The following is a 57,539-nucleotide window of genomic DNA, read 5'->3' as shown; positions in this document are numbered from 1 at the left end:
ACCAGTGAGGGGCCGCCGGAGGGCAGCGCCAGCGCCGCGCCCGAGGTGTCGACGGCCGGCAGCTCGCCGCCCTCGATGGCGAACCGCTGGTCGGACGTGGCCAGCACCCACCTGCCGTCCTGGGCGATCCCGATGGGGATCACCTCGTACTTGGTCCTGTCGATCACGTCCAGCACGCTGCCCGCGCCCATCAGGGACACGGCGTGCTCGGAATTGCGGCCTCCGAAAACAACGGCGACGCGTGGCTTGCTCATGGTGTCCGAATCTACCCGGGTGTCCTCAGCACAGCGAGCCAAGCACGCCGCCCGAACGAAGTGAGGCCATGAACCCCGTCACAGGCCGTACCGCTCCGGTTTGGGTGAACGCGACATGAGCAGCATCCCCGCCTCGGCAGGCGACATGCCGTCGTGCACGACCCCGACGACCACTTCGGTGATCGGCATCTCCACGTCGTGCTTCCTGGCCAGCTGCAGCACCGACTCGCAGGACTTGACGCCCTCGGCGGTCTGCTTGGTGGCGGCGACCACCTCGGCCAGCGTCATGCCCCTGCCCAGGTTCTCGCCGAACGTGCGGTTGCGCGACAGCGGCGACGTGCACGTGGCGACCAGGTCGCCCATCCCGGCCAGGCCCGCGAACGTGTGCGGGTCGGCCCCCAGCGCGGCGCCCAGGCGGGAGATCTCGGCCAGTCCTCTGGTGATGAGCATGGCGCTGACGTTGTCGCCCATGCCCATGCCCGCGGAGACGCCCACGGCCAGCGCGATGACGTTCTTCACCGCGCCCCCCAGCTCGACGCCGACCACGTCGGGGTTGGTGTACGGACGGAACCACGGCGGCAGGTGGCAGATCGCCTGGAGGCGCTCGGCGACCGACAGATCCGTGCAGGCCACGACCGTCGCGGCAGGCTGGCGGTGGGCGATCTCCTTGGCCAGGTTGGGGCCGGAGACGACCGCGACCCGTTCTTCGGGCACCTCGGCGACCTCGCGGATCACCTCGCTCATCCGCTTGGTCGTGCCCAGCTCGATGCCCTTCATCAGGCTGACCAGAACCGCGCCGGGCGGGATGTGCTCGCGCCAGGCGGCCAGGTTGGGCCGCAGGAGCTGCGACGGCACGGCCAGCACCACGAAGTCCGCCCCGTCGAGCGCCCGCTCGGGGTCCGTGGTGGCGCGCAGCGCGGCCGGCAGGACCACGCCGGGCAGGTAGTCGGGGTTCACGTGCGTACGGTCGATCGCCTCGGCCAGGTCAGGTCTGCGACCCCACAACGTGACCTGGTTGCCTGCCTCCGTCAGAAGCATGGCGAATGTGGTGCCCCACGAGCCCGTGCCGAAAACGGCCACCTTTGTCATGCCATCACCGCCTGGCGGGATCATAGGGGGTCTCGGGGGCCTTCTCGCCACGCAACTCCGCCAGCTGCTCGGTGATCGCCGCCATGATGTCGGCCGTGGCCTCGCGCAAGACGTCGGCGTGCAGCGAATTGCCCTGGTATTTCGACAGGTCCACGGGCGGGCCCACCGACACCTGGAACGTCTTGCGCGGGAGCAGCCTGGGCTTCTTCTCCCCGTACGGCAGCAGCTCCTGCGCCCCCCAGTGGGCCACCGGGATGACCGGGACGCCGCTCTCCAGCGCCAGCCGCGCCGCGCCCGTCTTGCCCACCATGGGCCACAGGTTCGGGTCCCTGGTGCAGGTGCCCTCCGGGTAGAACAGGATCGCGCAGCCGTCACCGAGCCGCTCGGCCGACAGGCGCAGCGACCTGGCGGCCTCGCTGCTGCCGCGTTCGACGGGGATGGCCAGCAGCCCCGTGACGGCCTTTCCCAGGAAGGGCACCTTGAACAGGGCCGACTTGGCGAGGATTACCGGCCAGCGCCCGTTGTTGTAGAGGAAGTGCGACAGCAGAACCGGATCCGTCCACGAGAGGTGGTTGGTCGCGATGATCACGCCGCCGGTGCGGGGGATGCGCTCGCCATGTCGCCAATCCCGCTTGACCAGGAGCCGGGACAGGGGTTTCACCACGACTACTGCGAAGGTTTCCCAGAAACGCGACGGTCTCGTGGGGCGGCTCATGGTCTCCTCCTCCGGTATGAGCCCCAAGTCTCCCGGTTGGCCGCATGGGATGTCGAGGCACGATGCTTAAGCCTATGAGCATCCGCTGGTCACTGGTCATTCCGGTGAAAACGCTGGTCGCGGCCAAGACCCGGCTGGCCGCCGCGACGGGTCCGCATCGTACGAAGTTCGCCGTGGCCGTGGCCAGTGACACCGTGGCGGCGGCGCTCGCCTGCCCGCTGGTCGCGCGGGTGATCGTGGTGACGGCCGACCCCGCCGCCGCGGGACCGCTGGCGGCGTTGGGCGCCGACGTGGTGCCCGATCCCGACCGCGGCCTGAACACCGCGCTGCGCACGGGCGCCGCCCACGCCGTACGCGTCGCGCCCGGCGACGCGGTGGGCGCGCTGCAGGCGGACCTGCCCGCGCTGCGGCCGGCCGAGCTCGGGGCGGCGCTGACCGCGGCGGCCGAGTTCGACCAGTCCTTCGTGCCGGACGCGCTCGACGTGGGCACCACGTTCTACGGGGTACGCCCGGGGACGCCGTTCACGCCGAGGTTCGGCGGCGAGTCGCGGGCCAAACACCTGGCCGCCGGGGCGAAGGAGCTGTGCGTGCCGGGCATCGAGTCGGTCAGGCGCGACGTGGACACGCCCGACGACCTGCGCGCGGCCGTCGCGCTCGGGCTGGGCGGGCACACGGCGGCCGTGGTCGCCGAGCTGTGGCCCGCCTCATGAGGCCGGCGCGAGGGCCCGCATGATCCCCGGGGCCAGGACGACGGCGAGGTACGACAGGCCGAGCCCGGCGACGCCCGCGGCGAAGACCGCGTAGCCGCCGAGCCACTCCCCCAGCGCGCCGCCGGCCAGCCCGCCCAGGGGCGTCGCGCCCCACATGAGGAAGCGCATGCTGGCGTTGACGCGGCCGAGCAGGCGTTCGGGGGTGATGCGCTGGCGGTGGCTGAGCTGGGCGATGTTGAACACCATGCCGGCGGCTCCGGCCAGGGCGGTGAAGACGGGGAACGCCGCCAGCCGCCAGCCGGGGCCGGTGGCCAGGGCGGGCAGGCACAGGACCATCGTCGCCAGCGCGGATCCGTAGATGACCCGGCCGGCGCCCAGCCTGGCCGTCAGCCGGGCCGCCAGCGGCGCGCCGGCCAGGGCGCCGACGGCGGCGGCCGACAGCAGCAGGCCGTAGGCGGTGGCGCCGAGGCCGAGCTCCGCCACCAGATAGAGCGGGTAGCCGACCGCGCAGGCGCCCATCGCCACCCTCGTGAGCGCGCCGCCGATCGCGATCCTGCGCAGCACAGGGTCCCGGACGACGAACGAGATCCCCTCCGCGACCTCCGAACGCACCCCCGGGGCACGCGTCCCCGGCGCCTCCACCTCGGGTGCCCGCGCCGGCTTCTCCACGGCCCGTACACCCGAGAACAGCAGCCCCGACACCAGGTAGCTGAGCGCGTCGGCGAGCAACGCGAACGGCGCGGTCAGCGCGACGACCAGCCAGCCGCCCACCCCTGGGCCCGCCAGCACGGACACCTGCCTGGTGACCTCCAACCGGCCGTTGGCGCGTTCGAGCCGGTCCTTGGGCACGATCGCCGGGAGGAAGCTCATCTGCGCCACGTCGGAGAACACCGTGCCGACGCCCAGCACCAGCGCCACGGCGCACAGGTGCGGCAGCGTGAGCACGCCCAGCCAGGCTGCGGCGGGAACGGTCAGCAGCGCCACGCCTCTGGTCAGGTCGGCCCAGACGAGGATCGGGCGGCGGCGCATCCGATCCACCCAGACCCCGGCGGGCAGCCCGATCAGCAGGAACGCGACCGTCTGGACGGCGGACAGGAGGCCGAGCTCGAAACCTCCGGCGTCCAGCGTGAGCAGCGCGGTCAGGGGCAGCGCGACGACCGTGACCTGCGTCCCCAGCTTGGTGACGCCGTTGGCCCACGTGAACCGCCGGAAGTCGCCACCCATACCTGGCGATCCTGGCGTGCTCGCCGATCAGCGGCAATCGGATTACGCTGGTCTGCGTGCAGGCGACGGTACGCAGCTTCGACGAGGCCACGCGCTCGGGCACGGTCTTCCTGGACGACGGGACCGTGCTGGAGTTCGGCACGGCGGCCTTCGACGCCGGCCCGCTGCGGCTGCTGCGCACCGGGCAGCGGGTCAACCTGGCGACGACGGCCGGGCGGATCACCTACATCACGCTCTCGACCTTCCCGGTCCCGAGCCCGTGAATGCGGACGCCCGGGCCGTGAAGCCCGGGCGTGGCCAGTCCGCTGGAACTACTTCTTCTTGCCGACTTTCTTGCCGCCCTCATTGACCAGCTCTTTGAAATCGGAGCCGGGCCGGAACTTCGGCGCCCAGCTCTCCGGGACGTTGATTTCCGCGCCGGTGGACGGGTTTCTGGCCGTGCGTGCGGGCTTGTTCACCATCTCGAACGCGCCGAAGCCCGTGATGGAGACCTTGTCTCCGCCCGCCACGGCCTTCTGGATGGCGTCGATGACCGCGTTCACGGCCTCGGTGGCCGTCTTCCTGTCGCCCACCCGGTCCGTGATGGCCTCGACGAGTTCTCGCTTGTTCATGAAAGTCCTGCTCCCCCAGTTACGGCTCAGGGTTCCAGCTCACGAGTTCGACGAGCTTATTGCTCGGGAGCCGCGCTCCCTTCGTAGAAACCCCTTACGCGCTCGAAAGTAGGCGGGATCGCGGGGGAACTCAATCACCGAGCGTGTTTTCGTCATTGCGTGGCGTGTCGGGTCCCTGGTCGAGGCAGGCCAGAAACGCCTCCAGGCGGACCGCGGCTCTTTCCGGGTCACGCTTGGCGAGATCGCAGATCGCGAGGTAACGCCGGGCCACCCGCTCCTTCTCACCGGGGGGCAGCATGCGGACGCGGCGGTGCGCGTCGCGCAACCGCCGCGCCAGTGCGTCGTCTTCTATACGGTCGTCGGCAGCCATGGCTGCCGACCATTCTCGTATGCCGCGATGTCGTCGGCGTGACGCAGGGTCAGCCCGATGTCGTCGAGCCCCTCCATGAGCCGCCAGCGGGTGTAGTCGTCGATCTCGAACGACACGACCTCGTCCGCCCAGCGCACCTGGCGGTCGGCCAGGTCGACGGTGATCTCCAGCTTCGGGTCGGCCTCGACGGCCGACTGCAGGGCCTCGACCTTGTCGTCGGGCAGGATGACCGGCAGCAGACCCATCTTGGTGGAGTTGTTGCGGAAGATGTCGCCGAAGCGGGCGGCGATCACGACGCGGAACCCGTGCTGCTGCAGCGCCCAGACGGCGTGCTCGCGGGAGGAGCCGGTGCCGAAGTCGGGGCCGGAGACGAGGATCGTGCCGCCCTCGTAGGCGGGGTCGTTCAGCACGAACGCCGGGTCCTCGCGCCAGGCCGCGAACAGGCCCTTCTCGAAGCCGGTGCGGCTGACCTGCTTGAGCCAGACGGCCGGGATGATCTGGTCGGTGTCGACGTTGCTGCGGCGCAGCGGCACCGCCGTACCGGTGTGAGTGGTGAAGGCGTCCATCAGGTTCTTTCCTTACAGGTCTGCGGGAGCGGTCAGGCGGCCGGTGACGGCGGTCGCGGCGGCGACCTGCGGCGACACCAGGTGTGTACGGCCACCCTTGCCCTGGCGGCCCTCGAAGTTGCGGTTGGAGGTCGAGGCGCTGCGCTCGCCCGGCTGGAGGGTGTCGGGGTTCATGCCCAGGCACATCGAGCAGCCGGCCTCGCGCCACTCGGCGCCCGCGGCCTTGAACACCTCGTGCAGGCCCTCCTGCTCGGCCTGGTGCTTGACCATCATCGAGCCGGGCACGATCAGCGTGCGGGTCTTCACCTGGCGGCCGCGCAGGATCTCGGCGGCCGAGCGCAGGTCCTCGATGCGGCCGTTGGTGCACGAGCCGACGAAGACGGTGTCGACCTCGATCTCGCGCAGCGGCGTGCCCGCGGTCAGGCCCATGTACTCCAGCGCCCGCTCGGCGGCCGAGCGGGCGACCGGGTCGGCGAAGGACTGGGGGTTGGGGACGGAGTCGCCCAGCGGCAGGCCCTGGCCCGGGTTGGTGCCCCACGTGACGTACGGGGTCAGCGTCGACGCGTCGATCTCCACGACCTTGTCGAACACGGCGTCGTCGTCGGTGCGCAGCGACTTCCAGTATTCGACGGCCTGGTCCCACGCCTCGCCCTCGGGCGCGTGCTTGCGGCCTTTGAGGTAGGCGAACGTGGTCTCGTCCGGCGCGATCATGCCGGCCCGCGCGCCCGCCTCGATCGACATGTTGCAGACCGTCATGCGGCCCTCCATGGAGAGCTTGCGCACGGCCTCGCCGCGGTACTCGACGATGTAGCCCTGGCCGCCGCCAGTGCCGATCTTGGCGATGATGGCCAGGATCAGGTCCTTGGCGGTGACGCCGGCGGGCAGCTCGCCGGAGACCTCGATGGCCATCGTCTTGGGACGGTAGGCCGGCAGTGTCTGCGTGGCCAGCACGTGCTCGACCTCGGAGGTGCCGATGCCGAACGCGATGCCGCCGAACGCGCCGTGCGTCGAGGTGTGGGAGTCGCCGCAGACGATCGTCATGCCCGGCTGGGTCAGGCCGAACTGCGGGCCGATGATATGGACCACGCCCTGCCCGGCGTCGCCCATCGGATGCAGCCTGACGCCGAACTCGGCGGCGTTCTTGCGCAGAGTCTCGACCTGCGTCTTGGACACCGGGTCGGAGATCGGGCCGAGCACGGTCGGCACGTTGTGGTCCTCGGTGGCGATCGTGAGATCGGGCCTTCGCACCTTCCGGCCGGCGAGACGGAGACCGTCGAACGCCTGCGGACTGGTCACCTCGTGAATGAGGTGCAGGTCGATGTAGAGCAGGTCAGGTTCGCCCTCGGCACGCCGGACGACGTGTTGCTCCCAGACCTTCTCGGCCAGTGTGCGGCCCATGCTGATCTCCTCCTCGAGAACTTCCTCCGACTTGCTTTCTCATATGTCGAGACTGCAGTATCGGTGTATGGACAACTCTAGCGGAGTCGGAGTACTCGACAAGGCAGTTCTTGTACTCAATGCCCTCGAAGCGGGACCCGCCTCTCTGGCACAGCTCGTCCAGGCCACCGGTCTGGCCCGTCCCACGGCCCACCGGCTGGCGGTCGCTCTTGAGCACCACCGCATTGTGAGCCGTGACACGCAGGGCAGGTTCGTGCTGGGCCCGCGGCTCTCCGAGTTGTCCACCGCGGCCGGCGAGGACCGGCTGCTCGCGGTGGCCGCCCCCGTGCTGGTGCAGCTGAGGGATCTGACGGGGGAGAGTGCGCAACTCTACCGCCGCCAGGGCGATGAGCGGGTCTGCGTGGCGGCGGCGGAGCGATCCAGCGGCCTGCGGGACACGGTTCCCGTGGGCTCGGCGCTGCCCATGACGGCCGGCTCGGCTGCGCAGATTCTTTTGGCGTGGGAGGAGCCCGACCGGCTGCACCGCGGCCTGCGCGGCGCCAAGTTCACCGCCGCCACGCTGGCCTCCGTACGGCGCCGCGGCTGGGCCCACAGCGTCGGCGAGCGCGAGCAGGGCGTGGCCAGCGTTTCCGCCCCCATCAGGGGCAGCGGCGGGAAGGTGATCGCCGCCGTGTCCGTCTCCGGGCCCATCGAACGGCTGACGCGGGCACCGGGACGGCTGCACGCGGTGCCGGTCATGGCCGCCGCCGAACGCATCACGGAGGCGATGCGTCGCACGTCATGATCAGCAAAAGGATGTATTTCGGGAGCCGACAGCCTCGCGGGCACACTAGCCTGAGTGCGTGACAGATCGCATCGAGGTAGCCGCCACTGAGCTGCGACCCCTGCTTGAAGAGTTCATCATGTGGGCGCGTGCGAACGCGCCCGACAGCGACCCCGAGCTCGTGGGACCCGCCGCACTCTGGCACCGTCTCGCCTTCTCGCAGGACCTCGGCACCTGGAAGCGCACCGACCTGCGCAACCTTCTGCTGGACCGCATGCCCAAGGTCGTGGAGGATCCCGACGCGGCCGCGGACGGGATGCTCCCGGCCGTGGACGCCTACCTCACGTTCCTCTCGCAGACCGGCAGGCTGACCAAGGGCTCGGACTCCCTCGCCGATCTGCAGGCCGAACTCGACGATGTCGAAGACGAGTTCGTCGATCTCATGGAGGAGTTGCTGGACGACTCCGAGGGCGACGAAGAGGCCGGGGAGGAGGAGACCGGCGACCTCGGCGACCTCGGCGACTTCGAGCCGTTCGCCGACGAGCTGGCCGAGCTCGACACGATCAGGCTGCGGCCCGACTCCGAGCTGGCCGCGGCCGCCCGCCAGGCGCCGCTCATCGCCAAGGCCCGCGACCTGGCCCTGTGGGTGGGGTCGGGTCGCAGTGTGGGCGAGGAGACGCTGCTCACCGACGCGGAGGTGGAAGAGGCTCTGGCGACCGTCGGGCTCCCCAAGCCCGACGTCGACGGCCCGATCGCCGAGGCCGTGCCCCAGCTCTGGAACATCTGGAACCTGGCCGTCGACCTGGAGTTCCTCGAGCCGGGCGAGGGCAGCACGGTCGCGGTGCAGGACGACACCGCGGAGTGGCCGTTCGACGACGACGAGGACGTGCTCGACGCGTGGATGCTCGGGCTGCACTCGGTCGACTACGGCGACCCGGAGCTGCCCGACGACGATCTGACCATGGCCCTGACCGGCCTGACCCGCGGCGTGCTGGTCCGCCTGCTGCTCGCGGGCGGCTCACGCGACCTCGACGAGCTGACGCAGGAGCTGGCCGAGGCCGCCGCCGAGCTCGACGAGGAGCTGGGCGCGGACGCGTGGGAGGCCGCGGGCGACCCGCTGGCGCCCGCCATCGACTGGCTCGTGGGCTACGGCATGGTCGAGGTCCAGGGCCGGACGCTCAGCCTCACGCCGCTCGGCACCGAGGGCGTCGTCCATCTGGTGGACGACGCCGACATCGAGGTGGACGCGCGGCCCGCGATCGAGTCCATGAGCGCCCACGAGCTGCTCGCGCTCAGCGCGGAGCTGCCCGAGGAGGAGGCCGACGCGGAGTTCGCCGCCTGGATGCGGCTGCGCGAGCCGGCCAGGGCCGCCGAGGAGCTGCTGGAGGCGGCGGCCGAGGACGAGAACGACGCGCTGATCAGGGTGCAGGCCGCCAGCGTGGTCGGCACGCTGGACGAGGCCGCCATCCCGGCCTGGCAGGCGGCGCTCAAACAACCGTCGCTACGGCCGTACGCGGCCACGCACCTGAGTCAGCTCGGGGTCGAGGGGGCGCCCGAGCCGACACCGGATGACACGCACTGGCTGATCCTCGACATGTGGACCATCTCGGCCGGGCTGGGGCGGTCGGAGTTCGTGACCAGTCTCCAGGACATCGGGCCTGACATGGTCAACGACCTGCTGGAGGTGATCTGGAAGATCCCGCACGCGCACGTGGAGGAGCTGCTGGATCTGATCTCGCAGGTGCATCCGGACAAGCAGGTGGCCAAGGCGGCCCGGCGGGCGCTGTACAAGGCCCGCTCGGCCAGCGCGGTGTGACGCGCTCCGCGTGCTGAAGGCCCCCGCCGTACATGGCGGGGGCCTTTCCGCTCTTGACGGCTCCGGTCTTCACGGCTCCGCGTGAGAGCCGGGAACCGGCCGGAAAAGCAAAACGCTCCGGGCCATGGGCGCCGGAGCGGGTGATGCAGACGTAGTCCCGACCGGATTCGAACCGGCGCTACCGCCTTGAGAGGGCGGCGTCCTGGGCCACTAGACGACGGGACCTTCGCGAGCTTGTGACAGTGGTAGTCCCGACCGGATTCGAACCGGCGCTACCGCCTTGAGAGGGCGGCGTCCTGGGCCACTAGACGACGGGACCCTGTCCACAAGCTGGTGCCGGGTCTCCCCGGCGACGCAGGTAACTCTACCGCACCCCGCAGACCACAACCAAACCGCTTATCCGGCCAGGAGATCGGGCCTGTGGCGGCGGACCCAGCCGCCCATCGGGCCGTTCTGCCACAGGGCGTCGAACTCGCCGAGCGGGATCGCGACCTCCGGACGGCCCGTGGCGGGGTCCACGGGGACGCTCGCCAGGCGGTCACGCACCCAGCCGGGCACGCGCGGCGGCACCGTACGCTCGCCCCATCCGACCAGCCCGACCGAGCGCAGGGGCTGAACCCGCACCCGCACGCCACCCGGACGGCCGATCGTGCGAGGGCCGGCCAGCTGGGTGTCCACGACGTCGATCCTGGTGACGTCGGGCCAGCGGAGGCGGACGCGGAAGCCGTACGAGTCGGTCAGCTCCACCCCGTCGGCGGAGAAGCGGACGACGGTGCCCGAGGCCAGGCGGCGGTGCTTGGCGGCGAGGACGGCGAGCAGGGCGGCGGTGGCGAGAGCGCCGACGACGGCGCCGAGCGCGGTGCTGCCGGTGAAGATCGCTCCCAGGAGGAGGCAGACGGCGAAGAAGAGCACGAGCGGGGCGATGAACGGGGCGGCGAAGCGCGGGAAGCCGCCCGGGCGCATGCGGAATTCGTCCATGAGTCAGGTGGCGAGAAGGCCGCGGCGGTAGGCCTCGCCCACGGCGGCGGCGCGGTCGCGGACGTCGAGTTTGGTGTAGATGTGCAACAGGTGGGTCTTGACGCTGGCCTCGCTGATGAACAGTCTGGCGGCCGCCTCCTTGTTGCTTGCTCCCCCGGCCACCAGGCGCAGCACCTCCAGCTCGCGCTCGCTCAGCGTGCCCCTGGCGGGCCTGCGTACAGACTCGGCCAGGCGGCCGGCCGCCGCGGGCGCGATCACGGTCTCGCCCCGGTGGGTGGCTCGGACGGCGCGTACCAGCTCCTCCGGCGGGGCGTCCTTCAGGAGGTAGCCGCTGGCGCCGGCCTCCAGCGCGGGCAGGACGTCGGTGTCGAACGTGGTCAGCACCAGCACCCTCGGGCCGGTGCCGCCGAGCCGCCGGATGGCGGTGATCCCGTCGACGCCGGGCATGCGCAGGTCCATGAGGACGACGTCAGGGCGGAGCTCGGCGGCCAGGCGCACGGCCTGCTCGCCGTCGGCCGCCTCGCCGACGATCTCCAGGTCGGGCTCGGCGGAGAGGGCGGCGCGCAGGCCGTCGCGCATGATCGGGTGGTCGTCCGCGATCAGCACCGTCAGCGTCATCGGTCCCCCCTTCCCGAAGGTCATCGTCTCATCGATCGTGCCCCTCGACCGCTCACCCGGCATCACGGGGACCTCCGGCGCGGCCGGTGGCATGGCCTCAGGGCGGACCGATTCTTCACATGGGTGGCCGGCGGTCCTGTGGGCGAGCGACGTGGTCCTCCGCCTGGACGGTGGAGTGGGTTGTGAGGGCGGCGCGATCCACCGCGCGGCCGGCGGGTGCGCTCAGGTCGTGAGTGGGCCTATGGGGAAAGAGCCGACGGGTCCGGCGCGGTATCGCCGTTCTCCGCGCGGGAGGCGGGATGGTCCGCTGGGCGCGGGGCCGGGGTGTCCGGTTGGCGGTCCGTGGGGCCGGGGTCTTCGGCGGGGATGGGCGGGACGGTGGCGGCGACGGCGGTGCCGTGGCCCGGGGCGGACTCGATCTCCAGGGTGCCGCCGACGCCGCGGACGCGCTGTCGCATTCCGTCCAGGCCGAAGCCGTCAGCGGGCGTCTGCGGGTCGAACCCGGCTCCGTCGTCGCGTATGTCGAGGAGAACGAGTTCGTCCGTGTACGACAGGGTGAGGCCTGCCCTGGTAGCTCTGGCGTGCTTGGCGACGTTCGCCAGGGCCTCCTGCGCGACGCGGAACAGCGTGGTCTCCACGTCGGCGGACAATGCGACGGCAGTTCCGGTGACTTCGACAGTGAGGCTCACGCCGGAGGCCCGCGACCAGGACTCGGCCATGTGGCCCAGCGCCTCCGGCAGCCTGGCGTGCTCCAGAGGCCCGGGGCGCAGCGCGCGGACGGACCTGCGGGCCTCGGCCAGGCCGCGGCGGGCGAGCTCGGCCGCCTGGTCGAGGTGGTGGCGGCGGGCCGCGTCCTGGGTGGCGCGATCGGCGGCGTGGAGCTGGCCGATCAGTGCGACGAGGTCCTGCGCCACCGTGTCGTGGATCTCGCCGGCCACGCGGTCCCGCTCGTCACGCACGCCCGCCTGCCTGGCCTGGTCGAGGAGCCTGGCCTGCAGGTCGGCGTTCTCGGCCATGGCGGCGCGCAGCCGTTCGACCAGGCGGCGGCGTTTGTCGTGCTCGGCGGAGACGTACCAGCCGGCCAGGACCAGCGGGACGGCGACGCCGGCGAGCACCGTGAGCAGGGCCGCGCTATCCCCTGGGCCCGCCTGGGCGGCCACGTTGACGGCGGAGGTGAGCATCACGCCCGCCATGACGAGCCGGGCGGGCAGCATGGCGATGGCGAGGGGGTAGCCGATCGAGACGAACACGGTGAAGGCCGCGCTTTCGGCGGCCAGTGCTCCGCCGAGGGCGATGAGGACGAGGTAGTGGCCCACGACGAGCCCGCGACGCGTCTCGCGGCGCGGGTGGAGCCAGGCGATGGGCGCCAGCCACACAGCTGCGGCGGTGGCGAGTCCGGGCCAAGACATGCCCGGGAAGCCGACGGGGAGATCCCCGGAAGGATCCCCTGCCGGCCAGGCGGCGATCGGCGCGAGCAGCCGGCGCAGGAGGGACGGGCCGCCGTCGGCCGGGTCCATGAGGACGGCCGCGACAGCGGAGGCCGCGAGCAGCGCGTAGGCGAGCCCTAGGAACGCCCAGCGCTCGCGGCCGTCGAGCCACTTCATGGGATCCAGCGTGGCACGACACCGCGAGTGAGGCCGGAGTGCGGCCGGCCGCCGGCGGTGGGTCCACCGATCGGTGGATGCCCGGCATCCACCGCACGTCGCGCCGCCCGGGCGATGTGGACCCAGACTGACCTGGGCGAACATCGCCGTATGAGCAATCCGACACGGAGAAGCATGTTCCAGCTGGCCGCCGTCGCGGGCGCGGGCGCCACGGCGGTCGCGGCCAAGCCCAAGGAGGTGACCACGTTCGTCTTCGTGACCGGCTCGAACGGCGTGGCCACCGACGACGCGGAGCTGACGCTGCGCGGCCACCGCACCGTGGGCGTGAGCCTGCCGGGGCACGGCCCCGAGGAGCAGTTCCACCACGCCTACCAGGCGCCGCAGGACCTGGCCAAGCTGGCCACGATTCCCTCCCCGATGGCCGGGGTGACGCTGGACGACTACGTGGAGGCCACGGTGGACGTCGTGCGCCGGGTCTCGCGGTACGGCCCGGTCGTCCTGGTGGGCGGCAGCCTGGGCGGCTCGACGATCACCAAAGCGGCCGACGCGGTCCCCGACCTGATCGACCGGTTGGTCTACGTCTCGGCCTACTGCTGCACGAAGCTGCGTTCGCCGGCGGAGTATCTCGAGACGCCGGAGGGCAGGACGACCCTGGTGGGCAGCCTCCTGGCGGGCGTCGTCGGCGACCCAAGGGTGCTCAAGGCGATCCGCGTCAACTGGCGTACGAACGACAGGAAGTTCCTCGACGCGGCCAAGGCGGCGTTCATGGCCGACGGGACCGACGGCGAGTTCCTCGCCATGCTCAACTCGTCGCTCCCGGACGAGAGCCTGCAGGTGTCGAGCGCCGACGCCCGGGGCCGCAAGGGCGCCTGGGGGCGGGTGCCCCGCGCGTACATCAGGCACTCGCGGGACCGGGTGATCCCGCTCGCGCTGCAGGATCGCATGATCAGGGAGGCGGACGCGGCGACGCCGGGCAACCGGTTCAAGGTCTTCACGGTGGAGACGTCGCACGCGCCGACGCCCGTGGCCTATCGGCGGATCACGGAAATCCTCGATCGGCTCGCGAAATGAAAAGACGGACGTCTCCTTCGGAGACATCCGTTCAATGCTGGGGTACCAGGACTCGAATCTAGACAAACTAAACCAGAATAAGAGCAGCCGCCTCTGGATGGCTCGCCCCGGGCTCGATCGCTATCACCCAAAACGGCGCCTTACCTGCGTTGTAGCGGCCGAACGCCCTTCATCAGGTGTCCGGTTGTGTCCAGTCGTCATCGGCTATCTACGGGCTCTCGTTCCCCGTGCGTTCCCACGGGCCTGCCCGGCCCTCCACTCGGGGGAGGTCTCCGCTGAGACCTCCCCGTACACGTTCACGCCGGCTCCGGGTCTACCGGCTGAGAAGATCGCAGACCCGCGGATCGGACGTCTTTAGTACCACCAATAGAGCATCCAGCGAGGGCTGTCCCATTCGCACTTCGTCGGTGTTTCGTACGTGATTGAAGCTCTCTTGCATGCCGCTTTCGTCTGGTATGCCTGAATGGGGTGCCATTTGGCAGCGTGGGCGGGGGTCGCCATGGCGGTGGTTCCGACGAATCCCGCCGTCGCCAGGGTCAACGCCACGGCGATTTTCGTGAACTTCTGCCGCATGAAATCAAGCGTCCCTTCGGTTCGTTTGATCGGCTGACTGAACCTCGCGAGAAACCGTAGGCGTGGCCACCACAAAACCGCCATACAGCCACCACATTTGGACCTCCCGCGCACCGTCGTCGAGGCGAACCGCCAACCCGTCTACGTTTCCGTCGCGCTGAGGCGTCTCACACGGCTTCGACCCTTGATCCGCCGAGCTGGTGCGGTGACCACCGATGTTCACCGAATCCGATGATCGATACGTTTGCTGATGGGCTGCCCCGCGACGGGGTGGTTCCGGGGTCAAGAAGCGTAGAGGCCGGCCAAGCGGCGGACGTCGGCACGGATCGACCGACGCAGCAACCACCTCAGCGCCGGCTCCAGCAACCTCTCGGAGGTCACGCGTGGGGTGACGCGCACGTGGAAGGTGAAGCGGCACCGGTCCTCGCCGAGCGGCTCGACGAGTCTGCCGCCCTCGGCATCGATCCCCGAGGTGGTGCGCCAGGCGAACGAGCGCCCCGGCTCCACCTGGATGACCTCGCCGCCGTTGCGGTAGGTCCGGCCCGCGAACCGCATCACCTCGGCGGTGGTCGTGCCCACCCGGACGATGCCTTCGGGGCGCGGCGCCATCGTCTCGACGCCCTTGCGCCAGCGTGGGTCCTGGCCGTAGTCGGCGACGACCGCCCACACACGCGCGGCCGGGCAGGCGATCTCCCCGTCCTCCTGAAGCTCGATCATCCGGCGATGATATGGGGCTGGTCGAGATGCCGGTGAACACGGTGAACGCTCGTGGTCACTGCACCAGCGAGGCTCCGCCTCGGACCAGTCGGCGCGGCCGCAGCCGCCTCAATCTCGCTGTGCCCACGCCACGACCACAGCACCCGTCAGAGACATGATCCTGCGCCTCTGAAGAGGTCACAGGCGAGCGCACAGAACTGGCGCCAGAGGCATGCTGTCCCGGGACTGCGGGTGAGAGCCATTGAACGGCGCCAGGAGCTTGATCGCTCCCCGCTCGCTCCCAAACCGCCCTAGAAACGATCAAGGCGGGGGTCTCAATGAGACTCCCGCCGCAGGTAGAGGGCCTTGCTGGGGTACCAGGACTCGAACCTAGACTAACTGAACCAGAATCAGTCGTGCTGCCAATTACACCATACCCCACCGCTGCGAACCCCTCGGAGTGCGCTTGGCGACGTCCGAAAGAATAGCCCAGCTCGGGGCTAAGACCAAAACGAATAGCCGAGCGGTCCCTCCATTGCCCGCACCGTGCCAAGCTGATGGGGACAAAACACCACGTGGAGGAGCCCGAGCGTTGGCCGAGAATCCGTTCTTCGCCCCTAGCGACCTGCCGTACGAGCTGCCGCCCTTCGCCGACATCCGCGAGGAGCACTACGTGCCCGCGTTCCGGCGCGGCATGGCGGAGCAGCTGGCCGAGGTCGATGCGATCGCCGGCAATGCGGAGCCGGCGACCTTCGACAACACGATCGCCGCGCTCGAACGGTCGGGGCGGATCCTCGACCGCACGGCCACGGTCTTCTACAGCATGGCCGCGTCCAACTCCAGTGACCGGATCATGGAGATCGAGAAGGAGATCTCGCCTGAGCTGACCCGGCACAGCGACGCGATCCGGCTCAACCGGGCGCTGTGGGCCCGCATCAAGCAGGTGGCCACGGAGGATCCGGAGGAGGCCTGGCTGCTGGAGAAATACCGGGACGACTTCATCAGGGCCGGCGCCGACCTGTCGGAGCCGGAGCAGGACCGGCTGCGCGAGCTCAACGAGGAGCTGTCGAAGCTCTCCACCGAGTTCGCGCAGACCCTGCTCAAGGCCTTGACGGAGTCGGCGCTGACGGTGGAGGACCCCAAGGAGCTCGACGGGTTCGACGAGGACAGGATCGAGTCGCTGCGCAAGGACGGCAAGTACGTCCTCCCGCTGCTCAACTTCACCGCCCAGCCCGGCCTGGCCCAGCTCACGAACCGGGACGTGCGGCGCAGGCTCTACGAGCTGAGCGTCGGGCGGGCCCCGGTCAACTTCGAACGGGCCGCCAGGATGGCGATGCTGCGGGCTGAGCGGGCGGCTCTGCTCGGGTTCCCCAACCACGCCGCCTACTCGGTGGCCGACCAGACCGCGAAGACCGTCGAGGCGGTCGAGGAGATGCTCGGCCAGCTCGTGGGACCCGCCGTGCGCAACGCCAAGCGGGAGGCCGAGGAGCTCGCGGAGACGGCCGGCTTCGACATCGAGCCGTGGGACTGGCCGTTCTACTCCGAGAAGGTGCGCGAGGCCCGCTACGACTTCGACGCCGACGCGATGCGGCCGTACTTCGAGCTCAACCGCGTCTACCGGGACGGCATCTTCCACGCGGCCACCCGGCTGTACGGCGTCACCTTCACCGAGCGGCCCGACCTGGGCGGATACCACCCGGACATGACCGTGTTCGAGGTGTTCGACGAGGACGGGAGCCGGCTGGGCCTGTTCCTGCTCGACCCGTACGCCAGGGAGAACAAGCGCGGCGGGGCGTGGATGAACAACCTCGTCGACCAGTCGTTCCTGTTCGGGGTGCGGCCCGTGGTGATGAACAACCTCAACGTCACCAAGCCCGCCTCGGGGCCGACGCTGCTGACGTACGACGAGGTGAACACCGCTTTCCACGAGTTCGGGCACGCGCTGCACGGGCTGTTCTCGCAGGTGCGGTTCCCGCGGGTGTCGGGCACCAGCGTGCCGCGCGACTTCGTCGAGTACCCGTCGCAGGTCAACGAGATGTGGGTGACCTGGCCGGAGATCCTGGCCAACTACGCCAAGCACCACGAGACGGGCGAGCCGATGCCGGCCGAGCTGGTGGAGAAGCTGCAGGCGGCCGAGAAGTTCAACCAGGGCTTCAAGACCGTCGAATACCTGGCCGCCACGCTGCTCGACTGGGCCTGGCACAAGCTGGCGCCCGGGGAGACGGTGAGCGACGCCGAGGCGTTCGAGGTGGCGGCCCTGGAAGCCGCGCAGATCGCCGTGCCGCAGGTCAGGCCGCGCTACCGGACCAACTACTTCGCGCACATCTTCGCGGGCGGCTACAGCGCCGGCTACTACTCCTACATCTGGAGCGAGGTGCTGGACGCCGAGAGCGTGGAGTGGTTCAAGGAGAACGGCGGACTGACCAGGGCGAACGGCGACCACTTCCGCCGCGAGTTGCTCTCCCGCGGCGGGAGCCTCGACCCGCTGACCGCCTTCCGCAGCTTCCGCGGGCGCGAGCCCAGCATCGAGCCCCTGCTCAAGCGCCGCGGGCTCGACTGATCACCGGAACGCCGCGGCGTGCTCGGCGGCCCACTGCGCGAACGTGCGCGGTGGGCGCCCCGGTCGCTCGTCTTCCCCGCTCCGGTCAACAAATGGCTCATGCCGGAAGACGTCAGGAGCTGTCGCGGCAGGTTACGTTCCTGAATGGAGCCGCGTCAGGGCGGTGCGCAGGCGGTCCTGGGTGCGCTCGCGGCCGAGCACCTCGATCGACTCGAACAGCGGCAGGCCCACCGTGCGGCCGGTGACCGCGACCCGCACCGGCGCCTGCGCCTTGCCGAGCTTGAGCCCGTGGGCCGTGCCGACCTCCTCCAGAGCCTCCTTGAGCGATTCCGGATCCCAGCTCACCGCCTCCAGCCGGCCGAGGAAGCCGGTGATGATCTCCACAGGGGAGTTCTTCATCGCCTTGTCCCAGGACGCCTGGTCGAACACCGGCTCCTCGAGGAAGAGGAAGTCGACGTTCTGCCGGATCTCCGACATCACCGCGATGCGGGTCTGGGCCAGCGCCGCGACCTTGCTGAACCGCTCGCGGTCCCAGGAGGGGTCGAGGTAGGGCGCGCAGCGCTCCTCGAACGTCTCCAGCGGCAGCGCCCGGATGTACTCGCCGTTGAACGCGCGCAGCTTCTTCTCGTCGAAGAACGCGCTGGCGGAGTTGACGTCCTCCAGCCGGAACAGCGGCACCATCTCCGACCACGGCATGATCTCGCGGTCCTCGCCGGGGCCCCAGCCGAGCAGCATGAGGTAGTTGACCATGGCCTCGGCCAGGTAGCCCTCGGCGCGGTAGTCCTCCAGCGCCACCTTGTCGCGGCGCTTGGACAGCTTCTTGCGCTGCTCGTTGACGATCACCGGGAGGTGCGCCCACACCGGCGGCGTCGCGCCCAGCGCGGGCCACATCAGCATCTGCTTGGCCGCGTTGCCCAGGTGCTCCTCGCCGCGGATCACGTGGGTGATGCCCTGCGTGATGTCGTCGACCGCGTTGGCCAGCACGTAGAGCGGCGAGCCGTCGGTGCGGGCGATGACGAAGTCCTCCTGCGCCTCGTTGGGGAACTCCACGTTGCCGCGCACCTCGTCCGCCACCACGGTCACGCCCTCGTCGGGGGTGCGGAAGCGGACCGCGCCCTCGGTCAGGCCCCGCTCGCGGCAGTAGCCGTCATAGCCCTTGTGCTCGGAGCCGGTGCGGGCCACGAGGGCCTCGCGGGTGCAGTCGCAGTAGTAGGCCCGCCCGTCGGCGAGCAGCTTGGCCACCGCCTCACGGTGCTGCGGCTCGTACGCCGACTGGAAGTAGGGGCCCTCGAACACCGGGTTGGTGCCGTTGATGCCGATCCAGTCCAGCGCGGAGATGATGCCCTCGGTCCACTCCGGCCGGTTGCGCGACGCGTCGGTGTCCTCGATGCGCAGGACGAAGCGGCCACCGGACTGCTCGGCCAGCGCCCAGTTGAACAGCGCCGTGCGAGCGCCGCCGACGTGGAACATGCCGGTTGGGGACGGGGCGAAACGCACCCGTAGATCAGTCACGGGAGACCACCTTGTTCGTGAGTGTGCCGATGCCTTCGATGCCGACGCTGACCTCGTCACCGACCTGCAGCGGGCCGACGCCTGCCGGGGTGCCGGTCAGGATGACGTCGCCGGGGATCAGCGTCATGACCGCGCTGACGTACGCCACCAGCGCGGGGATGTCGTTGATGAGCTGGCTGGTGCGGCCGCTCTGGCGCACCTCGCCGTTGACCGTGGTCGTCAGCGCCAGGTCGCTCGCGTCCAGGTCGGTCTGGATCCACGGCCCCAGCGGGCAGAACGTGTCGAACCCCTTGGCCCGGGTGAACTGCACGTCCTTCCTCTGCAGATCGCGGGCGGTGACGTCATTGGCGCACGTGTAGCCGAAGACGACGTCCTTGACCCGCTCGACCGGGACCTCGCGGCAGAGCCTGCCGATCACCACCGCCAGCTCGCCCTCGTAGTCGACGCGGTCGGACAGCGACGTGGGATAGGCGATGTTCTCCCCGTGGCCGATCACCGAGGTGGACGGCTTCATGAAGATGAGCGGCTCCTCGGGCACCTCGTTGCCCATCTCGCGCGCGTGCTCGGCGTAGTTTCTGCCGATGGCGATCACCTTGCTGGGCAGCATCGGGGCCAGCAGCTTCACCTGGGAGAGCGGGGACCGCTCGCCGGTGAACTGCACCTCGCCGAAGGGGTGGCCGGAGATCGTGGAGACGAACTCCTCGCCCGGGCCGCCTTCGACCACGCCGAACGACACGCCTTCGCCTGTGGAGAACCTCGCTATACGCACCTGACAAGGCTATCGCCGCCGCCGTGGGGCTCCGCCCAGATCGGCAGGGCGCGCCGTTAGCCTGGAGTCCTCACTGAGGAAAGGGGTTCCCGTTGTCCGTCGTGAAGATCAACGTGCTGACCGTGCCCGCCGAGATGCGCGAGCAGCTCGAGAAGCGCTTCTCCAACCGGGCCGGGATGGTCGAGTCCGCCGACGGGTTCGAGTGGTTCGAGCTGCTCAGGCCGGTGGACGGCACGGAGCGGTATCTCGTCTACACGCGCTGGCGCAGCGAGGAGGACTTCCAGAAGTGGCAGCAGAGCCAGGCGTTCGCCCGCGGGCACGCCCAGGCCGCCGCGGCCGCCGGCCAGGGGCACGGTCACGGGCACGGGCCCGCGGCGACCGACTCCGAGGTGTGGACGTTCGAGGTCGCCGAGTCCGCGGCCCCCAAGGCGTAGTCAGCCGTCCAGCGGGTTGCGCGTGATCCGGTCCACGATGCCGCCTTGCACGAACTGCGCGGCGAAGCTGGCCGGCTTGCGCGCCCCCTGCTCGGAGATGCACACGGCGAACTCCTTGGCGATCTCCAGGCGCGGGTGGCGCTCCAGCGCCTCCCGCCGCACCTCGGCGGGGATCTCGTCGACACGGCGGCCGGAGATGTCCATGCCGGTCGAGAGCTCCAGCAGGTGCCCCTCGGGATCCTCCTCCACCGGCACCTCCTCCCACATGTGCCGGATGATCACCTCGGCGGCGCGTTGCCTGCGCTCGGGCGACCAGCCGGCCCCGGCGCAGAAGGCCCAGGCCACGTGCCCGCCCGCCTCCTCGTACGGCACCGTGTGGCTGTCGAACTCGGCGACCAGCCCGATGTCGTGCAGCATGGCCGACACGTAGAGCAGCTCGGCGTCGAACGCGATGTCGTTGCCCCGCGCGTACGCGGCCGCCCACAGGTAGGCGCGGATCGAGTGGTTGAGCAGTGACGGCGAATGGTAGCGGGCGGCCACTTCCAGCGCGCCGCGGCAGGCGGGGGTGTCCGGGATCACGAGGTCGTCGAATGTCACATCCCCCAGCATGCCAGTGGAGCGGAGAAGGCAGCGGAGTTCCCGAGCCAATAAGAACTCGCCAGGCTAACGAATCGAGCACTCAGCTTGACCAGCTGATCCTGATTCGGACAGCATGTTCCGCCTTCAACTTTTGTCCCGAAAGGAACTGGCGTGCGCCGGCTCGCGATACCTCTTGCCCTCACACTCGCACTCGGCGGGTTCGTGAGCCCCGCGCAGGCCGACAAGGTGACGCGCACCGCGGCCTGCCAGGGCGACTGGTTGCCCGGCACGCCGACGGCCGAGGAGGTCATGCGGGGCGAGCTCGCGCTGGTGGGGCTGCCGGCGTACCAGCTGGGCAAGAAGATCAACTGGGGGGCCAGCCCGTACAAGAACCGCTCGTGGGAGTTCGTCTTCCAGTCGCTGCGCTGGATGGGCACGCTGGTCGTCGAGTACGAGAACACCGGCGAGCAGCGCTACCTGGACCGCGCCGAGGAGATCACCAAGGACTGGGTGGCGAACAACAAGTACGGCGCCCGCGGGACCAAGCCGTACGTGTGGAAGGACCACCCGGTCTCGCTGCGCACCCAGGCGCTGCTGTGCCTGAGCATGCACGTCAAGGAGAGCTGGCTGAAGGACAGCCTGGCCGTCCACGCCAAACTGCTCGCGAACCCGCGGCTCTACAAGAAGGGCCACAATCACGGCATCGACCAGGACATCGCGCTCATGGGCATCGGCTGCAGGTACGGCCGCAAGGACTGGGCCGACCTGGCCTCCAGGCGCCTCACCGGCACGGTGAAGATCGATGTCGACGCCCAGGGCGCGCTTATGGAGCAGGCGCCGCGGTACGCGGTCTACGTGTACAGCCGGCTCCAGGTCGCGATGATCAACATGAAGTCCTGCGGCCGCAAGGTGCCTGGTGCGATCGCCTCCCGGACCGAGGCGCTGAAGGACTTCATCGCCCACGCGACCATGCCGAACGGCTACATGGTGCCCATCGGTGACGGGACCGCCGACACCGAGCCGAAGATGGAGACCGGCACGCCGAAGCAGAAGGTCAAGGCGTACCGGGCCGGCTACGTGTTCGGCCGGACGGCCTGGGGCAAGCCGGAGTCGGCGTACTACTCGATCAGGTACGGGCCCGGCATGAAGTACCACGGGCACGAGGACCACCTGGGCGTGACGTACTACGCGCAGGGCCGCGACATCCTCGTGGACGGCGGCTTCCACTCCTACGAGAAGAGCTCCTACCGCTACTGGACGCTCTCCCCGGAGGCGCACAACGTCCCGACGGTGGCCGGCGCCCGCTTCCGGCCGCACACCTCCGCCACGCTCACCAAGTCGTCGTACGGCGCGGACCGGCAGTCGTTCCGCGTGACCGACAAGGCGTACGGCGTGAGCCGGAGCCGGTCCGTGCTGGTCAACCACGGCGAGGACGTGATGGCGGTGCTGGACACGGCCTCGGGCGGCAGGAAGGTCAGGAACCTGTGGCGCTTCGACCCGTCGCTCAAGGTGGTCTCCAACAAGGGCGGCGAGGTCGTGCTGGGGGACGGCAAGTTCAAGGTCACGCTGGTGCAGTTCTCGGGGTGCGACCGGGTCGGCGGGCAGCAGGTGGAGCGCGGCGGGAAGCTCGGATGGGTGTCGCCGACGTACCTGTCGAGGAAGCCGGCCAACGTGGTCGTCTCACCCGCGGCGAAGTCCCTGCTTACGGTGATCGTGCCGGGCGCGGAGTCGCCGAAGGTGTCGTGCTCGGGCGGGAAGGTCACGGTCGAAGGCGTGTCGTTCCCCCCGGACCTCTTCTGATGACCCGGTGAAGCGGGATCGCTGTTGCTTCTTGCCTGATCCAACACAGAAGTGTGCAGGAAAAAACATCGATCAAGGTCCTGCCGTGCGTGCCGCTCGATAGATAAGGTCTTCCCGGCATGTGGCGCAAAACCGTCACACGCAGTCATACCTTGCACCACAAGCGCGAGCACCTAAGGCAAAAACCCCATATGGCGAGTACGGAACCGTTACGGACGACCGAGACGGTCGAAGCACCATGTCGCGTCCACGAGGCGATCGAAGCGCAGAGCCGGCGTACCCCGGAGCGCACGGCCGTCGTGGCGGGCACCACCAGGCTCGGCTACGCGGAGCTGAACCGCAGGGCCGACGACGTCGCACGCGCCCTGTCCGAGCGGGGCATCGGACCCGGCCGGCTGGTCGGCGTCTGCCTCGACCGCGACGAGTGGCTGATCCCCGCGCTGGTGGGGGTGTGGAAGGCGGGAGCGGCCTACGTGCCGCTGGACCCCGCCTACCCGGCCGAGCGGTTACGGTTCATGGCCGAGGACGCCGCGGTGACCGCGGTGCTCACCTCGGCCGCGCTGCGCCGTACCGCCGCCCTGACCGGGGCCGCGCCCATCCTCGTCGACGACGTGACACCCGGCGACGGCGCGCCGTACGTGCCCGGGGATCCGAGCGACCCGGCGTACGTCATCTACACCTCCGGCTCCACCGGGACGCCCAAGGGCGTGGTGGTGGAGCACCGCAACACCATGAACCTGCTGCGCTGGGAGGCCGCCGCCTACACCGCCGAGGAGCTGGACGGCATGCTGGCCAGCGCCTCCATCTGCTTCGATCCGTCGATCAGCCAGCTCTTCCTTCCGCTGGTGGCCGGCGGGACGGTGATCCTGGCCGACAACCTGCTGGCGCTGCCCAGCCTGCCGGCCCGGGACGAGGTGACCACGGTTTACGGGGTGCCCTCCGCGCTGGCGATGCTGCTGCGCGAGCCGCTGCCGGGCGGGGTGCGCGCGGTGTTCTCCGGCGGCGAGCCGCTGACCGGCGCGCTGGTGCGGCGGATCTACGCCAACCCCGGGGTGCGCCGGGTACTCAACCTGTACGGCCCGACGGAGTGCACCACCACTTGCGCGATCGCCGAGGTGGGCCGGGACCGCGAGGACGAGCCGCCCCTGGGCGAGCCGATCGCCGGCGCGGTGTTCTCGGTGCGCGACGCGAACGGGAACCCGGTGCCCGACGGGGAGCCGGGTGAGTTGTGGATCGGCGGGCCGGTGGTGACCCGGGGGTACCTGGGGCACGACTCGGCCGCGTTCGGCACCGAACCGGACGGCACCCGGGTCTACCGCAGCGGTGACCTGGTCCGCCGGGTGGCGGGCGAACTGCGCTTCGCCGGCCGGGCCGACGATCAGGTCAAGATCCGCGGCTTCCGGGTGGAACCGGGCGAGGTGGAGGCCAGGCTGGCCCGCCATCCCGCGGTCCGGCGGGCCACCGTGCTGGCCGCGTACGACGACGACGGCGTGGCCTACCTCGTCGGCCATGTGGCGGCCTCCGGCGTCGGCGAGCTGGAGCTGCGCGAGTGGCTGCTCGCCCGCTTACCCGGGCACCTGGTGCCGACCCGGATCGGCGTGGCAGAGGAGCTCCCGCTCGCCCCCAACGGCAAGGTGGATCGCGCGGCCCTGCCCGCGCTGAGCGCCTCCCGGCTGTCCGGCGCGGCGCCTGTCGCCCCCCGCGATGACGACGAACGCCTGGTGACCGAGGTGATCGCGGACGTGCTGGGCCTGCCCGAGGTGGGGGTGCACGACCACTTCGCCGAGCTCGGCGGGCATTCCCTGGCCGCGGCCCGGGTGGTCACCGAGCTGTCGCGCCGGCTCGGGCGGGCCGTGCCCCTGGCGGCCTTCCTCACCGAACCCACCGCGGCCGGGCTGGCCACCCGGTTGTCCCAGACCGAGCCGGAGCTGGTACGCCAGGACGGCCGGACCCGCTACCCGCTCACCGACGCGCAACGCCAGTTCTGGACCCTGAGCCGCCTGCACCCGGACAGCCCGGTCACCACGCTGGGGATCCGGCTGCGCGTCCGCGACCTGCCCGGCGCCGCCGCGCTGCGCTCGGCCCTGGACGCGGTGGTGGCCCGCCACGAGGTGCTGCGCAGCACGGTGTCCGTCGACGAGGACGGCGTGCCGTACGCCGTGGTCCACCCGCCGGCCGCCGTGCCCCTGGTCGAGCACCCCGTGGGGACCGGCCGGGAGAAGGCAGCCAGGGACGCGGCCGCGCACGTGTTCGACGTCGGGAGTGACGTGCCCCTGCTGCGGGCGAGCCTGTGCCCGCTGGGCGAGAACGAGGCCGAGCTGGTGGTCGTGGTGGACCACATCGCCTTCGACGGCGCCTCGGTCGGGGTGCTGATGGCCGAGCTGGCGGCCGAGCTGGCCGGCGAACCGGTCCCCGGGCCCGCGGTCCAGGTCGGCGACGTGGCCGTACGGCAGCAGGAACGGCCGGATCTCACGCGGCTGCGGGAGTTCTGGGAGGCCGAGCTGGCCGGGGCGCCTGCGGCGCTTCCCCTGCCCGCGGACCTGACGGCGGCGCGGGTGATCAGGACGCTGCCGGAGGAGTTCGTGACGCGGGTGGCCGCGCTGGCCAGGGACTGCGGCGCCACCCCGTTCGCGGTCTGGCTGGCCGCCGTGGCCCTGGCGGGCGGCGAGCCGGACACGCTGGTCGCGGTGGCCGCGGCGCGGCGGGCCAGGCCCGAGCTGACCGGCGTCATCGGCCCACTGATCGACACGGTCCCGGTACGGCTGCGGCCGGCCGCCGCATGGACCTTCCGCGACCTGGTCGGGCAGGCCGCCGCCGCGACCACGCGGGCGCTGGTCCACCAGGAGATCCCGCCCGCCGAGCTGCCCCGCGCCCCCGTTCTGCTGGCCATGCAGCACGACATGCCGATGCGTGCGGGAGGTCTGGAGCTGCTCACCGACCTGGGCTCCGGGGCGGCGGGACACGAGCTGAGCGTGCTGGTCAACCGGACGGTGGACGGGGCCGAGCTGCAGCTCGAGTACGCCACCGCCCGCCTCGGCGCGACCGCCGCCGAGGCCTACGTGGAGCGGCTGTCGCGGCTGCTGCGGTGCGCGCTGGAGGATCCCGGCCGGCCGCTGTCGGCGTTCGAGCTCGTCACGCCGGACGAACGCACCGCGCTGCTGGCCCTCGCCGCCGGGCCGGAGCCGGCGGAATTCCCCGAGACGGTGCCGGAGGCGCTGGCGGCGCACACCGGCCCGACGGCCGTGGTCGGCCCGGACGGCACCTCGCTCAGCTATGCCGAGTTGACGGCCTGGTCCGGCAGAGTGGCGGCGGCGCTGCTCGAACATGGGGTGACGCCGGGTGAGGTGGTCGGGGTCTGCCTGCCGCGCGACCACCTGATGCCCGCGGTCCTGCTGGCGGTGTGGCAGGCGGGCGCGGCCTACCTGCCACTGGATCCGGAGCACCCGGCCGAGCGGCTGCGCTGGCTGGCGCAGGACGCCGGTGTGCGGGTGGTCCTCACCCGGGGCGGCGTGGCCGCCGTCCCCGGCGTCACCACGCTGGACGCGGACCGCCTGGCGACCGTCCACAGCGGACGGACGGAGCCGCACCCGGTGCGGGCCGAGGACCTGGCGTACGTGCTCTACACCTCCGGCTCCACCGGCAAGCCCAAGGGCGTCGAGGTCACACACGGGAATCTGGCGGCCTACGTCGCCGGGCTGGTGACCGAGCTGCGGCTGGGTCCGGGCGACATCCAGCCGGCCGTGGCGCCGCTGACCTTCGACACCTCCGTGTCCGAGCTGTGGGTCCCCCTGAGTGCCGGCGGCACCTGTGTGGTGGTGGACCGGGCCACGGCCGTGGACGGGCACGCGCTCGCCGGCCTGATCGCGGCCTGCGGGGCCACGGTGATCGACCTGGTGCCCACCACGTACCGGATGCTGCTGGCCGCGGGCTGGGCCGGCGCGCCGGGCCTGCTCGCCATCTCCGGCGGGGAGACCCTGGATCCGGCCCTTGCCGGGCAGATCCTCCCCCGGGTCGGCGAGCTGTGGAACACCTACGGCCCCACCGAGGCCACTGTCGCCTCGATCCAGCACAGGCTCGGCGCCCACGAGACTGGCCCGGTGCCGATCGGGCTGCCGATGCCGGGTGAGCGGGCCTATGTGGTCGACTCCGAGCTGCGGCTGGCGCCGCCTGGCGCGATCGGCGAGCTGCTGCTGGGCGGCGCGGGTGTGGCACGGGGTTACCGGGGCCGGCCGGAACTGACCGCGGCCGCGTTCGTCGACGACCCGTTCGTTCCCGGCGGCCGGTGTTACCGGACCGGGGACCTGGCACGGTGGCGGCCGGACGGGACTCTGGAGTTCCACGGCCGCCGGGACCACCAGGTGAAGGTGCGCGGATACCGGATCGAGCTGGGCGAGATCGAGGCCGTGCTGCGCGAGGTGGCCGACGGCGTGGTGACCGTGGCGGGCTCGGGGGCGCAGGCGCACCTGGTCGGCTATGTCGCTCCGGAAACGGCCGACGTGGCCGCGGCCGAGCGGCACGTCCGGTCGCGACTGCCCGGCCACATGGTGCCCCGGCGGTGGGTCGCGTTGCCGGCGCTGCCCACCCTGCCCAATGGCAAGGTGGACCGGGCGGCCCTGCCCGAACCGGTCGACGGCCCGGAGACCGAACGGGTCGCGCCCGGCACCGATTCCGAACGCCTGGTGGCCGCCGTGTGGGCCGCCGTGCTGGAGCGGCCTGCCGTCTGGGCCGACGACGATTTCTTCGCCCTGGGTGGGCATTCCTTCGCCGCGACTCGCGTGGCCGGCCGGCTCCGGGAGACGTTGAAGCTGGCCGTTCCTGTGCGGTTGTTGTTCGAGCGACCGTTGCTCGCCGACTTCGCCGCCGGACTGGAAGAACTCTTGATCGCCGAACTGATGGACGGGAGCGACGCATGACCGAGGTTCATCAGGACCGGATCGCCGAGTTGGTCCGCTCCCGGTTCGCCGCTGCCCAGGCCGCGGCCGAGAGCTCGGGTCCTGCGGGCATCCCGGCACTGTCCGCAGCGGACATGCCGCTGTCGCCGGCCCAGGAGCGGCTGTGGTTCCTGGCCCAGTTGGAGCCGGACTCCCCCGCTTACAACGTGCCACTGGCGCTGCGGCTGAGCGGACCGGTGGACGTCGCCGCCCTCACCGCCGCGGTGACCGACCTGGCCGACCGGCACTGGATCCTGCGCGGCGTCATCGAAGGGGCGAGGGTACGGCAGACCGGCGGCGTACCCGTCTCCGTGGTGGACGTGGACCCCGCGGCGCTGGAGCGGGAGCTGTCCGACCAGGCCTGGCGCCCGTTCCGGCTGGACGCCGAGCCGCCCATGCGGGCCACGCTGTTCCGGCTCGGCGGGGACGAGTGCGTGCTCGCGTTGACCCTGCACCACATCGCCACCGACGCCTGGTCGGAACGTCTGCTGCTGCAGGACCTCTCGGCCCTGTACGCGGCCCGGCTCGGCCTGGCCCCGCAGCCGGAACTCCCGGCCTTGCAGTACGCCGACGTGGCCGCGTGGGAGGCCGAGCAGCCTGAGACCGGCCTGGACTGGTGGACGCAGCACCTGGCCGGTCTGCCGCCGGTGCTGGACCTGCCCGCCGCCCGGCCCCGCCCGGCCGTCTCCACCTGGCAGGGGGCCACGGTCGAGGTCGTGGTGCCCGAGTCCCTGTCCGCCAAGGTGCGCGCGGCGGCGGGCGCGACGCCGTTCATGGTGTTCCTGGCCGGCTTGCAGGCGCTGCTGGCCCGCCTGTCCGGCAGCGATGACATCGCCGTCGGAGTGCCGCACGCCGGACGCCACCACCCGGACGCCGAGCAGGTGGTGGGCTGTTTCATCAACACGCTGGTGATGCGCACCGACACCTCCGGCGACCCGACCGGCGCCGAACTGCTGGGCCGGGCCCGCGCCACCGCGCTCGACGCGTTCACCCACGCCCGCACGCCGTTCGAGCGGATCGTGGAGCGGCTTCAGCCGGAGCGGAACCTGTCGATCACCCCGCTGTTCCAGGTCATGCTCAACGTGTACGACGCCGACCCGCCGGTGAACCTGCCGGGCGTCGGCGTACGGGCTGAACCGCTGCCCTCGCCGACGGTCAAGTTCGACCTGAACCTGCAGCTCGGCGACGACGGGACGCGGTTCGCCGGTGAGCTGCGTTACCGGACCGACCTGTTCGAGGAGTCCGCCGCGCGGCAGTTCGCAGACTGGTACCTGGCGCTGCTGGACGGGATGCTCACCGAACCGGAAGCTCCGGTCCGGCTGCCCGCCGGCTCCGATCTGCGTGGCCCGGCCCTGGACTGGCCGACCGACGTGCCGTTGCACGGGTTGTTCGAGCGGATGGCCGACGCCGTCCCGGACGCGCTCGCCGTGTTCGCTTCGCCCGGCGACGCCGAGCGGGACCGGCTCAGCTATGCGGAGCTGGAGCGGCGGGCCAACCAGGTGGCGCACTGGCTGCTGGCGCGGGGGGTGGGGCCGCAGGAGCCGGTCGGGGTGCTGATGGAGCGGCGCCCTGAGCTGGCGGTCGCCATGCTGGGGGTGCTCAAGGCCGGCGCCGCCTACCTGCCGCTGGACCCGGTCTACCCGGCGCGGCGGATCGAGTCCGTCGTGGCCGCCGCGGGCGTCCGGATCGTCCTGACCGAGTCCGAGATCGCCGCCGCCGCACGCGAACCTGGCGACCGCCCGGACGTGCCCGTGCCGCCTGACCACCTGGCGTACGTGATCTACACCTCCGGCTCCACCGGGGAGCCCAAGGGGGTCGCGGTCGAGCACCGGCAGATCACCCACTACCTGGGCGCCATAGCCGAAACCATCCCCGACGGCGCGGCCTCCTTCGCCCTGGTGTCCACCATCGCCGCCGACCTGGGCCTGACCAACGTCCTGTGGGCGCTGACCACCGGCGGCACCTTGCACCTGATCGACCACGAGACCGCCACCGACCCGGCGGCGTACGCCGCCCACATGGCCGCGCACCCGGTGGACGCCGTGAAAATGGTGCCCAGCCAACTGGAGTTGCTGGGCCTGACCGCGCTGCCGCGGAAGCTGCTGGTCCTGGCCGGCGAGGCCGTGCCGGCGGACCTGGTGGATCGGGTACGCGCGGCGCGCCCCGACCTGGTGGTGAAGATCTACTACGGGCCCTCCGAGACCACGGTGTCCGCGCTGGCCTGCGATGCGGCCGAGACCAGGCCAGGCGTGGCGCCGCTGGGCCGGCCGCTGGCGAACGTGGTGTGCCGGGTGGTGGACGCCGCGGGGCGGCCGCTGCCGCACGGTGTGCCGGGAGAGTTGTGGATCGGCGGGCCAGGCGTGGCCCGCGGCTACCTCAACCGGCCCGACCTGACCGCCCAGCGCTTCACTGACGGCTGGTACCGCACCGGGGACCGGGTGCGGGTCGGCCCGGACGGGCTGGTGGAGTTCCTGGGCCGCATCGACGACCAGGTCAAGGTGCGCGGGTTCCGGGTCGAGCTCGGTGAGGTCACCGCCGCGCTGCGGGCCCTGCCGCAGGTGGCCGAGGCCTTCGTGCAGCCGGTCGGCACCGGGGCGTTGCGGCGGCTGGCCGCCTGGGTCACGCCCGCGGGCCTGGACGCGGCGGCGATCCGCGCCGCGTTGCGGGAGCGGCTGCCCGACTACATGGTCCCGGCCGCCATCGGCTCGCTGGAGGCCTTGCCGCTCACTCCGAACGGCAAGGTGGACCGTCAGGCGCTGCCGGTCCCCGAGGCCGCGCCGGCGACGCGGACGCCGCTGGGCACGCCGGCGGAATGCCTGGTCGCCGAGGTGTGGGCCGAAGTGCTCGAACTGCCGCAGGTGTGGGCGGACGACGACTTCTTCGTGCTGGGCGGTCATTCCTTCGCCGCCACCCGGGTGGTCGGCCGGTTACGGGAGCGGCTCGGCGCACCGGTGCCGGTGCGGCTGCTGTTCGAGCACCCGGTGCTCGCGGATCTGGCCGCCGCGCTCCCCCGCCCGTCATCGGCGGCCAAGGCGCGGCGCGAGCGCGTGGAAGGCCCCGTCCCGCTGTCCGGCGCGCAGGCGAGGCTGTGGTTCCTGGCGCAACTGGAGCCGGAGAGCACGGCGTACAACGTGCCGGTGGCGCTGCGGCTGCGCGGGCCGCTGCAGGCCGAGGCGCTGCTGGACGCGGTACGCGACCTGGCCGAGCGGCACCACGTGCTGCGCAGCGTGATCGACGACTCCGGCGCGGAGCCAGTGCTGGTCCTTCGTCCGGCCGCGGAGGTGCCGGTCGTCACCCGGCCCGTCGAGCCATCCGGCGTCGAAGCCGCGCTGGCCGAGCAACTGGCCACGCCGTTCGCCCTGGACCGGGAACCGCCGATGCGGGCCGTGCTGTTCGCCGTCGGCGAGCGGGAACACGTGCTGTCGATCACCTTCCACCACATCGCCACCGACGCCTGGACCAAGGGCCTGCTGTTGTCGGAGCTGTCGTCCCTGTACGCCGCCCGCCTCGGCCTGCGCCCGCCGCCCGAGCCGCCACCGGCCCAGTACGCCGAGGTTGCCCCGCTCCCCGACCTGGCCGATCTGGACTGGTGGGCCGAGCGGCTGCGCGGCCTGCCGCCGGTGCTGGACCTGCCTGCCGACCGGCCCAGGCCCGCGGTGGCCGACCCCGGCGGCGGCGCGGTGGAACTGGAGCTGTCCGCGGAGCTCAGCGAGCGGGTGCGGGCGGTGGCCGCCGCCTACCGGGCGACGCCGTTCATCGTCCTGCTGGCCGGGCTCCAGGCCCTGCTGGCACGGCTGTCGGCGAGCACCGACATCGCGGTCGGCGTGCCGGTCGCGGGCCGGGACCACCCGGAGACCGAGGGCGTGGTCGGTTGCTTCCTCAACACCGTCGTGGTGCGGACCGACGCCGGCGGCGACCCCACCGGCCGCGACCTGCTGGCCCGGGTCCGGGAGGACGCGCTGGGCGCCTTCGCGCACGCGGGCGCGCCGTTCGACCGGGTGGTGGACCGGCTGCGCCCGGACCGGAACCTGGCCGCGACCCCGCTGTTCCAGGTGATGCTGAACTACTACCCCGACCCGGGCCGGCCGGAGCTGTCCGGTCTCGACGCCACCGAGCTCCAACTGGAGGAGCAGACCGCCAAGTTCGACCTGAACTGGCACGTCATCGACGGCGGGCCGGGGAGCCCGCTGCGCGGCGGGCTCGGCTATCGCACCGACCTGTTCGAGCCGGCCACTGCCGCCCGTTTCAACCGGTGGTATCTGGCCCTGCTGGACGGGATGCTGGCCGACCTGGACACGCCCGTGGGCGCGGTGCCGCTGGAGCCGGTCACCGGCCCCGCCATCAGCGGTGAAGGGCCGCCGCCCTTGCCCGGCACCCCGGTGCACCGGCTGATCGAGCGCTGGGTGGACGACACCCCTGACGCGCCCGCCGTGGTGGGCGCGGACCGCAGCCTGACCTACGCGGAGCTGGAGGAATCCGCCAACCGCATCGCCCACTGGCTCCTGGACGCCGGAGTACGCGCCGACGAGCCGGTCGGCGTCCTCCTGGAGCCGGGCGCCGACCTGGCCTGTGCCCTGTTCGGGATCCAGAAGTCGGGCGGCGGCTACCTGCCCATGGACCCGGCCTACCCGAGCGCGCGGATCGCCGCCATGCTGGAGGCAGCCGGGGTGCGCGCCGTGGTCACCACGGCGGAGTTCGCCCGCCTGATCGGGCAGGACCGCCGGGTGCTGACGCTGGACCGGCTCCCGTCCGTGGCCTCGACCAGGCCGGCGGTCGACGTACGGCCGGAGCACCTGCACCATGTGATCTTCACCTCCGGGTCCACCGGCACGCCCAAGGCCGTGGCCGCCGAACACCGCAGCGTCATGAGCTACCTGAGCGGCATGCTGCCGCGCATCGGCGTGCCCGGCGGCTCGTACGCCGTCGTCTCCACGCCCGCCGCCGACTTCGGTCTCACCTGCGTCTTCGGCGCGCTGACCACGGGCGGGACGGTCCACCTGGTGCCGCGGGAGACCGCGATGGACCCCGCCGCGTTCGCCGAGTACCTGAGCGCGCACCGCGTGGACGTGGTCAAATGCGTGCCCAGCCATCTGGAGCTGCTGGCCTCCGGCGGCGACCTGGCCGCGGTGCTGCCGGACAAGCTGCTCGTCCTGGCCGGCGAGGCGTGCCCCTGGGACCTGGTGGAGCGGGCCAGGGCAGCCCGGCCGGGACTGCGGATCCAGAGCCACTACGGGCACACGGAATCGACCATGATCTGCCTGGTCTGCGACACCGAGGAGATCCCGGTCGAGCGGCGGACCGGGATCGTGCCGCTGGGCCGTCCGCTGCCGGGGGTGTACGGGCACCTGGTGGACGCGAGCCTGCGGCCGGTGCCTGTCGGGGTGCCGGGCGAGCTGGTGGTCGGCGGCCCCGGGGTCACCCGCGGCTACATCGGCCTGCCGGAGCTGACCGCCGAGCGGTTCGTCTCTGATCCGCTGACCGGGCAGGGGCGCTGCTACCGCAGCGGCGACCTGCTCAGGGTCACCGCCGACGGGCAGATCGAGTTCCGCGGCCGGGTGGACGACCAGGTCAAGGTCCGCGGCTACCGGGTCGAGCTGGGCGAGATCGTCACCGCGTTGCGGGCCCTGCCGCAGGTCGCCGAGGCCGTGGTGCTTCCGGTGGGCGAGGGCAAGGCGAGGCAGCTGGCCGCCTGGGTGACGCCCGCCGCCGTGGAGGCCACCGTGGAAGCCGCAGCGGTCCGTTCCGCGTTACGCGAGCGGCTGCCCGACTACATGGTGCCGGCCCACATCGTCGCGCTCGACCGGCTCCCGCTCAACCCGAACGGGAAGGTGGACCGGGCCGCCCTGCCCGAGCCCCAGGTGGAGCAGGCGGAGTACGTGCCGCCGGCAACGGCGAACGAGGAGCTGGTCGCCCAGGCCTGGGCGACGGTCCTCGACGTGGAGCAGGTTGGGGCGAGCGACGACTTCTTCGCCCTCGGTGGGGACTCCTTCGCCGCCGTGCGTGCGGTCAAAGAGATCGGCCGGGGTCTGCGGGTGATCGACCTGTTCACCCGGCCGACGGTGGCCGAGCTGGCCGCGTTCTTGGATCGCGAGGACGGCGGAGGGCTGCTGCACCGCTTGGGCGGCGGCCGTACCAGTGAGTTCACCCTGGTGTGCCTCCCCTACGGAGGCGGCTCCGCGGCGGTCTACCAGCCGCTGGCCTGGGCGCTCGGCGAGCGGGTCGAGGTGCTCTCGGTCGAGCTGCCCGGCCACGACCCGGCCCGCCCTGACGAACCGCCGCTGCCGCTGGACGATCTGGTGGAGCTCCTCGCCCCCGAGGTGGCCGCCACCGCGTCAGGCCCCATCGCGATCTACGGCCACTGCGTGGGCTCCGCGCCCGCGGTGGCCCTGGCCCGCAGGCTGGAGGCGGACGGCATACCGGTGATCGGCGTGATCGCGGCCGGCAGCTTCCCCGCGGCCGCCCGGCTGCCCGGTCTGGCCCGGCGGCTCTTCAGGGGCGACCGCTGGGTCTCCGACCGGATGTTCCGCGACGCGCTGCGGGCCACCGGCGGGCTGATGGACGACATGGACGAGGCCGCCCAGCAGGCCGCCGTACGCGCGATGCGCCACGACTCCACCCAGGCCAGGGAATGGTTCGGCCGCGAGCTGACCGGCGGCGGTGCGCCGCTGCGCGCCCCGATCCTGTGCGTGGTCGGCGAGCGGGACCGTATGACCGAGCTCCACCAGGAGCGGTACGCCGAATGGGCGGTGTTCGGGCCCAGGGTGGACCTGGCCGTGCTGCCCCGCGCCGGCCACTACTTCCTGCGGCACCAGGCCGAGCCGCTGGCCGCCCTGGTGATGGAGCACCTGGCGCGCTGGACGAAGGACGATCTGCCCGCCCCGGTGTCTCCGCCCGAGCGCACCGGCCTGCGGCCCTTCTACACCGTGGCCACCGGGCAGCTCTTCTCGGCGGTGGGCTCGGCGCTGAGCTCGTTCGCCCTCGGAGTCTGGGCGTACCAGTCCAGCGGCAAGATCTTCGACCTGGCCCTGGTCGTGATGCTGGCCCAGATCCCGACCGTGTTGTTCACCCCTCTGGGCGGCGCGCTGGCCGACCGGGTGGACCGGCGCCGGATCATGCTGGCCTGCGACGCCGTCTCCGGGCTCGTCATGGCGGCGATGGTGCTGCTGCTGGTCACCGACCAGCTCGCCCTGTGGAACGTGTGCCTCATCGTCGGCGTCACCTCCGTGGTCACCGCGTTTCATCAACCCGCCTACCTGGCCGCTATCGCGCAATTGGTTCCCAAGCCGTACCTGCCGCAGGCCAACGCCCTGGCGAACCTGGGGTTCGGAGTCGGCAACGTGGTGGCGCCGCTGGCGGGCGGCGCGCTGATCGGCACGCTGGGGCTGTCCGCGGTGGTGGCCATGGACGTGATCACCTTCGGGGTGGGGGTGGTGACGCTGCTCGCCGTACGTTTCCCGGACCGGCTCTTCCGCCGGCAGGAGGAGACGTTCCGTGCGGCGCTGACCGGGGGCTGGCACTTCCTGCGCAGGCGCCGCCCGTTGCTGGTGATGGCCCTCTACTTCGCGGTGGTCAACTTCGGCACCGCGCTGATGTGGGTGCTCATCACCCCGGTCGTGCTCGGCCTGGGCTCCTCGGCCGACCTGGGCGTGGTGACCGCGCTCGGCGGTCTCGGCGCCGCCGCGGGCACCGGGCTGGTGCTGGTGTGGGGCGGCACCCGGCGCCGGGCCACCGGCATGGTCGGCTTCGTGATCGGCTCCGGGCTCAGCATGATCCTGATGGGCGCCTGGCCGACGTTGTGGGTGGTCGCCGCCGGGCTGTTCTTCCGGCTGGCCTGCATGAGCATCACCAACGCGCACTGGCTGTCCATCATCCAGGTGAAGGTGGGGCCTGAGCTGCAGGGCCGGGTGCTGGCCGTCAACGTCATGCTGGCCACGGCCATGCAGCCGCTGGGCTTCCTGGCGGCCGGCCCGCTGGCGGACTGGGCGCAGCCGTACACCTCGGGTGGCCCGGGCCGGGGCGCCGCGGTGGTGCTGCTGGCCAGCGGGGTCCTGCTGGTGGTCTGGGCCGTGTTCGGGCTGCGCTACCGGACGCTGCACCACCTGGAGGACCTGGTCCCCGACGCCGCGCCGCCGCCCGAGGCCGCGGCCGACCTGAACGCCGTTCAGGAGCGGGTGCTGGCGGCATGACCCTCACGCAGGAGACGACTCTGGTGACGGCGGCCGACGTGAGCGCGGCCGCCGCCCGGATCGCCCCGTTCCTCCGGGGCACCCCGCTGTTGCCCCTGCCCGGCGAGCGGCTCTGGATCAAGCCGGAGAACCGCCAGCCCACCGGCTCGTTCAAGGTGCGAGGCGCGATGAACGCCGTGGGGCTGCTGGCCGAGAGGGGTGTCGAGCACGTCATCGCCCAGTCCTCCGGCAACCACGCCCAGGCCGTCGCGTACACCGCGGGCCGTCACGGCCTGCGGGCCACCGTGGTGCTGCCCGACACGGCACCGGAGCTGAAGGTCACGGGCGCCCGCCGGCTCGGCGCCGAGGTGGTGATCACACCGCCCGCCCTGCGCGAGGTCACCTGCCTGGCTCTGGCCGACCGGCTCGGGGCGGCGCTGATCCACTCCGACGAGTTCGACGTCATCGCCGGCCACGGCGGCATCGGCCTCGAGATCGCACGTGAGGCGACCCGCCCCGCCACGATCCTGGTGCCGGTCTGCAACGGCGGTCTGCTGGCCGGGGTCGCGGTCGCGGCCAAGTCCGTGGACCCGGCGATCACGGTGATCGGCGTGGAGCCCGAGCTGGCCGCCGACGGCGCGGCCAGCTTCCGCTCAGGCCACCGCACCGCCTGGCCTGTCCAGCAGACCTACCGTACCCGGGCCGACGGCCTGCGCGCCCCGGTCCTCGGCGCGCTGGCCTGGGAGCACATCCGCCGCTATGTGGACAACATGCTCACGGTGAGCGAGGAAGGCATCGCGGCGGCCGCCGATCTCCTGTGGGAGAGACTGGGGGAACGCGCCGAACCCAGCGGCGCGGTGGCGACGGCGGCCTATCTCGCCCACGGCGCGAACCTGCCGCCCGGGCCGGTGGTGGCCGTCCTGACGGGAGGCAACGTGTCCGTCCCAGGCGAAGGCACGCTGGGGAGCGCCGGCTGAACCGTCAGCAGTCCTTTCTTCTGGCCGACGGCGTGAACGATCTTGCCGGAAAAGACGAGCCGAGGGTACGGCCGCAGGGCTCAGTCCGTTGGAGTCTGCTACGCGAGGTCGATTCCGGCCGAGCGCAGTCTTGCCTCGAACAACGCCGCCAGCCGGGTCCAGGCCGGCTTCTGCTCTTGTCCGTGCTGGCGGAGCAGGTCGTACCGGATCGCGGCGTCGGTGCGGGCCTGGAGTCCGGCCGGGATGGGCAGCAGCGAGGGATGGGCGAGGAAGTAGTCGGCCATGGCTGTGGCGAGTTCGTCGACCCGGGGGTCGTCCGGCTCCCACTCGGCGGCACACCACATGCGCTTGACCAAGGAGAAGTACCGAGGATCGCCGAGGGCGCGCTCGACCCGGGAGACATAGTCGTCGAAGCCCTCCGGCACCAGGGCTTTGATCAGCACCAGGCCCTCCCGGGCCATCGTCACGTCGTCCGGGGTGAAGCCGAGATCGGCGGCCACCCTGTCCAGCTTCGCGAGAACACGGTCGGGCAGCAGGGCCCGGTCGCCGGTGGCGAGCCGACGCAGCATGTCACGCCGCGCGATCAGATCGTCGATCCGATCGTTGAGGCGCCGTTCGACGTCGACGAGCGCGGCGGCGAACCGGTCAGGATCGGCGTCGAGTATCGCCCCGATCTCGGCCAGCGGTACGCCGGCGACGGCCAGCGTCCGGATTTGGATCAGCCGCAGCAGATCAGCTGATCCGTAGCGTCGGTAGCCGGAGCTGTCGCGGCAGGGTTCGTCGATCAGGCCGTGCTTGTGGTAGTGCCGCACGGTTTTCACCGTGACGCCGGCGAATGCCGCCGCCTGGCCGATCGTGACGCCGCCCGTCATCTGCTCCGCCGACCTCGTGATCGTGGGGTGCCGGCGAGCTCGCGAACGGCGTCGGCGACGGCACGGAAGTCCTTGCGCAGCATGTTGCCGTGGTTGCCGGCGACCTTCACGCTCATCTTGATGTTCGGGTTGCGGGCGAGCACTGGGGCGAGGGTGGCGCGCATGCTTTCCATCTCCTCCCGGCTGCCTCCGAGGTTGGCACCCGTGGCGACCACGTACCGGACCGGGAAGGTCACACCGTCCAGGACCGGGCCGAGGGCGGCGCAGATCTCGACGAGCTCGATGTTGCTCTGGGCATGCTGCTCGACGGACATATTCGCACACAGGTGCAGCGGGCGGAGCACTGGGAACAGCCAGCCCCACCGGCGAAACAGCCCCCGGATCCGTTCCGGGGTGACGGTGTCGGTCCACCCCCACGGGTAGGCACCGTCCACGGACACCATCCCCAGGACGCGGTCCGGATTCCGGCCGGCCCAGTGCAGCGCGACCGGCGCGCCGTAGGACCAGCCGACCAGAAGCGGCCGGTCCACGCCCCTGGCCGCCAGGACGGCGCCGACGTCACGGACGTGCGCCTCGAACGAAGCGGCTGCGGCCGAACGTCTTGATCGGCCGCGGGCCCGCATGTCGTAGGTGATGTGCCGGTAGTCGCCGCCGAGTTCGGCGATGACGCGCCGCCAGTACGCCTGCGTGGCGAACTGGCCATTGAGGTAGACCACGGGACGACCGGGCCCACCGGTGTCGGTCACGGCCAGCGCGGTGTCGTCGACCGGCACCATGCCGGCCCAGGTGGGGTTCGAGTCGGTCACCCGTTCAGCGTGCACCCTGACCTAAGGTCAACCTCAACCCCCAGGGTGACACCCATGCTCATCAGCGAGCCCTGGCCCTTGCCGGGAGTGTGAGGAATTCACTGCCGGATGGTGACGAATGCCTCTGGGCGCGGCGCGCCCCGGGTCCGGGCAGGTCAGCAGTCGCGCCCCGCGCGCAGCAACCCGTACGTGACCGCCTGCTCCAGCGCCTGCCACGAGGCGTCGATGATGTTCTCGGCGACGCCGACCGTGGCCCACTCGCCCGTGTCGTCGCTGGAGGTGATGAGGACACGGGTGATGGCGTCCGTGCCGTGCGTGTCCTCGAGTATGCGGACCTTGAAGTCCACCAGCTCCAGCCTGGCCAGCTCGGGATAGAGCTGCTCCAGCGCCAGCCGTACGGCCTTGTCCAGGGCGTTGACGGGGCCGTTGCCCTCGCCGGTGGCCACGATGCGCTCGCCCTTGGCGTGCACCTTGACCGTGGCCTCGCTGACCAGCTCGCCGCCCTTGGTGCGCTCGACGATGACGCGCCACGACTCGACCTCGAAGTGGCGCTTGCGCTCCCCGTGAACGGTGTCGCGCAGCAGCAGCTCGAACGACGCGTCGGCCGCCTCGAACGTGAAGCCCTTGGCCTCCAGCTCCTTGACCCGCGCGACCAGCGTCTTGGTGTGCTCGGGCGTGAGCTCGTAGCCCAGCTCGCGGCCCTTCAGCTCGACAGAGGCGCGCCCGGCCATGTCGGAGACGAGCATGCGCATGTCGTTGCCGACGGCGGCCGGGTCGATGTGCTGATAGAGGTTGGGGTCCACCTTGATGGCGCTGGCGTGCAGGCCGGCCTTGTGGGCGAAGGCGGACATGCCGACGTAGGGCGCATGGGAGTTGGGCGTGACGTTGGTGACCTCGGTGATCGCGTGGGCGATGCGGGTCATGTCGGCGAGCGCGGCCGGGGGCACGAGATCGAAGCCCCGCTTGAGCTGGAGGTTCGCGACCACAGTGAAGAGGTTGGCGTTGCCGGAGCGCTCGCCGTAGCCGTTGGCGCAGCCCTGGACGTGGGTGGCGCCCGCCTTGACGGCGGCCAGCGTGTTGGCGACCGCGCAGCCGGTGTCGTCGTGGCAGTGGATGCCGACGCGGGCGCCGGCCTGGACGGCCTCGTTGACGATGTCGGCCAGCTCGTCCGGGAGCATGCCACCGTTCGTGTCGCACAGGGCGATGACGTCGGCCCCGGCTTCGGCGGCCGTCCTCAGGACCTCCAGCGCGTAGGCTGGATTGGACTTGTAGCCGTCGAAGAAGTGCTCGGCGTCGAGGAAGACCCGCTGTCCCCCCGCACGAAGGTGAGAGACCGTATCGCGGATCATCGCGAGGTTCTCCTGGAGAGTCGTGCGGAGGGCCAGCTCCACGTGCCGGTCGTGGCTCTTGGCGACAAGGGTCACGACCGGCGCGCCGGATTCGCGCAAAGCGGCCACCAATGGGTCGTCGGCTGCCTTCACACCGGCCCGGCGGGTCGCACCGAACGCGGCGAGTTGCGCGTGCTTCAGGTCCAGCTCTGTTTGAGCACGCCTGAAGAACTCTGTGTCCTTGGGATTGGCGCCCGGCCAGCCCCCTTCGATGAAACCGACGCCCAGTCCGTCCAGGTGACGAGCGACGGCGAGCTTGTCGGCGACGGTCAGGTTGAGGCCCTCCTGCTGTGCGCCGTCACGCAGTGTCGTGTCGTAGACGTGGAACCGGTCGTCGGCCATGAAGTCTCACTTCTTTCTGGAAAACAAAAAGACCCCTCACGGACGTGAGAGGTCTGCGCGCTGGCGGTGTCCCTGCGTTAGCCAGCGCGCCTGCCGATAATGAGCAGACCGTAGAACATGGTGCCACCTAGTCTGCCATACGGATTCACCATCCGGCACACCGGTCTCACCCCGTGGGACATCAGACGGTGATGCCGCCGCCTCCGGTGATGGCGCGTTCGAGCGCGGCGGCGTCGAACGCCTCGTTGCCCAGGAGCCGCCCGTCGAGCACCACCGTCGGCGTGCCCTCCAGCCGGATCTTCGCGCTCTCCGCCACGTGCGCCTTGGCGTACGACTGCGACCGCACGCACTCGTCGACGGCCGCGCCCGCCTTTCTGGCGGCCTTGACCAGCTCCTCGACGGTGAAGCCGGACGCCACGCCGTGCGGCGCGGGCTGGATGGAGTACAGCTCGTCCCTGAAGGTCAGCCAGTTCTCCGCGGGGACGCAGCGGGCGGCCGCGGCGGCGCGGATGGAGTTGGAGCGCATGGGCTCGTCCTGGAAGATCGTCACAGGATGGAAGACGACCTTGACCTTGCCCGCGCGCGCCAGCCGCTGGATCGTGGCGTCGACCTTGGCGTGCATGTCCTTGCAGACCGGGCAGTCGAAGTCTTCGAACACGTCCAGCACTGGGGCGTCGCTCGACCTGTCCGCCAGCACTATGGAGCCGTCGGCCTGCTTGCTCAGCCGCACGCCTTCGGAGGACGCACCGCCCGGGCTCAACCACAGCCCGGCCACAACCGCACAGGCGGCCAGGACCGCCACCAATCGCTTCATCATCAGCGCAGACCCTATCGTGGGCACATGAAGGCAGACCTCATCGCACCCGCCGTTGCCCAGTACGTCTACGAGCACTCCACCAAGCCCGACGCTCTCCTGCAGGAGCTGTCGAAAGAGACCGCCGAGGTCGCGGGCGGCAACTTCGCCATGCAGATCTCCCCCGACCAGGGCGTGTTCCTCACCATGATCACCCAGATGACGGCGCCCGACGTGGTGGTGGAGGTGGGCACGTTCACCGGCTACTCGTCCCTGTGCATCGCCCGCGGCCTGTCCGGCGGCCGGTTGCACTGCTTCGACGTGAGCGAGGAGTGGACGTCGATCGCCCGCCGCTACTGGGCGAAGGGCGGTGTGGCGGACCGCGTGACGCTCACGCTCGGGCCGGCGCTGGAGACGCTGGCCGCGTTCGACCAGACCATCGACCTGGCCTTCCTGGACGCCGACAAGGGCAACTACCCCGGCTACTACGAACTGCTGATCGCGCGCATGCGGCCGGGCGGGCTGCTGATCGCGGACAACACCCTGCGCAGTGGGAACGTGGCCGATCCCGCGCACGACGAGCGGACGACTGTGGAGATCCGCGAGTTCAACGACCTGGTGATCGAGGATCCGCGGGTGACCGTGCTGATGTTGCCGGTCGCCGACGGCATGACCCTGATCAGGAAGAATCCGTAGCCCCCGGCGGGACCCGAGTCCCGCCGGTTCCGCCCGAACTAGACGATCTTGTGGATCCAGCTGTGGGCGTCGGGGCGGGCGCCGTACTGGATGCCGACCAGTTCCTCGCGCACCCGCATGGTCACCGGCCCGGGGGTGCCGTCGGCGACGGTCCAGGAGCGGTCGGCGCCCTTCACCGAGCCCACCGGCGTCACCACGGCCGCCGTGCCACAGGCGAAGACCTCCGTGAGCTCGCCCGACGCGCACGCCGACTGCCACTCCTCGACGGAGATGAGGCGCTCCTCGGTCTCCAGGCCGAGGTCACCGGCCAGCGACAGGATCGAGTCCCTGGTGATGCCGGGGAGCAGGGTGCCGGTCAGCGCGGGGGTGACGAGCTTGTCGCGGAAGACGAAGAACAGGTTCATGCCCCCCATCTCCTCGACGTACTCGTGCGCCTGGGCGTCCAGCCACACCACCTGGTCGCAGCCGTTCTCCACCGCCTGCCGCTGGGCGACGAACGCCGCCGCGTAGTTTCCGCCGCACTTGGCGAAGCCGGTGCCGCCGGGGGCGGCCCGGGTGTATTCGGTGGACAGCCAGACCGAGACGGGCTTGATGCCGCCCGTGAAGTACGAGGCCGCCGGCGAGGCGATCACCATGTACCTGTACGTCCTCGACGGGTAGTTGACCCCCAGCCCCGCCTGGGTGGCGATCATGAAGGGCCGCAGGTAGAGGCTGTGCCCCTCCGTGGTGGGCACCCACTCCTTGTCGGTCTCGACGAGGAGCTCCAGCGACTCCACGAACGTCTCCTCCGGCAGCTCGGGCATGGCCATGCGGGCGGCCGAGCGGTTGAAGCGGCCGGCGTTCGCATACGGACGGAACATCACGATCGAGCCGCTGATCTGGCGATAGGCCTTGAGGCCCTCGAACAGCTCCTGGGCGTAGTGGAAGACCGAGGTGGCCGGGTCGAGGGAGAGCGGCCCGTACGGCACGAGCCGGGCGTCATGCCAGCCCTGGCCCTCGGTGTAGTCGATCGAGATCATGTGATCGGTGAAGGACTGCCCGAATCCGGGGTTCGCCAGTACCTGCTCCCGCTCGGCCGCGGTGCGAGCGTGGTCGGATAGCTGCACGTCGAAGCTGAGCTTCTGAGCGATGGTCATGACGAAGGTCCTTCTCTCTGCGAATCTGCGAAATCTACCGGATCCGCGGATCTGGGAATCCGCGGTGCTGCGGCAGAACTGCCCGGAGGCAGCTCGGTACTTCCTATTGTCTCGCTATATGGGATGGCAAGCGGCCAATGGGCTGTTTCGGCTGTTTGGACGCGAAAAAGCGCCTGGCAGTCCTTCCTCGGACCGCCAGGCGCGTTCGGGGCTAGGCGGTCCTAGCCGGATACTCGCGCGGTGATGTCGTCGCCGATCTCGTGGGTGGAGCGGCCCGTCCAGCCGGCCAGCCTCTCCACGATGTCGTCGGCGACCGCCTGCTCGACCCTCGCCGCCTCGGTGTGCAGGCCGAGGTGGTCGAGGAGCATGGCGACGGACAGGATGGTCGCGGTCGGGTCGGCCTTGCCCTGCCCGGCGATGTCGGGCGCGCTGCCGTGCACCGGCTCGAACATGCTGGGCGAGGTGCGCTCGGGGTTGATGTTGCCGCTGGCGGCCAGGCCGATGCCGCCCGCGATGGCCGCGCCGAGGTCGGTGATGATGTCGCCGAACAGGTTGTCGGTGACGACCACGTCGAAGCGCTCCGGCTGCGTCACGAAGAACATCGAGGCCGCGTCGATGTGGGAGTAGTCGGTCGTGACCTCGGGGTATTCCTGCGCCAGGCGGTTGACCGTGCGCTGCCACAGGTCGCCCGCGTAGGTCAGGACGTTGGTCTTGTGGACGAGCGTGAGCTTCTTGCGCGGCCGCGTCATGGCCTTCTCGAACGCGTAACGCACCACGCGCTCGACGCCGTAGGCGGTGTTGAGCGACTCCTGGGTGGCGATCTCGTGCGGCGTGCCGCGCCGCATGGCGCCGCCGGTGCCGGCGTAGAGACCCTCGGTGCCCTCGCGGACCACGATCATGTCGATGTCCTCGGCGGGCGTGTCGGCCAGCGGGGTCTCCACCCCGGGGAACAGCTTGACCGGCCGCAGGTTGACGTAGTGGTCGAACTCGAAGCGGAGCCGCAGCAGCAGGTCGCGCTCCAGGATGCCCGGCGGCACGCTGGGGTCGCCCACGGCGCCGAGCAGGATCGCGTCGTAGCCGCGCAGCTCCTCGAGGACCGCGTCCGGCAGCGTCTCGCCGGTGCGGTGGTAGCGCGCGGCGCCCAGGTCGTAGTGGGTGGGCTCGATCTTCGTGCCCACGGCCTCCAGGACCTTGAGCCCCTCTGTCACGACCTCGGCGCCGATGCCGTCTCCAGGGATGACGGCCAGGCGGATGTTACGCGAATCCATGGCGGTACCTTACCGGCTCGTCTCGACTGACGAACACATCATCTCACTTTCCGGACTTCCGGTTTCACCTGACGAGCCTGGCGCGAGGCGCGCGTCACGCACGATGACGCAGCTCATCGGGCACAAGGCCGCCCCGCGCAGGGCGCTCGCCCCGGGCGTCAAGGCCCTGCCGGAGGTGAAGCGGACGGCGGTGTGCTAGCGGCCGGGGTTCTGGGGCGCGCCGCCGTTGTCCCGGCGGTCCAGCGCGGTCTGGACGGCCTCCGCGGCCTCGTCCTCATGTTCCTCGGCGCGGTTCCAGGCATACATCTCGTACATGGCTCTCATCTCGTTTCGCGGGCGCGTTCCAAATAGGGACTTCGGACCCTGTCCGACGTGCCGAGCAGACTCGGCAGGGCTGCGATGGATGTCCTCGCTGCGCTGCGGATCCATCGCAGCGCTCGCATCCGAACGGGGACCTGACCTCGCGGTCCGGGTCGCGGACCGAACGAAAGGGACTTACCGGCCGACGCAACGCCGCTCACCGCGGCGAGTCGTCGACCTGCCCTAACAGGCCTCGCCGCGGCAGGTAATGAGTACGAGCACCTGGCGCATTTGTAGTTACAGTACCCGAGGCATCTCGTTGGATGTCCTAGTATCTTGCATGCTGAGACAACAAAAGGCCGCCACCCCGGAGGGCGGCGGCCTTGACGAGGCGGAGGGCTCAGTCCTCCAGGTCCACCGAGCGGCCGCTCTCCGCGCCGATCTCGGCCATGATCTGCTCGATCACGTCGGCCGGGATCGCCGAGTCGACGGTCAGCGCGATGAGCGCCTTGCCGCCCTTGGTGGCGCGGGCCACCTGCATCGAGGCGATGTTGACGTGGTGCTCCCCGAGCAGGCGGCCGACCACGCCGACGATGCCGGGCCGGTCGGTGTAGGTGAAGAACGCCAGGTGGGCCGTCGGCTCGATCTCCATCTCGTAGCCGTTGACCTCGACGATCTTCGTGATCTGGCGCGGGCCGGACAGGGTGCCCGAGACCGAGACCTGGCGGCCGTCGGCGAGCACGCCGCGCACGGTCACCACGTTGCGCCAGTCGGGGCTCTCGGAGCTGGTGACCAGCTCGACGGCGATGCCGCGGTCCTTGGCCAGCAGCGGGGCGTTGACGTAGGTGACCTGCTCCTCGATCACGTCGGCGAACATGCCCTTGAGCGCGGCCAGCTCGATGACCCGCACGTCGTGGGAGGCGATCTCGCCGCGCACCTCGATGTCGAGCTTGGTGGCGACCTCGCCGGCCAGCGCGGTGAACACCCGGCCCAGCTTCTCCGCCAGCGGCAGGCCCGGCTTGACGTCCTCGGCCACCGCGCCGCCCTGGACGTTGACGGCGTCGGGCACGAACTCGCCGGCCAGCGCCAGCTTCACGCTCCGCGCGACCTGGGTGCCGGCCTTCTCCTGGGCCTCGTGCGTGGAGGCGCCGAGGTGCGGCGTGACGACGACCTCGTCCAGCTCGAACAGCGGACTGTCGGTGCACGGCTCCTTGGCGAACACGTCGAGACCCGCTCCCGCGACCCGCCCCTCCTTGATCGCCGAGTAGAGCGCGGCCTCGTCCACGATGCCGCCGCGGGCGACGTTGACGATGCGGACGGTCGGCTTGACCTGGTGCAGCTCCCGGTCGCCGATCAGCCCGAGGGTCTCCTTGGACTTGGGCAGGTGGACGGTGATGAAGTCGGCCTGCTTGAGCACCTCTTCGAGGCTGAGCAGCTTGACGCCCATCTGCGCGGCGCGAGCCGGCGGCAGGTAGGGGTCGTAGGCGATCAGCTCGACGCCGAACGGCTGCAGCCGCTGGGCCACCAGCTGACCGATCTTGCCCAGGCCGAGGATGCCGACGACCTTCTCGTCGAGCTCGACCCCGGTGTACTTGGACCGCTTCCACTCCCCGTTCTTCAGCGCGGCGTGGGCCTGGGCCGTGTTGCGCGCGCTGGCGAGGATGAGGGCGACGGTCTGCTCGGCGGCGCTGGTGATGTTGGAGGTCGGCGCGTTGACGACCATGACACCGGCCTTGGTGGCGGCCTCGACGTCGACGTTGTCGAGTCCGACGCCGGCGCGGGCGACCACGCGGAGCCTGGGCGCCGCGGCGATGGCCTCGGCGTCGACCTGCGTGGCGGAGCGGACGATCAGCGCGTCCACGCCCGCGAGAGCGGGCAGCAGCTGGGAACGGTCGGCGCCGTCGGTGTGGCGGACCTCGAAATCAGCGCCGAGCACGGCGAGGCCAGCCTCGGACAGCTCCTCTGCGACCAGAACGACGGGCTTGTTCACAGGTGTGGATCCTTTGGGGCATGCGACGGGTCTACGGGGGACACGTCCACGGATCCCCCGGCGGTCCCACCGAGTCTATCCGCCGCTTGTGAACGCGTTCACGAGGGACCCACCATGTGAGACAGCTCCGGGCGTACCCAGACGGCCGCAAAGTCATCCACTCTGCACCCATCTTTGTCTTGATCGGGAGATTTCTTCACCATTAGCCTGATAAGCCGTGGCCAACTACCTATGGTTCGTCATATGAGCATCGGGAATCCTGCGCTTGCCGACGTGCTCGCCCAGCATGGCACCCCCCGCCGCCTGCTGGGCGCCCTCGCAGACGGTGGTGTCCTGGTGGCAGTGCGACCAGACCGCTCGGTCGTCCTCGGGACGACACAGGCCGGTGACCGCGTGTTGCTGGGCTACACCAGCCCGGCCACCTACGCCCGTCACCGTGGCAGCCATTCCCTGTCGGCGTGCGACGCCGACACCATCCTGGACATCCAGCGCGTCACCGGCGTGCGGGAGATCGTGATCGACGCGGCCGGACCAGCCGCCGCGGCCGTGCCCATCGACGATCTCCAGCGCTTCCTCACCACGACGCGCACGGGGCCCACACCCGTCCTGTCGGGGGCGGTGCCCGCCGCCTACGCGACGGGCGCGATGGCCACCGTGTCGCGCGGTGCCGCGCTGGCCCAGGTGGCGCCGCCCAGTCCGGAGGCACCGGCGATCCCGTGGGTGCCCGCGCCCCGGCCGCACCTGTCGGGGCCGATGCAGCAGGTGGACCCGGGATACCGGCGGTGCACGCACCCGATCCTGCCCGCGCTGCGGCAGGCGATCGGGCAGTTGCTCATGGACTTCCCGCTCGTGCACCACGTCTGGATCTCGGAGGCCCGCACCGCGTCCGGGGTTCCGGGGATCATGCTGCATGTCAAGACGCACATGTCGGCGGCCGAGGACGTCGTACGCGACCTGCACCGCCTGGTGCGGGCGAGGCTGCCGCAGTTCGCGGCCAGTGGCGCGCCGATCCTCATGGCCAGGGTGGCGGACGCGCGCAGCGAGCAACGGATGATCGAGATCGGCGCTCACGTGGTCTGCGCCGACATGAGCGACTGACGCGCCGGCAGGAGGCGGAGGCCCGGGAAACTGGGCCTCCCCAAACGAGTGCTCGCTCGGCTTCAATGAGAGCATGATCACATCGGCGGTGAGCGCGCCCACGGTCCCCAGGAGCGTGCGCCTCGGCTACGGGGTGGGCTCCTTCTGCACGGCAACCGTCAACGCCGTGCCCGGGCTGCTCCTGCTGTACTACATGACCAACTTCCTGGCCGTGCCCGCGTGGCTGGCCGGCGTGGTGGTCACCGCGCCGAAGGTCTGGGACCTGGTCATCAATCCGCTGGTCGGGCGCTGGTCGGACCGCACCGTCTCGCGCTGGGGCCCGCGGCGGCCGTGGTTGCTGGCCGGGGCGTGCACGCTCCCGATCGCGTTCTTCCTGGTGTTCGCCGGGCCGCCGCTGACGGGCACCCCGGCCGCCGTCTACATCGGGGTGTGCTACCTGGCGACGGCGACGGCGTACGCGCTGTTCGAGGTCCCGTACAAGACGATGCCCGGCGAGATGACGCACGACTACCACGAGCGCACGTCGCTGCTGCAGTGGCGGATGGTGTTCATCGGCGCGGCCACCGCGATCAGCGGCGTGCTGGCGCCGGCCATCGCCACCAGCGAGGGCGACGACGGCACGCTGGGCAGCTACCGGCTGATGGCGATCACGATCGCGATCGTCATGTTCGCCGCCATGCTCGGCACCTTCTTCGGCACCGCCCGCGCGCCCATGACCGGCGCCCCGGAGGCGGACCGCGGCACGTGGCGGGAGCAGTTCGCGGCGATCAAGGGGAACCGGGCGTTCCTGTGGCTGACGATGCTGGCCTGCACGCAGATGCTCGCGGTGAGCATGATGCTGGCCGGGGCGCCGTACTTCGCCACGTACACCCTCGGCTCCCCCAAGGCCACGCAGACGCTCTTCGCCGCGCTGGTGGGGCCGATCCTGCTGACGATGCCGCTGTGGGTGCGGCTGGCCAGGCGGTACGACAAGCGCGGCGCGATGATCCTGGCGACGCTGCTGTTCGCGGGCGGCACCACGGCGACCATGGCGACCCCGCTGCTCGGCGGCGTGTGGGCACACATGATGATCGCGCTGGTCGGCGTCGGGTACTCGGGGCTGCAACTGCTGCAGTTCTCGATGCTGGCGGACGTGATCGCGGAGGACGCGGCGAAGACGGGCAAGCGGCGCGCCGGCGTGCTGACCGGGCTGTGGACGGCCATCGAGAGCGCGGTCGCCTCGTTCGGCGCGCTGATCTTCGGAGTGATCCTGTCGATCGGCGGCTTCATCGAGTCCGAGCCGAGCAGGCCGGTCCAGCAGCCGGACAGCGCGGGAACCGCGATCCTCATCGGTCAGACCACGATCCCCGCACTGATCATCTTGCTGTCGGTGCTGATGACGGTGAAGTACCGCCTCACGCCACCCGCCGCGCCGGCACCAGACGCGTCCGCGTGAACGCGCCCGCCACCAGCGCCGCCAGGAGCGGCAACCCGATCACCACCCCGGCCAGGAACAACCAGGGGACGTCGATCGTCGCGGGACCGAACGTGACCAAGGGCTCCCCCGGCTGACGAAAGCCGGCGGGCGTGGTCAGCGGCCAGGTCGCGACGATGCCGCTGACCGCGCCCGCCGCCAGCCCCACCACGGCGCCGAGGCCCGAGATGTACGCCGCCTGGGCCGCCACGACGAGCCTGCGCACCCGTGGCGCCCCGCCGACCGCCGACAGGGTGTCCAGGTCCTGTCGCATGTCCGCGGCGGCCAGGCCGGTGGCCGCGAACGTGCCGCCGAGCACGAGGACGAGCGCCGCGCCGAGGAGAATCAACAGGACGAAGAAACGATCTCCCTCGTAGCCTTGCTCCACGTGGACGAACGCCGTTTCCGCGCCCACGACCCGCAGGTCGGTCCGGAGGCGGTGCTCCTGGACGGTGACATTCACGTTCGCGGCGTAGAGGGCACGTGGCGCCGACTTGAATCCCGCCTGCGCCAGCGCTCCCACCGGGACGATGACGCCGCCCTGTTCCGCGTCGGCCCCGCGCGCCACCACGGCGGGCACCCGCCACACCTTGGCCGACGTCTTGCCTTCTGCGCCCCAGTAGCTCGCGCTCAGCTCGACCATGCCGTCGCGCACCACAGCGGGGTCGAACGCCACAACCTTGCCGGCCGCCAGCGCCGCCGCGGCCTGCGGATCCCGGCGTCCCTGCAGAAGGGCGAGCAGCCGCTCGTCGCCGACCGGCACCCAGGTCAAGAGAGCATGGGCACACTTGCTGGCGCAGGTCCTGTCACCGACGGTCAGAAGCACGTCCCGCCCCTGTGCGTCCTCCGGTTCCAGCCCCTCGACCAGGTCCACCCCGGGCAGCCGCTCCTGGACCGTCGCCCGGAGCCTGGCCCACGCTTGGTCGGACGTCCCTTTGCTGCGGATCGTCACGGTGCCCACGGGGACCACCGAGTCCCGGTTCGCCTCCCGGGCGGCGTAGGAGCTGCTGGCGCCGATGCCGAGCGTGACCGCCCCCATGGTGGCCGCCATGACGGCAGCGGCGGCGGAGGTGGTACGGACGCGGTGGCGGGAGGCGTCGCGTACGGACAGGCGCAGCGGGAGCGGCAGCCGCACGGCGAGCCGTCCCGTGGCCCGGACCAGCCACGGCATCAGCGCGACCAGGCCGAGCACGAGCAGCAAGGCGGAGGCCGCCACGGACAGCACGCCGTGGCTCATGGCGTAGAGGTTGCCGCCGAGCCCGAGCGCCACCAGCACGATCCCGAGCACGGGGCGCCCCGCGCGGTCGCGCGTGTCCACGGCGGCGCGCCCGGCCAGCACCTGTACGTGACTCTGCCGGCTCGCCTGGACCGCGGGCACCAGCGCGGCGGTCAGCCCGCTGATCAGGCCGAGGAAGGCCACCCCGAGCACTTGCAGCCACGGAACGTCCAGGGGGCCGTGCTGCCAGTCCAGCGCCCGGGCCGCGGCCCACTCCACCAGCGCCCCCGCGCCGATGCCGAGGGCGGACCCGAGCAGCGCGGCCATGCCGCCGAGCACGAGACCGTCGGCCAGCACGATCGTCTGGAGCTGCGGGCCGTTCGCGCCCTGCGCCGCGATCATCGCCAGCTCCCTGCGTCTGCGCCGCAGCCCGACGGCGAAGGCGGGTCCGGCGAGCAGGACGGTCTCGGTGACGACGAGCACGACGGCGATGCCGGCCCAGGCCAGCCCGCGAACGCCGTCGTCCGGGGTGCGGTCCGCTCGGTCGAGTTCGGCCGGCGTCGCGCTCTCGATCACGGCGCGGGAGCTGACGGCCAGTCCTGCCTGGTTCAGCCGCCGGATGTCGGCCCGCTGCACGGGAGCGGGCGTGTCGATCAGCCAGCCGCTGCTGTTGCCGTCGTTCTGGTGCTGCAGCAACCCTTCCGGCAGCGCGACCATCTCGCGCAGGCCCGGGCGGTTCGGATGCTCGACCACGCCGACCACCCGCACGGTGCGATCCGGCCGGAACACCTTGATCGTGCTGCCGATCGTGTTGCCTATGTCGATCATCTCGGGGGACACGGCGACCTCGCCGGGGGCGGATGGAAGCCTGCCCTCGACGAGGGGACGCATCCCGCTGGTCATGGGGTCGCGCAGGTCCACCTCGTACACGTCCACGTGGTCCCAGCCGTCCGCCAGCTTGGCCTCCACGAGGCTGGACTGATAGCGGAGCAGGCGGCCGTCGAGCAGCGTGCTGATCTCGGCGGGCGTCCACGGACGCTCCGCACGCTCCTTCGGCTGCTGGAAGGTGACGCCACCGACGTAGTCCTGCCGGATCGGGTTGCGGCTGGGGAGGGTGTCGATGCGGGCGTCGGCCGCGCCCAGTAAGGAGTCCAGCTTGTCCCGCGGGGCGGCGTCCGTGGTGGCGGCGCCGGTGAGCACCGCCGTGATGATCAGCACGGGCAGGCCGATCATCACCATGATCAACGTACTGCGGCCCTTGAAGCGCAGCGCGTCCCTGCGCGAGATCCGCAGCGCGGCGCGGAAGGTGCTCATCGGGCGCTCTCCAGCCGCACGGCGTTCGACTCGGCGATCAGCCCGTCGCGCAGGTAGATCACGCGGTCGGCCCAGGCCGCGTAGCGGGGCTCGTGGGTGACGAGCAGCACCGCCACGCCGTCCTCGTCGCAGCGGGAGCGCAGCAGCTGCAGGATTCCGTCGCCGGTGGCGGTGTCGAGCGCGCCGGTCGGCTCGTCGGCCAGCACCAGGCGGCGATCCCCGACCAGCGCCCTGGCGACGGCCACCCGCTGGCGCTGGCCGCCGGACAGCTCCTCGGGGAAGCGGTCGGCGATCTCCTCGGCCCCCACGTCGGCCAGCGCGGTCAGCGCCTCGGCGCGCGCCCGTCCCGTCCGGACGCCGTCGAGCTCCCTGGGAAGCATCACGTTCTCGGCGGCCGTCAGGGACGGGATCAGGTTGAGGTCCTGGAAGACGTATCCGACGCTGCCGCGCCTGAGCGCGGCCAGGTCCTTCACCTCGGCGAGATCGCGCCCCTCGATCGTCACGCTGCCGGAGGTGGGCCTGTCGAGGCCGCCGGCCAGGTTGAGCAGCGTCGACTTGCCCGAGCCCGACGGGCCCATCACCGCGACCAGCTCCCCGCTCGCCACCTCCAGGCTCACGCCCCTGAGCGCGTGCACCGGGCCGTGTTCGCGGGTCACTTCTCGCAACCTCACCACAGTCATGCGTTCTTCTCCTTGGAAACGGCCTCGCAGTGGTCCAGCCAGCGCTGCTCCGCCTCGGCCTTGAAAATCAGCGAATCGATGACCAGCCGCTGCGCGGACCCTCCGGTGGTGGCCCGCTTGGCCTGGGTGAGCTCCTGCAGCCCGCGCATGGTCGCCATGCGCTGGGTGTGGATGACCTCGCCCACGTCGACGTCCGCGGCGGCCACGGCCATCGCGATCTTGATGGCGAGTTCGTCCCGAGGCCGGTCGCTCTGGGCGACGGGGGTGCTGAACCATCGCTCCAGCTCCGCAAGACCGGCCTCGGTGATCGTGTAGACGGCTCGGCCCTGCTCGTCGGCACCGTCCGGTGCGACAAGCCCGTCGCGTTCCAGCCGCGAGAGCGTCGTGTAGACCTGGCCGATGTTGAGCGGCCAGGTCGCCCCCGTCGACGCCTCGAACTCCACCCGCAACTGGTAGCCGTAGCGCGGTCCGCTGCTCAGCAACGCGAGCAGTCCGTGTCTGATCGACATGGATACTGAGTATGCATACCGAGTATGCTCCGCGCAAGTGATCCGGTTTTCTGGACACGAGCGAAATTCGGCCCGATACTCGCTACATGAGCTCGACCCATCCGCCCTTTCGCGCATCCGACGGGGAACGTGACCGTGCGATCGACGAGCTCAAGGATCGCGCCGTAGAAGGCCGGATCTCCCACGACACCTTCGTCGGCCGCGTTGACCAGGCGTTGCGGGCACGCAACCAGTGGGAGCTCGACGAGCTGGTGGCCGACCTGCCGCGGCGGCCGACGATCCGGCAGCGGCTGACGGACGCGGTGGCGTCGGTGTCAGAGTTCACCACCAAGCTGCAGACCGCCTGGCGGCGGCCGCGGCTGCCGCGTTTAGCCCTGCCCGACGACGATCGGCTGCGTTATGTGGTGGGGCGGGGCTCCGCCTGCGATCTCGTGCTTTCCGACCTGACCGTGTCCCGGGTCCACGCCGAGCTGCGGCGGCAGGACGACGGCGGGTGGATGCTGGTCGATCTGGGCTCACTCAACGGGACACGATTGAACGGGTGGCGGCTCGTGGGGCCCGCCCGGGTGAAGTCGGGCGACGAGATCTCGTTCGGCGACTGCGGCTTCCTGGTGACCGCGAGCCTGCCTTCCGTCTGACCTGCCGGTCCGCGCCGACGTGCGCCGACGGACAGCTCGCCGTGCCCCGGAACCGCAGGCGTGCCGGCCGTGAGGTGCCGGGCGGACTCCTGTGCGTGGGGAGAAATACGGATATTTGCGTATTGCACGGGGGCGACGGTGATTCATGCTCTCATGCGAGCCCCCAGTCATTTGGAGTTCCCATGCGGCGCACCTCTGCATCCCTCGTCGCGGGCGCGCTCGTCGCAGCCCTCGCGTGGGCGTCCAGCCCCTCCTTACCCGCCGTCGCCCTCGACCCCTCGGCCGGCGTCGCCGACCTGACGCAGGACATCAACCAGATCCTCAGCGACTCGCGCCTCACGATCGCCAGAGCGGGCGTCGTGGTCAAGAGCGCCCAGACCGGCGAGGAGCTGTACGCCACCGACGCCGGCAAGCTGCTCCTCCCGGCGTCCAACACCAAGCTGTTCACCTCGGCCGCCGCAGCGGAGACGCTCGGCCTCGACTACCGCTTCCCCACCACCGTCCTGAGCGACGGCCGCAGGGCCGGCTCGATCCTGACCGGCGACCTGGTGTTACGCGGCACCGGCGATCCGACCATGCTGGCCGGCGACTACGACGCGCTGGCGGCGAAGGTCGCGGCGGCGGGCGTCAAGGTCGTCGCGGGCAAGCTGGTGGCCGACGACACCTGGTTCGACTCCCAGCGGCTCGGCAACGACTGGTCGTGGGACGACGAGACCGCCTACTACGCCGCGCCCATCTCCGCCCTGACCGCCTCGCCCGACCGCGACTACGACGCGGGCTCGGTGATCGTCGCGGTGGCCGCCGACGGCGACAAGGTCAAGGTCTCCACGACGCCGGAGACCGGCTACCTGAAGATCGTCAACAGGGCCACGGTGGGCTCGAGGACGAACGTGCTCATCGAGCGGCAGCACGGCACGCGGACGGTCGTGATCACCGGTACGGTGGCGGACCCGTACCAGGAGTGGGTGGCCGTGGACGACGCCACCGCGTACGTCTCCTCGCTGTTTCGCAAGTCGCTGGCCAAGCACGGCGTCAAGATCCTCGGACCGACCACGACCGGGGCGGCTCCCGAGGGTGCCAAGGAGCTGGCGAAGCACGAGTCGATGACGCTGGGCGAGTTGCTGGTGCCGTTCATGAAGCTGAGCAACAACATCCACGCCGAGATCCTCACCAAGGCCATGGGCCGCAAGGTCGCGAACCAGGGCACGTGGTCGGCCGGGCTCAAGGTCAGCACCGACTTCGCCAGGGCGAACGGCGTGCAGGTGATCAACATGCGGGACGGCTCCGGCCTGTCCCGCCGCGACGGGTTCTCGCCCGGCTCGATCGCGCAGCTGCTGACCGCCGTACGCGGCAAGCCGTGGTTCCCGACGTGGTACGAGTCCCTCCCCATCGCCGGCAACGCCGACCGCTTCGTCGGCGGCACGCTGCGCAGCCGGATGCGGAACACACCGGCCGCGAACAACGTCCACGCCAAGACCGGCTCGCTGACCGGAGTGACGGCGCTGTCCGGGTACGTCACGAGCGCCGACGGCGAGCCGCTGATCTTCTCGATCATGCTGAACCAGTACCTGTCCGGCTCACCCAAGGACATCGAGGACAAGATCGCCATCCGGCTCGCGCAGTTCTCCCGCGCCAACCCGGTCAACACCACGGCCCGGCTCGGCGCCGCGGACGACGCCTCGGCAGGCGACCTCGAATGCTCGTGGCTGAAGCCCGTACAGTGCTAGCCGGCTCCTGACCCACCCCGCCGCCCCCTGACGTTCAGGGGGCCTGTGACTTGGCGCTTCAGTTGGCGGGAATCGCCCGCTGAAGCGCTGAGCCATGACAATTGATCGTCACGAGGCACCGTCAGCCGGCTTCGAGAACGAAGAACAAGAAGCTCAGAAACCTCGTGCCGGTGCGCTCGCGGAACTCCTCGGGGAACAGCTCGCGGGCTTCCGGCACAAACGGCGGTTCGCTGATGACGCTGATGCGAAAGCCCGCCGCGGTGAAGGCTTCGGTCATCGCGTGCAGCGGCCGGTCCCAGAAGCTCATCTGGGCGGTCTGCCCGCCCATGGTCCATTCTTCGGTCCGGTTACGGGTCTCGAAGTACTTGGGCTTTTCCCCGGCCATCTGCTGCAGGAGAGTGATGACGAAAGGATGATCGACCGAGACGAGGAGCCGGCCACCAGGCCTCAGCACGCGTCGCAGCTCGGCCAGTGTCGGTCCCCAGTCTTCCAGGTAGTGCAGCACCAGGGACGCGATGACGTCGTCGAACGCGTCGTCGGGAAAGGGCAGTGGGCCGGCCAGGTCGGCGACCCGCAGATCCGCGTCGGCGCCCAGCCGCCGTCGGGCCATCTCCAGGATCCCGGCGCTCGCGTCGACGCCGGTCACGATGGCGCCTCGATCGCGCAGCGCGGAGAACAGGGGACCCGAGCCGCAGCCGGCGTCGAGGATGCGCCTTCCGGTCACGTCCCCGGCGAGCTCCAGCATCGCGGGCCGCTCGTAGTACGCGTTTGCGAGACTGGTCTCGTTCTCGGCCGTGTACCCCTCGGCGATCCTGTCGTAGTCGTTGAATCGCGACGAAGACGCGGCCTCAACATGCTTCTCGGGCATAGCAGACATGCAGGCATTGTGGCTCATCAGTCACGGGCGACACAGACGTTTGTGCCCACGACCACCGCTGGCCCAGGTGCTCCGGCCCCTTTGGGAGCGCCGGCACACCAGATGCGCGCAGAACTCGCCAACCTGAGCGCACATCCGCCAACTGAAGTGCTAAGCCGCAGGGGGCCGCTGTGGTTTACGTAGTTCGGCCGGGTCTGATCACGATTCGGCCACTTGGAGCTCCAGATATAGGTCGACTTTTCGGGACATGGCCGACTTGGGAGGACCAGAATGCGGGTTCGACGCAGTGTCGAGCCCCCACCCGGAGGACAAAATGCGCAGACAACTCCAGGCACTTGCCTGCCTCGGAAGTCTGGCGGCATTGAGCTTCCCCGCGCCCGCCGCCCAGGCGGCGACCGCCAGGCAACAGGCGTGCCGGGTGGTGGCGGTCAAGCCGTTCGTGTCCAAGGGCAAGGTCCGAGGCACTGCGGTCAGGACCGGCTGCGCGGACCAGGCCCGGCTCCGGGTACGCATCACGGTGGCCGTCACCGGCCCCGACCGCGTGGTCAAGAGCGGCTCGCAGGTCATCGGCAACGGGAAGATCACCGCGGGGGCCGGGTGCGCCGCCACCGCGCGCCGCTACTACGTCGTCGCGCTCGACGCGCAGGGCCGGGTCAGCACGTCCCGCTCGGCGAAGTTGTCATGCGGGCGCGCGGCCGCGGGCACGGGCAAGGGCTTCGCCTCGGCCGTCGAGACGGCGGTCGTCAAGCTCACCAACGACGCCCGGGTCAGGAGCGGCTGCAAGCCCCTCGTCCACGACCCCAAGCTGCACCTCGCCGCCGAACGCCACTCGGCCGACATGGCCGCCAACAACTACTTCGACCACGACTCGCGCGACGGCCGTACGTTCGACCGGCGCATCAGGGCGGCGGGCTTCGTCTTCACCAGGGCCGGAGAGAACATCGCCAAGGGCCAGCCCACCGCCGCCGTCGTGGTCAGGGACTGGCTCAACAGCCCGGGCCACCGGGCCAACATCATGAACTGCGCCTTCACCCACATCGGCGTCGGGCACAACACCAAGGGCCCCACCTGGACCCAGGACTTCGCCACGCGCTAGAGCCAAGGGAGCGCCAGGGCTTTCACCGGCCCCACCCCGAGCCGGTTCCCACCGCACGCCCGGTGCGCTCCCCTCCCAGCGGGCCCGGCCGCGCCTCCCCCCGCACACAGGACCGCGGCCGGGCCCGCACATCGAGGCCCCGTTCTCCAAGCACGGCGTCGCCGCCACCGAGCGACCCGGGCTTCACCAGGTGGTCGTCGCGTCCCTCCAGCCGGCGCCCGGCGCCGGGCAGTTCGCGTACGCGGGCTGAGCACGGCGAAGGGGCCTGCCCCCAGGGCGGGCCCCTCCGTCACGCGATTCGTCAGTTGCTCAGGATGCCGAGGCCCCGGAGCAGCTCGTTCGCGAGGTCGAGGTCGAGGACGTCGTTGTCCTGGCCGAGATTGCTCCCCTCACCGAACATCAGCGCCCTGCCGTCGTCCGCGGTGTTGCTCGGGCCGGGCAGGATAGGGGTCTGGACTGACTCGGCGGTGACGTTGGGTGCCACAGCTAGCGCGGAGCCGCCGAACGTGACCATCCCGCCGACGAGACCAGCCAGGATGAGTCCTGCTCTGTACATA

At 70.9% G+C, this 57,539-nt stretch carries 44 protein-coding genes and 3 tRNA genes (1 of these 47 running past the window's edge); 17 read left to right on the top strand and 30 right to left on the bottom strand.

The features are described from left to right. From ACIBX3_RS30770 to ACIBX3_RS30760, 3 genes are all read right to left on the bottom strand, one after another. A protein-coding gene (locus ACIBX3_RS30770; protein WP_397123021.1) for a D-alanine--D-alanine ligase family protein crosses the window boundary here: on the bottom strand, positions 1-254 show its beginning. The gene continues 841 nt to the left of window position 1, outside the view; only the first 254 of its 1,095 coding nucleotides appear in the window; it begins with the start codon at positions 252-254; its stop codon lies off the left edge, out of view. A gap of 78 nt (positions 255-332) precedes the next feature. Further along, the gene (locus tag ACIBX3_RS30765; protein WP_397123019.1) at positions 333-1,343 is read right to left on the bottom strand and encodes an NAD(P)H-dependent glycerol-3-phosphate dehydrogenase; all 1,011 of its coding nucleotides are present in this window, start codon (positions 1,341-1,343) and stop codon (positions 333-335) included. A 4-nt stretch (positions 1,344-1,347) separates the two neighbouring features. Then, on the bottom strand, positions 1,348-2,058 hold the full coding sequence (locus ACIBX3_RS30760) for a lysophospholipid acyltransferase family protein (RefSeq protein WP_397123017.1): 711 nt from the start codon (positions 2,056-2,058) through the stop codon (positions 1,348-1,350). A gap of 74 nt (positions 2,059-2,132) precedes the next feature. Here ACIBX3_RS30760 and cofC point away from each other — a divergent pair, with 74 nt between their 5' ends. After that, positions 2,133-2,768: a 2-phospho-L-lactate guanylyltransferase gene (cofC, locus tag ACIBX3_RS30755; protein ID WP_397123015.1), complete on the top strand. Its 636-nt coding sequence runs from the start codon at positions 2,133-2,135 to the stop codon at positions 2,766-2,768. Here the strand turns inward: cofC and ACIBX3_RS30750 are convergent. Further along, on the bottom strand, positions 2,763-3,992 hold the full coding sequence (locus ACIBX3_RS30750) for an MFS transporter (protein WP_397123013.1): 1,230 nt from the start codon (positions 3,990-3,992) through the stop codon (positions 2,763-2,765). The genes cofC and ACIBX3_RS30750 overlap by 6 nt on opposite strands. A 56-nt stretch (positions 3,993-4,048) precedes the next feature. Here ACIBX3_RS30750 and ACIBX3_RS30745 point away from each other — a divergent pair, with 56 nt between their 5' ends. Continuing rightward, on the top strand, positions 4,049-4,255 hold the full coding sequence (locus tag ACIBX3_RS30745) for a hypothetical protein (RefSeq protein ID WP_397123011.1): 207 nt from the start codon (positions 4,049-4,051) through the stop codon (positions 4,253-4,255). 48 nt (positions 4,256-4,303) lie between these two features. On the opposite strand, the gene ACIBX3_RS30740 is transcribed toward ACIBX3_RS30745, so the two are convergent. The 4 genes from ACIBX3_RS30740 to leuC all read right to left on the bottom strand — a co-directional run bounded on the left by ACIBX3_RS30740 (position 4,304) and on the right by leuC (position 6,937). Then, a complete protein-coding gene (locus ACIBX3_RS30740; RefSeq protein WP_397123009.1) occupies positions 4,304-4,603 on the bottom strand; it encodes an HU family DNA-binding protein in 300 nt (99 codons plus the stop codon). Between the two features lie 130 nt (positions 4,604-4,733). After that, complete coding sequence (locus tag ACIBX3_RS30735) at positions 4,734-4,973, bottom strand: hypothetical protein (RefSeq protein WP_397123007.1); 240 nt, start codon at positions 4,971-4,973, stop codon at positions 4,734-4,736. Beyond that, positions 4,952-5,539: a 3-isopropylmalate dehydratase small subunit gene (gene leuD / locus ACIBX3_RS30730; RefSeq protein WP_397123005.1), complete on the bottom strand. Its 588-nt coding sequence runs from the start codon at positions 5,537-5,539 to the stop codon at positions 4,952-4,954. Before leuD ends, ACIBX3_RS30735 begins: the two co-directional genes overlap by 22 nt. 12 nt (positions 5,540-5,551) lie before the next feature. Next, a complete protein-coding gene (gene leuC / locus ACIBX3_RS30725; RefSeq protein WP_397123003.1) occupies positions 5,552-6,937 on the bottom strand; it encodes a 3-isopropylmalate dehydratase large subunit in 1,386 nt (461 codons plus the stop codon). Between the two features lie 67 nt (positions 6,938-7,004). On the opposite strand from leuC, the gene ACIBX3_RS30720 reads away from it, so the two are divergent. Together ACIBX3_RS30720 and ACIBX3_RS30715 are read left to right on the top strand one after the other, a co-directional pair. Next, positions 7,005-7,721, top strand: a complete 717-nt coding sequence (locus ACIBX3_RS30720) for an IclR family transcriptional regulator (protein ID WP_188191639.1) — start codon at positions 7,005-7,007, stop codon at positions 7,719-7,721. Positions 7,722-7,779: 58 nt separating this feature from the next. After that, positions 7,780-9,516 (top strand): hypothetical protein, encoded by a 1,737-nt coding sequence (locus ACIBX3_RS30715; protein ID WP_397123001.1) that lies wholly within the window; start codon positions 7,780-7,782, stop codon positions 9,514-9,516. 152 nt (positions 9,517-9,668) lie between these two features. Here ACIBX3_RS30715 and ACIBX3_RS30710 read toward each other — a convergent pair. The 5 genes from ACIBX3_RS30710 to ACIBX3_RS30690 all read right to left on the bottom strand — a co-directional run bounded on the left by ACIBX3_RS30710 (position 9,669) and on the right by ACIBX3_RS30690 (position 12,716). Beyond that, positions 9,669-9,741: transfer RNA gene (locus ACIBX3_RS30710), tRNA-Glu, on the bottom strand. Between the two features lie 18 nt (positions 9,742-9,759). Beyond that, positions 9,760-9,835, bottom strand: a tRNA-Glu gene (locus ACIBX3_RS30705). Positions 9,836-9,912: 77 nt separating this feature from the next. Further along, a complete protein-coding gene (locus ACIBX3_RS30700; RefSeq protein ID WP_397122999.1) occupies positions 9,913-10,494 on the bottom strand; it encodes a hypothetical protein in 582 nt (193 codons plus the stop codon). A gap of 3 nt (positions 10,495-10,497) precedes the next feature. After that, positions 10,498-11,112, bottom strand: a complete 615-nt coding sequence (locus tag ACIBX3_RS30695; protein WP_397122997.1) for a response regulator — start codon at positions 11,110-11,112, stop codon at positions 10,498-10,500. Positions 11,113-11,351: 239 nt separating this feature from the next. Further along, a complete protein-coding gene (locus tag ACIBX3_RS30690; protein WP_397122996.1) occupies positions 11,352-12,716 on the bottom strand; it encodes a histidine kinase in 1,365 nt (454 codons plus the stop codon). A gap of 150 nt (positions 12,717-12,866) precedes the next feature. Here ACIBX3_RS30690 and ACIBX3_RS30685 point away from each other — a divergent pair, with 150 nt between their 5' ends. Next, on the top strand, positions 12,867-13,787 hold the full coding sequence (locus tag ACIBX3_RS30685; RefSeq protein ID WP_397122994.1) for an alpha/beta fold hydrolase: 921 nt from the start codon (positions 12,867-12,869) through the stop codon (positions 13,785-13,787). 855 nt (positions 13,788-14,642) lie between these two features. On the opposite strand, the gene ACIBX3_RS30680 is transcribed toward ACIBX3_RS30685, so the two are convergent. Both ACIBX3_RS30680 and ACIBX3_RS30675 read right to left on the bottom strand, forming a co-directional pair. Further along, positions 14,643-15,077, bottom strand: coding sequence for an SRPBCC family protein (locus ACIBX3_RS30680; RefSeq protein WP_397122992.1), 435 nt, complete (start codon positions 15,075-15,077; stop codon positions 14,643-14,645). 348 nt (positions 15,078-15,425) lie between these two features. Beyond that, positions 15,426-15,497 (bottom strand) — tRNA-Gln (locus ACIBX3_RS30675). A gap of 151 nt (positions 15,498-15,648) precedes the next feature. On the opposite strand from ACIBX3_RS30675, the gene ACIBX3_RS30670 reads away from it, so the two are divergent. Then, positions 15,649-17,616 carry a M3 family metallopeptidase gene (locus tag ACIBX3_RS30670; protein ID WP_397122990.1) on the top strand — a complete coding sequence of 656 codons (1,968 nt, stop codon included), beginning with the start codon at positions 15,649-15,651 and terminating at the stop codon, positions 17,614-17,616. Between the two features lie 132 nt (positions 17,617-17,748). Here the strand turns inward: ACIBX3_RS30670 and gltX are convergent, their stop codons facing one another. Together gltX and ACIBX3_RS30660 are read right to left on the bottom strand one after the other, a co-directional pair. Beyond that, positions 17,749-19,086: a glutamate--tRNA ligase gene (gltX, locus tag ACIBX3_RS30665; protein WP_397123152.1), complete on the bottom strand. Its 1,338-nt coding sequence runs from the start codon at positions 19,084-19,086 to the stop codon at positions 17,749-17,751. A gap of 34 nt (positions 19,087-19,120) precedes the next feature. Continuing rightward, on the bottom strand, positions 19,121-19,897 hold the full coding sequence (locus ACIBX3_RS30660) for a fumarylacetoacetate hydrolase family protein (protein WP_397122988.1): 777 nt from the start codon (positions 19,895-19,897) through the stop codon (positions 19,121-19,123). Between the two features lie 92 nt (positions 19,898-19,989). Between ACIBX3_RS30660 and ACIBX3_RS30655 the strand changes: the two genes are divergently transcribed. Beyond that, positions 19,990-20,331, top strand: a complete 342-nt coding sequence (locus tag ACIBX3_RS30655; RefSeq protein ID WP_397122986.1) for an antibiotic biosynthesis monooxygenase family protein — start codon at positions 19,990-19,992, stop codon at positions 20,329-20,331. On the opposite strand, the gene ACIBX3_RS30650 is transcribed toward ACIBX3_RS30655, so the two are convergent. After that, positions 20,332-20,928, bottom strand: a complete 597-nt coding sequence (locus tag ACIBX3_RS30650; protein ID WP_397122985.1) for an HD domain-containing protein — start codon at positions 20,926-20,928, stop codon at positions 20,332-20,334. A 153-nt stretch (positions 20,929-21,081) separates the two neighbouring features. On the opposite strand from ACIBX3_RS30650, the gene ACIBX3_RS30645 reads away from it, so the two are divergent. From ACIBX3_RS30645 to ACIBX3_RS30630, 4 genes are all read left to right on the top strand, one after another. Then, a complete protein-coding gene (locus ACIBX3_RS30645; protein ID WP_397122983.1) occupies positions 21,082-22,710 on the top strand; it encodes a heparinase II/III family protein in 1,629 nt (542 codons plus the stop codon). Between the two features lie 191 nt (positions 22,711-22,901). Continuing rightward, positions 22,902-27,623 (top strand): amino acid adenylation domain-containing protein, encoded by a 4,722-nt coding sequence (locus ACIBX3_RS30640; protein ID WP_397122981.1) that lies wholly within the window; start codon positions 22,902-22,904, stop codon positions 27,621-27,623. Beyond that, positions 27,620-35,827 carry an amino acid adenylation domain-containing protein gene (locus ACIBX3_RS30635; RefSeq protein ID WP_397122979.1) on the top strand — a complete coding sequence of 2,736 codons (8,208 nt, stop codon included), beginning with the start codon at positions 27,620-27,622 and terminating at the stop codon, positions 35,825-35,827. The genes ACIBX3_RS30640 and ACIBX3_RS30635 overlap by 4 nt, the downstream gene beginning before the upstream one ends. Then, positions 35,824-36,783: a threonine/serine dehydratase gene (locus tag ACIBX3_RS30630; protein WP_397122977.1), complete on the top strand. Its 960-nt coding sequence runs from the start codon at positions 35,824-35,826 to the stop codon at positions 36,781-36,783. Before ACIBX3_RS30635 ends, ACIBX3_RS30630 begins: the two co-directional genes overlap by 4 nt. Before the next feature lie 98 nt (positions 36,784-36,881). Here the strand turns inward: ACIBX3_RS30630 and ACIBX3_RS30625 are convergent, their stop codons facing one another. From ACIBX3_RS30625 to ACIBX3_RS30610, 4 genes are all read right to left on the bottom strand, one after another. Then, a complete protein-coding gene (locus tag ACIBX3_RS30625; RefSeq protein ID WP_397122975.1) occupies positions 36,882-37,655 on the bottom strand; it encodes a MerR family transcriptional regulator in 774 nt (257 codons plus the stop codon). Further along, positions 37,652-38,461 (bottom strand): alpha/beta fold hydrolase, encoded by an 810-nt coding sequence (locus ACIBX3_RS30620; protein ID WP_397122973.1) that lies wholly within the window; start codon positions 38,459-38,461, stop codon positions 37,652-37,654. The genes ACIBX3_RS30625 and ACIBX3_RS30620 overlap by 4 nt, the downstream gene beginning before the upstream one ends. A gap of 155 nt (positions 38,462-38,616) precedes the next feature. Beyond that, on the bottom strand, positions 38,617-40,191 hold the full coding sequence (gene cimA / locus ACIBX3_RS30615) for a citramalate synthase (protein ID WP_397122971.1): 1,575 nt from the start codon (positions 40,189-40,191) through the stop codon (positions 38,617-38,619). Positions 40,192-40,372: 181 nt separating this feature from the next. Beyond that, positions 40,373-41,008 carry a DsbA family protein gene (locus ACIBX3_RS30610; RefSeq protein ID WP_397122969.1) on the bottom strand — a complete coding sequence of 212 codons (636 nt, stop codon included), beginning with the start codon at positions 41,006-41,008 and terminating at the stop codon, positions 40,373-40,375. Between the two features lie 24 nt (positions 41,009-41,032). Here ACIBX3_RS30610 and ACIBX3_RS30605 point away from each other — a divergent pair, with 24 nt between their 5' ends. Then, positions 41,033-41,680, top strand: a complete 648-nt coding sequence (locus ACIBX3_RS30605; protein ID WP_397122967.1) for an O-methyltransferase — start codon at positions 41,033-41,035, stop codon at positions 41,678-41,680. Positions 41,681-41,718: 38 nt separating this feature from the next. Here ACIBX3_RS30605 and ACIBX3_RS30600 read toward each other — a convergent pair whose 3' ends face one another. The 3 genes from ACIBX3_RS30600 to serA form a co-directional block, all read right to left on the bottom strand. Next, complete coding sequence (locus ACIBX3_RS30600; protein ID WP_397122965.1) at positions 41,719-42,816, bottom strand: branched-chain amino acid aminotransferase; 1,098 nt, start codon at positions 42,814-42,816, stop codon at positions 41,719-41,721. A 221-nt stretch (positions 42,817-43,037) separates the two neighbouring features. Continuing rightward, positions 43,038-44,084, bottom strand: a complete 1,047-nt coding sequence (locus ACIBX3_RS30595; protein ID WP_397122963.1) for a 3-isopropylmalate dehydrogenase — start codon at positions 44,082-44,084, stop codon at positions 43,038-43,040. Between the two features lie 700 nt (positions 44,085-44,784). Next, positions 44,785-46,374, bottom strand: coding sequence for a phosphoglycerate dehydrogenase (serA, locus tag ACIBX3_RS30590; RefSeq protein ID WP_397122961.1), 1,590 nt, complete (start codon positions 46,372-46,374; stop codon positions 44,785-44,787). A 243-nt stretch (positions 46,375-46,617) separates the two neighbouring features. On the opposite strand from serA, the gene ACIBX3_RS30585 reads away from it, so the two are divergent. Both ACIBX3_RS30585 and ACIBX3_RS30580 read left to right on the top strand, forming a co-directional pair. Beyond that, entirely contained in the window at positions 46,618-47,472 is an 855-nt protein-coding gene (locus tag ACIBX3_RS30585; protein ID WP_397122959.1) for a hypothetical protein, read from the top strand. A 73-nt stretch (positions 47,473-47,545) separates the two neighbouring features. Then, a complete protein-coding gene (locus tag ACIBX3_RS30580; protein ID WP_397122957.1) occupies positions 47,546-48,907 on the top strand; it encodes an MFS transporter in 1,362 nt (453 codons plus the stop codon). Here the strand turns inward: ACIBX3_RS30580 and ACIBX3_RS30575 are convergent. The 3 genes from ACIBX3_RS30575 to ACIBX3_RS30565 are packed head-to-tail and all read right to left on the bottom strand — an operon-like array spanning position 48,867 to position 52,644. Beyond that, positions 48,867-51,455: an FtsX-like permease family protein gene (locus ACIBX3_RS30575; protein ID WP_397122955.1), complete on the bottom strand. Its 2,589-nt coding sequence runs from the start codon at positions 51,453-51,455 to the stop codon at positions 48,867-48,869. The genes ACIBX3_RS30580 and ACIBX3_RS30575 overlap by 41 nt on opposite strands. Beyond that, positions 51,452-52,135, bottom strand: a complete 684-nt coding sequence (locus tag ACIBX3_RS30570) for an ABC transporter ATP-binding protein (RefSeq protein WP_397122953.1) — start codon at positions 52,133-52,135, stop codon at positions 51,452-51,454. The genes ACIBX3_RS30575 and ACIBX3_RS30570 overlap by 4 nt, the downstream gene beginning before the upstream one ends. Then, positions 52,132-52,644, bottom strand: coding sequence for a PadR family transcriptional regulator (locus tag ACIBX3_RS30565; RefSeq protein WP_397122951.1), 513 nt, complete (start codon positions 52,642-52,644; stop codon positions 52,132-52,134). Before ACIBX3_RS30565 ends, ACIBX3_RS30570 begins: the two co-directional genes overlap by 4 nt. Before the next feature lie 86 nt (positions 52,645-52,730). Here ACIBX3_RS30565 and ACIBX3_RS30560 point away from each other — a divergent pair, with 86 nt between their 5' ends. Then, on the top strand, positions 52,731-53,282 hold the full coding sequence (locus ACIBX3_RS30560; RefSeq protein WP_397122949.1) for an FHA domain-containing protein: 552 nt from the start codon (positions 52,731-52,733) through the stop codon (positions 53,280-53,282). A 182-nt stretch (positions 53,283-53,464) separates the two neighbouring features. Beyond that, positions 53,465-55,009 (top strand): D-alanyl-D-alanine carboxypeptidase/D-alanyl-D-alanine-endopeptidase, encoded by a 1,545-nt coding sequence (gene dacB / locus ACIBX3_RS30555; RefSeq protein ID WP_397122947.1) that lies wholly within the window; start codon positions 53,465-53,467, stop codon positions 55,007-55,009. Positions 55,010-55,130: 121 nt separating this feature from the next. Here the strand turns inward: dacB and ACIBX3_RS30550 are convergent, their stop codons facing one another. After that, positions 55,131-55,904, bottom strand: a complete 774-nt coding sequence (locus ACIBX3_RS30550; RefSeq protein ID WP_397122945.1) for a class I SAM-dependent methyltransferase — start codon at positions 55,902-55,904, stop codon at positions 55,131-55,133. 295 nt (positions 55,905-56,199) lie between these two features. Here ACIBX3_RS30550 and ACIBX3_RS30545 point away from each other — a divergent pair, with 295 nt between their 5' ends. Further along, positions 56,200-56,982, top strand: coding sequence for a CAP domain-containing protein (locus ACIBX3_RS30545; RefSeq protein WP_397122943.1), 783 nt, complete (start codon positions 56,200-56,202; stop codon positions 56,980-56,982). A gap of 301 nt (positions 56,983-57,283) precedes the next feature. Here ACIBX3_RS30545 and ACIBX3_RS30540 read toward each other — a convergent pair whose 3' ends face one another. Further along, complete coding sequence (locus tag ACIBX3_RS30540; protein WP_397122941.1) at positions 57,284-57,538, bottom strand: hypothetical protein; 255 nt, start codon at positions 57,536-57,538, stop codon at positions 57,284-57,286. Between the last annotated feature and the right edge of the window lies 1 nt (position 57,539).

Origin of the sequence: Nonomuraea sp. NPDC049480 (assembly GCF_044465905.1) — a bacterium.
In the GTDB taxonomy this organism is placed as follows: Bacteria; Actinomycetota; Actinomycetes; order Streptosporangiales; family Streptosporangiaceae; genus Nonomuraea.
This window is presented reverse-complemented; position numbering and strand designations above follow the sequence as displayed.

What these genes read in the sequence shown, in the direction of transcription:
- ACIBX3_RS30630 (WP_397122977.1), top strand. Translation starts at nt 35,824, where the DNA reads ATGACCCTCACGCAGGAGACGACTCTGGTGACGGCGGCCGACGTGAGC.
- ACIBX3_RS30695 (WP_397122997.1), bottom strand. Translation starts at nt 11,112, where the DNA reads ATGACGCTGACGGTGCTGATCGCGGACGACCACCCGATCATGCGCGAC.
- ACIBX3_RS30735 (WP_397123007.1), bottom strand. Translation starts at nt 4,973, where the DNA reads ATGGCTGCCGACGACCGTATAGAAGACGACGCACTGGCGCGGCGGTTG.
- ACIBX3_RS30760 (WP_397123017.1), bottom strand. Translation starts at nt 2,058, where the DNA reads ATGAGCCGCCCCACGAGACCGTCGCGTTTCTGGGAAACCTTCGCAGTA.
- ACIBX3_RS30565 (WP_397122951.1), bottom strand. Translation starts at nt 52,644, where the DNA reads ATGTCGATCAGACACGGACTGCTCGCGTTGCTGAGCAGCGGACCGCGC.
- ACIBX3_RS30575 (WP_397122955.1), bottom strand. Translation starts at nt 51,455, where the DNA reads ATGAGCACCTTCCGCGCCGCGCTGCGGATCTCGCGCAGGGACGCGCTG.
- ACIBX3_RS30680 (WP_397122992.1), bottom strand. Translation starts at nt 15,077, where the DNA reads ATGATCGAGCTTCAGGAGGACGGGGAGATCGCCTGCCCGGCCGCGCGT.
- cofC (WP_397123015.1), top strand. Translation starts at nt 2,133, where the DNA reads ATGAGCATCCGCTGGTCACTGGTCATTCCGGTGAAAACGCTGGTCGCG.
- ACIBX3_RS30600 (WP_397122965.1), bottom strand. Translation starts at nt 42,816, where the DNA reads ATGACCATCGCTCAGAAGCTCAGCTTCGACGTGCAGCTATCCGACCAC.
- ACIBX3_RS30540 (WP_397122941.1), bottom strand. Translation starts at nt 57,538, where the DNA reads ATGTACAGAGCAGGACTCATCCTGGCTGGTCTCGTCGGCGGGATGGTC.
- ACIBX3_RS30585 (WP_397122959.1), top strand. Translation starts at nt 46,618, where the DNA reads ATGAGCATCGGGAATCCTGCGCTTGCCGACGTGCTCGCCCAGCATGGC.
- ACIBX3_RS30635 (WP_397122979.1), top strand. Translation starts at nt 27,620, where the DNA reads ATGACCGAGGTTCATCAGGACCGGATCGCCGAGTTGGTCCGCTCCCGG.
- cimA (WP_397122971.1), bottom strand. Translation starts at nt 40,191, where the DNA reads ATGGCCGACGACCGGTTCCACGTCTACGACACGACACTGCGTGACGGC.
- gltX (WP_397123152.1), bottom strand. Translation starts at nt 19,086, where the DNA reads ATGTTCCACGTCGGCGGCGCTCGCACGGCGCTGTTCAACTGGGCGCTG.
- ACIBX3_RS30550 (WP_397122945.1), bottom strand. Translation starts at nt 55,904, where the DNA reads ATGAGCCACAATGCCTGCATGTCTGCTATGCCCGAGAAGCATGTTGAG.
- ACIBX3_RS30700 (WP_397122999.1), bottom strand. Translation starts at nt 10,494, where the DNA reads ATGGACGAATTCCGCATGCGCCCGGGCGGCTTCCCGCGCTTCGCCGCC.
- ACIBX3_RS30560 (WP_397122949.1), top strand. Translation starts at nt 52,731, where the DNA reads ATGAGCTCGACCCATCCGCCCTTTCGCGCATCCGACGGGGAACGTGAC.
- ACIBX3_RS30765 (WP_397123019.1), bottom strand. Translation starts at nt 1,343, where the DNA reads ATGACAAAGGTGGCCGTTTTCGGCACGGGCTCGTGGGGCACCACATTC.
- leuD (WP_397123005.1), bottom strand. Translation starts at nt 5,539, where the DNA reads ATGGACGCCTTCACCACTCACACCGGTACGGCGGTGCCGCTGCGCCGC.
- ACIBX3_RS30605 (WP_397122967.1), top strand. Translation starts at nt 41,033, where the DNA reads ATGAAGGCAGACCTCATCGCACCCGCCGTTGCCCAGTACGTCTACGAG.
- ACIBX3_RS30750 (WP_397123013.1), bottom strand. Translation starts at nt 3,992, where the DNA reads ATGGGTGGCGACTTCCGGCGGTTCACGTGGGCCAACGGCGTCACCAAG.
- ACIBX3_RS30545 (WP_397122943.1), top strand. Translation starts at nt 56,200, where the DNA reads ATGCGCAGACAACTCCAGGCACTTGCCTGCCTCGGAAGTCTGGCGGCA.
- ACIBX3_RS30640 (WP_397122981.1), top strand. Translation starts at nt 22,902, where the DNA reads ATGGCGAGTACGGAACCGTTACGGACGACCGAGACGGTCGAAGCACCA.
- ACIBX3_RS30580 (WP_397122957.1), top strand. Translation starts at nt 47,546, where the DNA reads ATGATCACATCGGCGGTGAGCGCGCCCACGGTCCCCAGGAGCGTGCGC.
- ACIBX3_RS30720 (WP_188191639.1), top strand. Translation starts at nt 7,005, where the DNA reads ATGGACAACTCTAGCGGAGTCGGAGTACTCGACAAGGCAGTTCTTGTA.
- ACIBX3_RS30690 (WP_397122996.1), bottom strand. Translation starts at nt 12,716, where the DNA reads ATGAAGTGGCTCGACGGCCGCGAGCGCTGGGCGTTCCTAGGGCTCGCC.
- ACIBX3_RS30610 (WP_397122969.1), bottom strand. Translation starts at nt 41,008, where the DNA reads ATGATGAAGCGATTGGTGGCGGTCCTGGCCGCCTGTGCGGTTGTGGCC.
- ACIBX3_RS30685 (WP_397122994.1), top strand. Translation starts at nt 12,867, where the DNA reads ATGAGCAATCCGACACGGAGAAGCATGTTCCAGCTGGCCGCCGTCGCG.
- ACIBX3_RS30570 (WP_397122953.1), bottom strand. Translation starts at nt 52,135, where the DNA reads ATGACTGTGGTGAGGTTGCGAGAAGTGACCCGCGAACACGGCCCGGTG.
- ACIBX3_RS30625 (WP_397122975.1), bottom strand. Translation starts at nt 37,655, where the DNA reads ATGACGGGCGGCGTCACGATCGGCCAGGCGGCGGCATTCGCCGGCGTC.
- ACIBX3_RS30595 (WP_397122963.1), bottom strand. Translation starts at nt 44,084, where the DNA reads ATGGATTCGCGTAACATCCGCCTGGCCGTCATCCCTGGAGACGGCATC.
- dacB (WP_397122947.1), top strand. Translation starts at nt 53,465, where the DNA reads ATGCGGCGCACCTCTGCATCCCTCGTCGCGGGCGCGCTCGTCGCAGCC.
- leuC (WP_397123003.1), bottom strand. Translation starts at nt 6,937, where the DNA reads ATGGGCCGCACACTGGCCGAGAAGGTCTGGGAGCAACACGTCGTCCGG.
- ACIBX3_RS30740 (WP_397123009.1), bottom strand. Translation starts at nt 4,603, where the DNA reads ATGAACAAGCGAGAACTCGTCGAGGCCATCACGGACCGGGTGGGCGAC.